At 49.4% G+C, this 53,444-nt stretch carries 45 protein-coding genes and 3 tRNA genes; 42 read left to right on the top strand and 6 right to left on the bottom strand.

Annotation, left to right across the window (positions count from 1 at the left end):
- The 4 genes from tssI to EOJ37_RS09410 form a co-directional block, all read left to right on the top strand.
- Window positions 1-1,652 (top strand): type VI secretion system tip protein TssI/VgrG (tssI, locus tag EOJ37_RS14840; protein ID WP_240651692.1); only part of this gene is annotated, 1,652 nt, incomplete at its 5' end.
- Window positions 1,652-2,134, top strand: coding sequence for a hypothetical protein (locus EOJ37_RS09400; RefSeq protein ID WP_127959667.1), 483 nt, complete (start codon window positions 1,652-1,654; stop codon window positions 2,132-2,134). The genes tssI and EOJ37_RS09400, both read left to right, overlap by 1 nt.
- 165 nt (window positions 2,135-2,299) lie before the next feature.
- Window positions 2,300-2,821 carry a hypothetical protein gene (locus EOJ37_RS14670; RefSeq protein WP_206194042.1) on the top strand — a complete coding sequence of 174 codons (522 nt, stop codon included), beginning with the start codon at window positions 2,300-2,302 and terminating at the stop codon, window positions 2,819-2,821.
- A gap of 3 nt (window positions 2,822-2,824) precedes the next feature.
- Window positions 2,825-3,085, top strand: coding sequence for a hypothetical protein (locus EOJ37_RS09410; RefSeq protein ID WP_127959668.1), 261 nt, complete (start codon window positions 2,825-2,827; stop codon window positions 3,083-3,085).
- A gap of 562 nt (window positions 3,086-3,647) precedes the next feature.
- Here EOJ37_RS09410 and rpiA read toward each other — a convergent pair.
- Window positions 3,648-4,307: a ribose-5-phosphate isomerase RpiA gene (rpiA, locus tag EOJ37_RS09415; protein ID WP_127959708.1), complete on the bottom strand. Its 660-nt coding sequence runs from the start codon at window positions 4,305-4,307 to the stop codon at window positions 3,648-3,650.
- Between the two features lie 197 nt (window positions 4,308-4,504).
- Entirely contained in the window at window positions 4,505-6,328 is a 1,824-nt protein-coding gene (gene typA, locus EOJ37_RS09420) for a ribosome-dependent GTPase TypA (protein WP_127959669.1), read from the bottom strand.
- Window positions 6,329-6,697: 369 nt separating this feature from the next.
- On the opposite strand from typA, the gene glnA reads away from it, so the two are divergent.
- From glnA to EOJ37_RS09435, 3 genes are all read left to right on the top strand, one after another.
- On the top strand, window positions 6,698-8,107 hold the full coding sequence (gene glnA, locus EOJ37_RS09425) for a glutamate--ammonia ligase (protein ID WP_127959670.1): 1,410 nt from the start codon (window positions 6,698-6,700) through the stop codon (window positions 8,105-8,107).
- A 558-nt stretch (window positions 8,108-8,665) separates the two neighbouring features.
- Window positions 8,666-9,814 (top strand): efflux RND transporter periplasmic adaptor subunit, encoded by a 1,149-nt coding sequence (locus EOJ37_RS09430; protein WP_162473681.1) that lies wholly within the window; start codon window positions 8,666-8,668, stop codon window positions 9,812-9,814.
- Entirely contained in the window at window positions 9,811-12,885 is a 3,075-nt protein-coding gene (locus EOJ37_RS09435; RefSeq protein ID WP_127959672.1) for an efflux RND transporter permease subunit, read from the top strand. Before EOJ37_RS09430 ends, EOJ37_RS09435 begins: the two co-directional genes overlap by 4 nt.
- 133 nt (window positions 12,886-13,018) lie before the next feature.
- On the opposite strand, the gene dapD is transcribed toward EOJ37_RS09435, so the two are convergent.
- The 3 genes from dapD to map form a co-directional block, all read right to left on the bottom strand.
- The gene (gene dapD, locus EOJ37_RS09440) at window positions 13,019-13,843 is read right to left on the bottom strand and encodes a 2,3,4,5-tetrahydropyridine-2,6-dicarboxylate N-succinyltransferase (protein WP_127959673.1); all 825 of its coding nucleotides are present in this window, start codon (window positions 13,841-13,843) and stop codon (window positions 13,019-13,021) included.
- Between the two features lie 158 nt (window positions 13,844-14,001).
- Complete coding sequence (glnD, locus tag EOJ37_RS09445) at window positions 14,002-16,692, bottom strand: bifunctional uridylyltransferase/uridylyl-removing protein GlnD (RefSeq protein ID WP_476707482.1); 2,691 nt, start codon at window positions 16,690-16,692, stop codon at window positions 14,002-14,004.
- 46 nt (window positions 16,693-16,738) lie between these two features.
- Window positions 16,739-17,533: a type I methionyl aminopeptidase gene (gene map, locus EOJ37_RS09450; protein ID WP_127959674.1), complete on the bottom strand. Its 795-nt coding sequence runs from the start codon at window positions 17,531-17,533 to the stop codon at window positions 16,739-16,741.
- Between the two features lie 753 nt (window positions 17,534-18,286).
- On the opposite strand from map, the gene rpsB reads away from it, so the two are divergent.
- The 28 genes from rpsB to rpoS all read left to right on the top strand — a co-directional run bounded on the left by rpsB (window position 18,287) and on the right by rpoS (window position 46,217).
- A complete protein-coding gene (rpsB, locus tag EOJ37_RS09455) occupies window positions 18,287-19,012 on the top strand; it encodes a 30S ribosomal protein S2 (protein WP_127959675.1) in 726 nt (241 codons plus the stop codon).
- A gap of 175 nt (window positions 19,013-19,187) precedes the next feature.
- On the top strand, window positions 19,188-20,039 hold the full coding sequence (gene tsf / locus EOJ37_RS09460; RefSeq protein WP_127959676.1) for a translation elongation factor Ts: 852 nt from the start codon (window positions 19,188-19,190) through the stop codon (window positions 20,037-20,039).
- A gap of 202 nt (window positions 20,040-20,241) precedes the next feature.
- Window positions 20,242-20,967, top strand: coding sequence for a UMP kinase (pyrH, locus tag EOJ37_RS09465; RefSeq protein ID WP_127959677.1), 726 nt, complete (start codon window positions 20,242-20,244; stop codon window positions 20,965-20,967).
- Between the two features lie 139 nt (window positions 20,968-21,106).
- A complete protein-coding gene (gene frr, locus EOJ37_RS09470; protein WP_127959678.1) occupies window positions 21,107-21,664 on the top strand; it encodes a ribosome recycling factor in 558 nt (185 codons plus the stop codon).
- Window positions 21,665-21,821: 157 nt separating this feature from the next.
- Window positions 21,822-23,018 (top strand): 1-deoxy-D-xylulose-5-phosphate reductoisomerase, encoded by a 1,197-nt coding sequence (gene ispC / locus EOJ37_RS09475; RefSeq protein WP_127959679.1) that lies wholly within the window; start codon window positions 21,822-21,824, stop codon window positions 23,016-23,018.
- A 325-nt stretch (window positions 23,019-23,343) separates the two neighbouring features.
- A complete protein-coding gene (ispU, locus tag EOJ37_RS09480; RefSeq protein ID WP_127959680.1) occupies window positions 23,344-24,102 on the top strand; it encodes a (2E,6E)-farnesyl-diphosphate-specific ditrans,polycis-undecaprenyl-diphosphate synthase in 759 nt (252 codons plus the stop codon).
- A 9-nt stretch (window positions 24,103-24,111) separates the two neighbouring features.
- Window positions 24,112-24,960: a phosphatidate cytidylyltransferase gene (gene cdsA / locus EOJ37_RS09485; RefSeq protein WP_127959681.1), complete on the top strand. Its 849-nt coding sequence runs from the start codon at window positions 24,112-24,114 to the stop codon at window positions 24,958-24,960.
- 34 nt (window positions 24,961-24,994) lie between these two features.
- Window positions 24,995-26,350: a sigma E protease regulator RseP gene (rseP, locus tag EOJ37_RS09490; RefSeq protein ID WP_127959682.1), complete on the top strand. Its 1,356-nt coding sequence runs from the start codon at window positions 24,995-24,997 to the stop codon at window positions 26,348-26,350.
- 35 nt (window positions 26,351-26,385) lie between these two features.
- Window positions 26,386-28,809: an outer membrane protein assembly factor BamA gene (gene bamA, locus EOJ37_RS09495; protein WP_127959683.1), complete on the top strand. Its 2,424-nt coding sequence runs from the start codon at window positions 26,386-26,388 to the stop codon at window positions 28,807-28,809.
- A 100-nt stretch (window positions 28,810-28,909) separates the two neighbouring features.
- Window positions 28,910-29,407, top strand: coding sequence for a molecular chaperone Skp (gene skp / locus EOJ37_RS09500; RefSeq protein WP_127959684.1), 498 nt, complete (start codon window positions 28,910-28,912; stop codon window positions 29,405-29,407).
- Window positions 29,408-29,411: 4 nt separating this feature from the next.
- Complete coding sequence (lpxD, locus tag EOJ37_RS09505) at window positions 29,412-30,434, top strand: UDP-3-O-(3-hydroxymyristoyl)glucosamine N-acyltransferase (protein WP_127959685.1); 1,023 nt, start codon at window positions 29,412-29,414, stop codon at window positions 30,432-30,434.
- Window positions 30,435-30,605: 171 nt separating this feature from the next.
- The gene (gene fabZ, locus EOJ37_RS09510) at window positions 30,606-31,061 is read left to right on the top strand and encodes a 3-hydroxyacyl-ACP dehydratase FabZ (RefSeq protein WP_155522490.1); all 456 of its coding nucleotides are present in this window, start codon (window positions 30,606-30,608) and stop codon (window positions 31,059-31,061) included.
- A 3-nt stretch (window positions 31,062-31,064) separates the two neighbouring features.
- Window positions 31,065-31,853, top strand: coding sequence for an acyl-ACP--UDP-N-acetylglucosamine O-acyltransferase (gene lpxA / locus EOJ37_RS09515; protein ID WP_127959687.1), 789 nt, complete (start codon window positions 31,065-31,067; stop codon window positions 31,851-31,853).
- Window positions 31,854-31,856: 3 nt separating this feature from the next.
- Window positions 31,857-33,005: a lipid-A-disaccharide synthase gene (lpxB, locus tag EOJ37_RS09520; RefSeq protein WP_127959688.1), complete on the top strand. Its 1,149-nt coding sequence runs from the start codon at window positions 31,857-31,859 to the stop codon at window positions 33,003-33,005.
- Entirely contained in the window at window positions 33,002-33,595 is a 594-nt protein-coding gene (gene rnhB / locus EOJ37_RS09525) for a ribonuclease HII (RefSeq protein WP_127959689.1), read from the top strand. The genes lpxB and rnhB overlap by 4 nt, the downstream gene beginning before the upstream one ends.
- A 28-nt stretch (window positions 33,596-33,623) precedes the next feature.
- Window positions 33,624-37,112, top strand: coding sequence for a DNA polymerase III subunit alpha (gene dnaE / locus EOJ37_RS09530; protein ID WP_127959690.1), 3,489 nt, complete (start codon window positions 33,624-33,626; stop codon window positions 37,110-37,112).
- Window positions 37,113-37,124: 12 nt separating this feature from the next.
- Window positions 37,125-38,084 carry an acetyl-CoA carboxylase carboxyl transferase subunit alpha gene (accA, locus tag EOJ37_RS09535; protein ID WP_127959691.1) on the top strand — a complete coding sequence of 320 codons (960 nt, stop codon included), beginning with the start codon at window positions 37,125-37,127 and terminating at the stop codon, window positions 38,082-38,084.
- A 402-nt stretch (window positions 38,085-38,486) separates the two neighbouring features.
- A tRNA-Ser gene (locus EOJ37_RS09540) sits at window positions 38,487-38,579 on the top strand.
- Window positions 38,580-38,582: 3 nt separating this feature from the next.
- Window positions 38,583-38,659 (top strand) — tRNA-Arg (locus EOJ37_RS09545).
- Between the two features lie 131 nt (window positions 38,660-38,790).
- Window positions 38,791-38,867 (top strand) — tRNA-Arg (locus EOJ37_RS09550).
- Between the two features lie 142 nt (window positions 38,868-39,009).
- Window positions 39,010-39,579 carry a fructose-1-phosphate/6-phosphogluconate phosphatase gene (yqaB, locus tag EOJ37_RS09555; RefSeq protein ID WP_162473682.1) on the top strand — a complete coding sequence of 190 codons (570 nt, stop codon included), beginning with the start codon at window positions 39,010-39,012 and terminating at the stop codon, window positions 39,577-39,579.
- Between the two features lie 79 nt (window positions 39,580-39,658).
- Entirely contained in the window at window positions 39,659-40,081 is a 423-nt protein-coding gene (locus EOJ37_RS09560; RefSeq protein WP_127959693.1) for a YqaA family protein, read from the top strand.
- A gap of 153 nt (window positions 40,082-40,234) precedes the next feature.
- Window positions 40,235-41,794, top strand: coding sequence for a glutamate--cysteine ligase (gene gshA / locus EOJ37_RS09565; protein WP_127959710.1), 1,560 nt, complete (start codon window positions 40,235-40,237; stop codon window positions 41,792-41,794).
- A gap of 260 nt (window positions 41,795-42,054) precedes the next feature.
- A complete protein-coding gene (luxS, locus tag EOJ37_RS09570; protein WP_127959694.1) occupies window positions 42,055-42,573 on the top strand; it encodes an S-ribosylhomocysteine lyase in 519 nt (172 codons plus the stop codon).
- A gap of 155 nt (window positions 42,574-42,728) precedes the next feature.
- The gene (surE, locus tag EOJ37_RS09575) at window positions 42,729-43,490 is read left to right on the top strand and encodes a 5'/3'-nucleotidase SurE (protein ID WP_127959695.1); all 762 of its coding nucleotides are present in this window, start codon (window positions 42,729-42,731) and stop codon (window positions 43,488-43,490) included.
- On the top strand, window positions 43,484-44,110 hold the full coding sequence (locus EOJ37_RS09580; RefSeq protein WP_127959696.1) for a protein-L-isoaspartate(D-aspartate) O-methyltransferase: 627 nt from the start codon (window positions 43,484-43,486) through the stop codon (window positions 44,108-44,110). The genes surE and EOJ37_RS09580 overlap by 7 nt, the downstream gene beginning before the upstream one ends.
- Before the next feature lie 88 nt (window positions 44,111-44,198).
- A complete protein-coding gene (gene nlpD / locus EOJ37_RS09585) occupies window positions 44,199-45,164 on the top strand; it encodes a murein hydrolase activator NlpD (protein ID WP_127959711.1) in 966 nt (321 codons plus the stop codon).
- 54 nt (window positions 45,165-45,218) lie between these two features.
- Window positions 45,219-46,217, top strand: a complete 999-nt coding sequence (rpoS, locus tag EOJ37_RS09590) for an RNA polymerase sigma factor RpoS (protein ID WP_127959697.1) — start codon at window positions 45,219-45,221, stop codon at window positions 46,215-46,217.
- 109 nt (window positions 46,218-46,326) lie between these two features.
- On the opposite strand, the gene mtr is transcribed toward rpoS, so the two are convergent.
- Window positions 46,327-47,577 (bottom strand): tryptophan permease, encoded by a 1,251-nt coding sequence (mtr, locus tag EOJ37_RS09595; RefSeq protein WP_127959698.1) that lies wholly within the window; start codon window positions 47,575-47,577, stop codon window positions 46,327-46,329.
- Between the two features lie 508 nt (window positions 47,578-48,085).
- On the opposite strand from mtr, the gene EOJ37_RS09600 reads away from it, so the two are divergent.
- Genes EOJ37_RS09600 through EOJ37_RS09630 form a run of 7 tightly spaced genes read left to right on the top strand, consistent with a single transcriptional unit; the run spans window position 48,086 to window position 53,194 of the window.
- Window positions 48,086-48,493, top strand: coding sequence for a YjfI family protein (locus EOJ37_RS09600; RefSeq protein ID WP_127959699.1), 408 nt, complete (start codon window positions 48,086-48,088; stop codon window positions 48,491-48,493).
- Between the two features lie 12 nt (window positions 48,494-48,505).
- On the top strand, window positions 48,506-49,201 hold the full coding sequence (locus EOJ37_RS09605) for a PspA/IM30 family protein (RefSeq protein ID WP_127959700.1): 696 nt from the start codon (window positions 48,506-48,508) through the stop codon (window positions 49,199-49,201).
- A 2-nt stretch (window positions 49,202-49,203) separates the two neighbouring features.
- Window positions 49,204-50,274, top strand: coding sequence for a potassium channel family protein (locus EOJ37_RS09610; RefSeq protein ID WP_127959701.1), 1,071 nt, complete (start codon window positions 49,204-49,206; stop codon window positions 50,272-50,274).
- On the top strand, window positions 50,271-50,969 hold the full coding sequence (locus EOJ37_RS09615; protein ID WP_127959702.1) for a DUF2491 family protein: 699 nt from the start codon (window positions 50,271-50,273) through the stop codon (window positions 50,967-50,969). The genes EOJ37_RS09610 and EOJ37_RS09615 overlap by 4 nt, the downstream gene beginning before the upstream one ends.
- Window positions 50,970-50,987: 18 nt before the next feature.
- On the top strand, window positions 50,988-51,386 hold the full coding sequence (locus tag EOJ37_RS09620) for a DUF350 domain-containing protein (protein WP_127959703.1): 399 nt from the start codon (window positions 50,988-50,990) through the stop codon (window positions 51,384-51,386).
- The gene (locus EOJ37_RS09625) at window positions 51,380-52,030 is read left to right on the top strand and encodes a DUF1190 domain-containing protein (protein ID WP_127959704.1); all 651 of its coding nucleotides are present in this window, start codon (window positions 51,380-51,382) and stop codon (window positions 52,028-52,030) included. The genes EOJ37_RS09620 and EOJ37_RS09625 overlap by 7 nt, the downstream gene beginning before the upstream one ends.
- A 3-nt stretch (window positions 52,031-52,033) precedes the next feature.
- Window positions 52,034-53,194, top strand: a complete 1,161-nt coding sequence (locus tag EOJ37_RS09630; protein WP_127959705.1) for a glutathionylspermidine synthase family protein — start codon at window positions 52,034-52,036, stop codon at window positions 53,192-53,194.
- Window positions 53,195-53,444 lie beyond the last annotated feature (250 nt).

The following is a 53,444-nucleotide window of genomic DNA, read 5'->3' on the forward strand; positions in this document are numbered from 1 at the left end:
GCCCCGGCAACGAAGAGATCTTCTGCGATGAACATGGCCGCATCCGCGTACAGTTCCGTTGGGATCGCTACGGCAACAGCGACGACCACAGCTCATGCTGGATCCGCGTCAGCCAGCCGTGGGCAGGGCAAGGTTGGGGCATGATCGCCATCCCGCGCGTCGGCCAGGAAGTGGTGATCCACTTCCTGCACGGCGACCCGGATCAACCGATAGTGACTGGGCGTACCTATCACGCGGTCAACCGCGCCGCGCTGAAACTGCCGATGGCGAAAACCCAGATGGTGCTGCGCAGCAAAACGCACAAAGGCGAAGGCTACAACGAACTACGTTTTGAAGATGCTAAGGGCATGGAAGGTCTATTCCTGCATGCCCAGCGCGACATGACCACCCAAGTGCGCAACAACCGGGTGACTGAAGTCGGCGCTAACCACATCGAAAAGGTGCAACAAAATCAGCAGATTGAAATTGGCCAACATTATCACTTCACCGCGCACGGCAACCACACCCTGACGGTTCAGGGCGATCAACGCACCGAGATCAACGGCCAACAGCAACGCACGGTACAACAGCTGCTGGAACTGGCCTCGGCGCGCGGTATTCGGCTGGAGAGCGGCGCATCGGCACTGGAACTGCACGCCGATGGGCGTATCAGCCTACGCGGCAAAAACTTCAACCTCTACGCCACACACAACGGCCAGATCACCGCCAGCCAAGCGCTCGATCTCAACGATGAACAGCAGCTTGCCGAAGCCAGCCAGTGGATAAAAAATGCGTTTGCTGGCAAGCCATTAACGGTCGAAACCGGCGCCAATATCACACCGGAAGCGGCCGCCACGGCAAACACCACAACGGACGGCGAGCACAACCGCACTGAACCGGCACTGAGCACACTCAACAGCGCAGCGGTGGGGCGATTACTGGCCGCCGGTGCGCTGTATCACCAAAACCCAGAGACCTTTGCCACTATCGCCGAACAGTTGGGCGGTGAAGCGCCAAAAGGGTTCAAACAAATATTGAACGAGCATACTGCCGGTAGCTTGATTGCACTTAGTGCTATGCTTGGGGTGGGCAAAGCTTCACGTGGACACTTGCAGTTCTTGGGGAAAATCAAGTCATTAACACCAGAAAAACATTCAGTAACACATAGAGAATCAACGAAAATTGGTGAATATCTTGATGACTTTAAACCATCTCCTACACCGCTAGAGTTGGTTAAATATCAGGCAGGAAAAGCCCCAGAGGTTGCATATATTAGGCTGAACCATATCCTGTATGGCGAAGTTAAAACTCTCAAGGACGGCTCAAAAATTGCGTCAGGTGGTCATTATTTACGTGATCCTAATATCAAAATAGAGAAGCTGACAGGAGCGCCTGATATTAATGGTGTTTCGACTGGATATATTTCCGTTCGGGATCCTATTACAGGACTCTGGGTTAAAAAGAAAGCTCAAACCACCTTTTTTCCTGAGCACTGGTCAAAGCGTCAAACTGCTCAAGAAATCGAAAATGCGTTTAAGAATTCTGAAAGAATCCCTAATACAGAAACCTGGAGTGGGAAATCATCTAGTGGATTAGAAATTCAAGGCTTTTATGGAAAGCCTGATGGCACTGGTGCAACAGCATGGCCTGTCTATTCTGGAAGGAAAAAATAATGTTGAGTGATAAAATTGTTTTTTGGTGGAATGAAAAAAGTAAGTCATTTGTTCCTGTTGGGGGTGATGTAGGTAGTCACCTTAATCGAAAAATACTAAGGCATGGCACCACTGAGATTGCCGGATGGCTATCGAATGATATTCAGTATAATATTCAATCAGTTGATATATGGATTGAAAATTTAACTGACTTAGCATCTGGAAAGAGCACTGATGGTAATTTTGGAATTGGCAATGCACATTGGGTGATGGTGACACAAGACAAGGTTTTTATTGGCTGTGAATATGTTGAAGAACAGCAGGTTCTTTTAACCATTGAGCAAACACTGTATGTACTAGAGCAGTATCGTTCCTTTCTGACGGGATCTCATACAAAAGATCATCAACCAGAGCCAATAGATGTAGAGTATTTAGCTGAAGGTCGTGATGCTGTTAGACAATATGAAGCTTTAGAGGGGGCATACTGTTTGCCATATGAGTAATATCGGATTTCATATGTTAAATTTGATTATTGCTACATCCTCAAATTTGTGATGAGTTTGTGTTGCATGGTGGAAAAATAAGAGTAGGGCGGCGAAGCGCTAAGCACTTATCATGCTGATTACCAAGACCCGCGCTCTCAGAAGGTCATCAGCCAGCTCTCAACCTTGGCCGATTTTGTCCTGGTGGTCGGTGATATTAAAGGCTTTGCCGAAGCGGAAGACACACTCGATTTTCTCGCCGCCGCCATCGGCGTGATCCCGGTTGTCGGCGACGTCGCTGGCAAAGCGCTGAAAGCAGCGAAACAAGCACTGAAAAAAGGTGATGTCGCCGGGGCGTCGAAGTTGGTTAATCAGGCCAGTGAGGAGGTTTCGGCTGTCAGTTCATTGCAAGGTACTAGACTTAGAGAATATTATAGACAGGCGGAAAAATATGGACAAGACAAGGTTACCGCTTTGAAGAATGGACGTTTTAGATTTTATGGCAATGTTACGCCAGCTAGAAAAGTGGGAGAAATGCTCGGTGCACGATTAGTGAGAGAATGGGATCCTAAAACTGGAAAATTTAGAACATGGTATGAAACATTGGATCATTCCGGAAATATTAGAAGTGTAGCCCCCAAGCCGGTAACGCATGACAAGAATCATCATATATTTGATATTAAGGGTAACTATCAAGGGAGAAGATAAAGTATGAATACTATTCCAAGTAGAATGCAGCTTAAGGAAGTGATTCAAAAATTAAATGTTGGTATGCTGGAACGTTCACAAGTGGCAAAATGGGCTTTTTCCATCATAGATGATGATAATATTAAGATAACAGACCAAGTTGTTTGGGATATTCTCGGATGTCTGGGCGCAGTGGATCTTCTATCAACAGATAATGAATATTTATATGGAAAAGATGATTTCATTTTTTGGATTAATAAAATAGACAACTCCCCTTCAAGTTAGGAATTAATTGTAATACTACTTTAGTTAAAGTTTTTTTCCGTGACTTGTTAGGAAACATAAATTCAATGAAATAACCCCTTTGTGACGCAGGACAAACAGACGAGTGTGCATTTTTTGGCAACTCTACAGAACCGAAGGATGGCGAAATACTCGCCACTTGTAACAACGAGCACTACGTTCTATGCGCTGAAAAAGGGATCAGCCAGCTCTCAACCTTGGCCGATTTTGTCCCAGTAGCAGGCGATATTAAGGGCTTTGCTGAAGCGGAAGACACACTCGATTTTCTCGCTGCCGCCATCGGCGTGATCCCGAACGTGTAAAAATGCACATTCGTGTATTTGTCCTGTGTCACCAGGAAAGGTGCTAGGCAATTCCCTCCCCTTATCAAGGAGAGGGTTAGGGGGTTAAAACATTTGATGACTTTGCAATAACTCCCTGCCAGCCTCCCCCTTCGCAGGGGGAGTAGCTAGACAATGCTTTTGCTGTGATGAGAGGAAGAGCATAAACACGCGAGCAGATTACATACTGTTTTTGGTTAAAAAACGTGCGTGCTCTTGCCCTGCTATTTCACCACTTTGACCACGCCGTTTGCTGTGCCGACCAAAGCAACATCTGCGGCGCGACGCGCAAACAGGCCAACAGTGACCACACCACTGATGCTGTTGATTTTATTTTCAAGATCAATCGCATCGATAATTTTTAGATTGTGTACATCCAAGATCACGTTGCCGTTATCTGTCACTACATGCTGACGATATTCTGGTAGACCACCCAATTTGACTAATTCACGCGCAACATAGGCACGTGCCATTGGGATCACTTCCACCGGCAACGGAAATTTACCTAGAATATCAACCTGTTTGCTGGCGTCGACAATACAGATAAACTGTCTGGCAATCGCTGCAATGATTTTCTCGCGTGTAAGCGCAGCCCCTCCACCTTTGATCATCTGCATCTGGCGGTTGATCTCATCAGCACCATCAACATAAATATCCAGTGAATCGACTTCATTAGGGTCAAAAACGGTGATACCGAGGCTTTGTAACTTGGCGGTCGAGGCATCAGAACTTGAAACTGCCCCTTCAATTTGATGTTTGATCGAGCCTAGGGCATCGATAAAGTGTGCAGCCGTGGAGCCAGTGCCGACACCGACAATGGTACCGGGTCTGACATACTCGAGCGCTGCCCAACCCACTGCTTTTTTCAGTTCATCCTGCGTCATCATGTCTACATTATCTGTTTAGCGAACGGAGCGGCATTATATACCAGTTCTTGAACGAAGTGGCAGCCATGAGCCTCAACGATACAGAGCAGCGCGCTGATCCGGTGGCGATGGGTTGGCGAGACGGTAAAGCGGGGTGTGCGGGAATCGGCGGCTGTTTGACAGTGAGGGGGCAATCCCCCCCACTCAGTGGCATATTACAGATCTTTGCTACCACGGCTGGCACGTTTACGATCGTTTTCCGTTAGATGACGCTTGCGGATACGGATCGATTGTGGAGTGACTTCTACCAGTTCATCATCATCAATAAACTCCAGCGCCTGCTCCAGTGACATCTTGATCGGTGGCACCAGTGTCGTCGCTTCGTCAGTACCTGAAGCACGCATGTTGGTCAGTTTTTTTCCGGTTAAACAGTTCACGGTCAAATCATTTGAGCGTGAATGCATACCGATGATCTGTCCTTCATACACTTCAACACCGTGGCCGAGGAACAGTTTACCGCGATCTTGTAACCCGAACAGTGCAAAGGCAACCGCTTTGCCTTGACCATTCGAGATCAATACACCGTTTTGGCGTTGCCCCACTTCACCCGGGCGCACGTCGTCATAGTGGCTAAAGGTGGAGTAGAGTAAACCGGTACCGGAAGTCATGGTCATGAATTCGTTACGGAAGCCAATCAGTCCACGGCTGGGCACCAGGTAGTCGAGACGCACCCGCCCTTTACCATCTGGATCCATACTCTTCAGATCAGCCTTGCGTTCACCCATCGCTTGCATCACTGCGCCTTGATGCTGATCTTCAATATCCAGCGTGACATTCTCGAATGGCTCCTGTTTGCGGCCATCGATTTCACGGAAGATCACTTTCGGGCGCGATACCGCCAGTTCAAAACCTTCACGACGCATGTTTTCGATCAATACCGAAAGATGCAGTTCACCACGCCCAGAGACCCGGAAAGCGTCGGCGTCATCAGTCTCTTCAACGCGCAGCGCTACGTTATGTACCAACTCTTTGTTCAACCGTTCCAGGATCTGGCGCGAGGTGACATATTTCCCCTCTTTACCACAGAAAGGCGACGTGTTGACATTAAAGAACATGCTGACAGTTGGCTCATCTACCGACAGCGCAGGAAGTGCTTCTACCGCATTCACATCACAGATAGTGTCAGAGATGTTCAGTTCACCCAAACCGGTAATGGCAATGATGTCGCCCGCTTCTGCAACGCCGGCATCAATACGCTCAAGTCCCATGTGAGTCAATACTTTACCGACTCGTCCGTTACGGGTTTTCCCTTCGTGATCGATGACGGTTACCGCTTGGTTAGGCTTGACTTTGCCACGCTTGATCCGACCAATACCGATCACACCAACATAGTTGTTGTAGTCTAACTGCGAGATCTGCATCTGGAATGGGGCATCCAGTTCAACCTTCGGTGCAGAGACATGATCGACGATCGCTTGGTAAAGCGGTGTCATGTCCGCTGCCATATCCTGGTGATCAGTGCCGGCAATCCCCAGTAACGCCGAGGCGTAGATAATCGGGAAATCGAGTTGTTCATCGGTAGCATCAAGGTTGACGAACAGATCAAATACTTGGTCTACCACCCAGTCAGGGCGTGCGCCAGGGCGGTCAACTTTATTGATCACCACGATGGGCTTCAATCCATTAGCAAACGCTTTTTTGGTCACAAAACGCGTTTGTGGCATTGGGCCGTCCATCGCATCGACCACCAGCAACACCGAATCGACCATCGACATCACCCGCTCAACTTCACCGCCAAAATCGGCGTGTCCCGGGGTATCAACGATGTTGATGCGGTAATCTTTCCAGCTAATTGCGGTGTTCTTGGCAAGAATGGTGATGCCACGCTCTTTTTCCAGATCGTTCGAGTCCATCACTCGTTCAGTGGTTTGCTCACGCTCCCCGAAGGTTCCAGATTGTTGTAGTAATTTGTCAACCAAGGTGGTTTTACCATGGTCAACGTGGGCAATAATGGCGATGTTACGCAAATTTTCAATCACAGCTTTGTCTCAGGCGTTAGAAATAGCGCGCCATTGTACACGCATTAGGCAAGGGACTAAACAGGATCGCACGTGTTGCTAATAATCCATGCTATTGCCTTGATAAAAGTGGAGCACCGTCAGTACAAACGGGCTGTTAATCTGGTTAACGCACCATCACGAGGCACAACAGCAGTACAAATGCACTTTGATGGTGCAACCATTTAGCTCTGGTAGCCTACGCTGTTACAGTAAGGCCGTGTCATTAGCCTGTTCTCCGCTACCAGCAGAGTTGGCACACTTTTCGCTTTACTATGCTTAACGTGCTAACCACCCAATAACACCGCGTTGTTCTGTGACAACGATAATGATAACTCGAGGAGAGTATGTATGTCCGCTGAACATATTTTGACCATGCTAAGTGAGCATGAGGTTCAATTTGTCGATCTGCGTTTTACCGATACCAAGGGCAAAGAACAACACATCACGATCCCTGCTCACCAGGTTAATGAAGATTTTTTTGAAGAAGGCAAGATGTTCGACGGTTCTTCAATCGGTGGCTGGAAAGGGATCAACGAGTCCGATATGGTGCTGATGCCTGATGCCAGCACTGCGGTGTTAGATCCGTTCTTTGAACACCCCACACTGATCATCCGCTGTGACATCCTCGAGCCTGGCACTATGCAGGGCTATGATCGTGACCCGCGTTCAATTTCAAAACGTGCTGAAGATTTTCTGCGTGCCTCCGGTATCGCTGATACCGTGCTGTTTGGCCCAGAGCCTGAATTCTTCCTGTTTGATGATATCCGTTTTGGTAGCAGCATCCGTGGTTCACACGTTGCTATCGACGATATTGAAGGTGCCTGGAATAGCAGCACGCAGTATGAGGGCGGTAACAAGGGCCACCGTCCAGCCGTGAAAGGGGGTTACTTCCCTGTGCCACCGGTTGACTCATCACAGGATATCCGTTCTGCGATGTGTTTGACGATGGAGCAGATGGGGCTGGTCGTTGAAGCACATCACCACGAAGTGGCTACCGCTGGGCAGAACGAAGTGGCAACACGCTTTAACACCATGACCAAAAAAGCGGATGAGATCCAGATCTATAAATATGTAGTACACAATGTGGCGCACGCTTTTGGTAAGACCGCAACCTTTATGCCAAAACCGATGTTTGGTGATAATGGTTCCGGTATGCACTGTCATATGTCGCTGGCAAAAAATGGCGTTAACCTGTTTGCTGGTGATAAATATGGCGGTTTGTCGGAGACTGCGCTGTTCTATATTGGCGGCATTATTAAACACGCCAAAGCAATTAATGCCCTGGCTAACCCGACGACCAATTCCTATAAGCGCTTAGTGCCCGGTTATGAAGCACCGGTGATGTTGGCGTATTCTGCGCGTAACCGCTCTGCTTCTATCCGTATTCCGGTGGTGGCTAACCCGAAAGCACGCCGTATTGAGGCTCGTTTCCCCGATCCAGCAGCCAACCCTTATCTCTGTTTTGCCGCACTGCTCATGGCGGGTCTGGATGGCATCATTAATAAGATCCACCCTGGTGATGCGATGGATAAGAATCTCTACGATCTGCCGCCAGAAGAAGAAGCGGTGATCCCGAAAGTCGCGGGTTCGCTCGATGAAGCGATGGCGGCGCTGAATGAAGATCGCGCATTCCTTACTCGTGGTGGTGTCTTCACGGATGATGCAATTGATGCTTATATCGAGTTACGTAGAGAAGAGATGGATCGGGTACGTATGACACCACACCCAGTCGAGTTCGAACTTTACTATAGCGTGTAACTGAGTATCTCCAGCACGGTGGTTGATGTTGCTAAGTTAATTGTCCAATAACAGTTACCAAGCACCGTGCCACAGTTCACACCCACCTGATATGCTGATCGATAACCTATCAGGCTACTGGGTCATCTTGCTGTTTTGCCGTGGAATCATTCCCGCCCATCTTACGATGGGCTTTTTTTGTTCTCTGTATTTTATCCCTTGCAAAATAGATCACAAAGAGGTTATAAATTAACCACTGATGTACATTTTTCCTAGCGCTCACTAAGCAGCACTTGCTCTGTAAAAATAATTCTCTATTCACTGTAAGCTTTCTTTTCTTTATCATTTCTTAATATATTCTTGATATTCTCTTGTCGGAAAAATGTTCGAATATCCATCTATTTCACACTAAAAGGTTGAAAACTGATGTCTGCAAGATCATGGATGCCCGTAGGAAAATTCGGCCGATTCCTGTTGCTAGCAATAATTGTTACTTTGACAGGCCTCTTTTTCACATACACCTCACACTCAGTAGAGGATAAGTCCACCAGCGAAAACCAGAAACAGGTTGCATTGCGGGTGAGTGTCAGTAAGCCAGAACTGCGTAAGCTGACTACCCGAGCCACACTTATGGGTGCCTGGCGGCCCCGTGAAGAGGTCTCACTCAGTTCCGTGCTGGAAGGGATTCGTGTCACTGAGATTTTAGTTGAGGAGAGTGAATCGGTAAAATCCGGTCAGGTGTTGGCTCGTTTGGAGCGAACGGTGTTGGATAGCCAGATGCGCCAAGCCGAACAGACGGTACAACGAATTAATGCCGAGCTGACACAAGTGTCGGAACAGTATGAGCGCACCAAGAAGCTGTTCGCTGCTAATGCCACCAGCCAATATGACTACGAAGCAGCGCTGACAGCACTACTGACAACTCAGGCATCACTGCGTCAGGCAGAAGCGGCTAGGGATGAGCATCAGGCGCGTTTAGCCTATACCGATATCGTGGCGCCGTTTGCCGGCATTATTACACAACGCACCATCCAGCTTGGCACCATCGTTAACACCCAAACTCCGCTATTTCGACTGGCTGACAGTCAATCACCCGATTTCGTTGCCGAAGCACCTCAACGTTTGCTCTCCAATCTACTGGTTGGCATGGCAGCAGAAATTACTACCAATAATATTGAAGGCCGTGTGACAGGCACCATTAGGCGCCTAAGCAGAGAGCTCAATCCCAATTCTGGATATGGGCAACTGCGTATTACCACGGCAACAGTGCCAGCCGCAGTGCGTTTTGGTAGCGTAGGCCGTGCGCACATTAAGTTGGCAGAACATCAAGTGATTGCAGTGGATATCCGCGCGTTGCGCTATGACAGCAAAATGTCGGGACAAAACGCTTCAGAAGCGTCGCAACTCTCTGGGCAATCTGCCAGTGCAGCCTATGTTTTTGTCGTTGATGAGCATAAGCAGGTAAGACGCACCCCAGTTAAAATCGGCATTCAGGAAAATGGTTGGGTGGAGATCATCAACGGTTTGGATACCAACAGTTTGGTTGTCGTCACTGGCTCTACGCTATTACAGGATGGCGATAAAATAGAACTGGAAGAGGCCGAAACTATAGAACCCAGTTCGGTGCTTCGCCCTGTAACCGGCCAACTGACGCCTAATTCAACTAGCCGCTCTCAATTTGAGATCTCTCAACACGCAACAGTGATCACAGCGAGCAGAAAATCATGAAGCCAGGGCTATCCGCTTGGGCGATACGACGCCCATTACCGACATTAGTGTTATTCTGCGTGCTCACGTTAGCCGGTATTTATTCCTTTTTGCGTTTACCGGTTAATGCCACCCCATCAGTAACTTTTCCACTGATCAGCGTCACGGTCGTCCAGCCCGGTGCTGCGCCCGGTGAAATCGAAACCAGCATTACCCAACGTTTGGAAGAGACTCTTTCGGTGTTGCCAGATGTGCGGCATGTAGAATCCACCGTTCGGGCCGATATTAATTATACTGTCGTTGAGTTTCGTCTGGATGTTGACTCTGAACGCGCGCTGAATGATGTGCGTGCTGCCATTGGGCAAATCCGTGATCTGCTGCCACAGACCATTTTGGAACCGGTGATCCAGCGAATCAACATTGAAGGGGGGGCAATGCTGCACTATGTCGTCACCTCCGATGCCTACACCGCGCTGGATCTCTCTTGGTTCATTGATAATACCGTCAGGCAGGAGTTGCTCTCCATGTCGGGCGTGCAGAGTGTTGAACGCTTTGGTGGTGCCGAACGTGAGATCCGTGTTGAAGTTGACCCCGCAATGCTGGCCTATCATGGTTTAAGTATTGAAGACCTGAACTATCAACTCCGTAACACCTATACAGAGTCAACCGGTGGCTATCTCAACAATAGCAGCCAACGCCTGATGATCCGTGTGCCTGGTCGTGAAACTTCACTCGCTGCGTTGCAACAGTTGCATATCGCTTTGCCCAATAACAAGTGGCTGCCACTCACTGAGTTGGCTCAAATCAGTGATGTCGCCAGTGAAGCACAAAGTTTTGCCCACTTTAACGGTAAAAGTACGGTTGGCTTCTCGGTCTGGCGCAGCAAGGGGGTCAGTGACGTACTGGTCGCCGAAAAAGTGACTCAACGTCTGGCAACACTACACGCTTCCTACCCAGACATCACGATCACCCAAGCGGCATCAACCGTTGAGCAGACCCAAGCCAGCTTCAACACGGCCATGCAGACACTGATTGAGGGCGCGTTACTGACGGTGTTAGTGGTGTTTATTTTCTTGCGTGATTGGCGCACCACCGTCATCTCCGCGTTGGCAATACCGCTGTCGATGCTACCCGTGTTTCTGTTCATGCTATGGTCTGGTTTCACGCTCAATAACGTTACCTTGCTGGCATTGATACTGGTGATCGGTATCTTGGTTGATGACGCGATTGTCGAAGTTGAAAACATCGATCGCCATGTGCATATGGGAGAGCGTCCATATCAGGCAGCACTGCATGCCGCCGATGCCATCGCTCTGGCGGTGCTGGCAACCACGCTCACCATCATCGCAGTGTTTATGCCCATCAGCTTTATTCAAGGGGTGGTTGGGCAATATTTCCGGCAATTTGGTCTTACGGCTACCGTTGCCGTATTCGGTTCTCTGATGGTGGCTCGACTGCTGACGCCATTAATGGCCGCCTACTTTTTACGACCAGCCCAAAAAAGCAGTACAGCTGACGCGCAAGTTAAACCCGAACCTTCCTGGATGATGAGAAGCTATCTCAAGCTGTTGGCTACCGCATTGCGTCATCGCGGCTGGACATTGATATTGGCTGGCTTGCTGTTTGTGTTATCGATTTTACTTGCGGGTACTCTGCCGACCGGCTTTTTGCCGGTGGGTGATGCTCGTTTGTCATTCCTGGTGGTGCAATTACCGACAGGTAACAGCCTGAGTGAATCTGAGCAGGCTGCACAGCGCATCAGTGCGACCTTATCCGATCATCCAGATGTCTCTCAAGTATTAGCGATTGCAGACAGTACCGATGAAATACGTTTCACCATTGTGCTCACCCCGCGTCAATCCAGTAAATTGACACGCAAAGAGTTTGAGCTGGATATCCAACAATCTCTGGCAAAGTTACCCGACATGCGGTTCCAGTTTCTGGTCGATGGGCTAGTGCCGGAAGTGTCTATCATGTTAGGTAGCCACTCGCCGGAAGATTTAAAACAGGCCGCTTTGCGCCTCGCTGATGAGATGCGAACTCTGCCAGAGTTAACCAATGTAAAAATCAGTTTAACGCCTCCACGTTCTGAGTTGTTCGTCCAGCCTAGAGATGGTGATGCCGCTCGATTGGGGGTAGCAACGGAAACAATAGGGAATACGCTGCGGATCGCCACCTCCGGTGAGACCGATGCGAATTCCGCGCGTTATCTGCTCGCCAATCGTCAACTGCCGGTACGGGTACGGTTAAATGATAGTGACCGCTCTAATATCGATATTCTTAACACCCTGCCATTACGCACGCTTTCCGGCCAATATACTGTGCCGCTGGCTGCGGTAGCTGATATTCAATATGGTGAAGGTGAATCACGCATTGAACGTTATGACAAGCAGCGGCGCGTCACCATAGACGCCAACCTTGCTTTTGGCTCGCTAGGTCAGGCACTGACGTCCATTCAGGCTCTACCCGCGTTCCGTAACTTGCCAGCAAGCGTAAGACACATCGAATATGGTGACGCAGAGTTCATGCAGGAGATGTTCGGCAACTTTGGTATCGCGATGGCGGCTGGCGTTCTCGCTATGTTTGCTATTCTGATCCTGCTGTTCCACGATGTTATGCAACCACTGAACATCCTGCTTACGTTACCACTCTCGCTGATTGGTGCCGTTCCGGCACTCTGGTTAGTGGGTGCCGCATTCGATATGCCGGTGATCATTGGTATGTTGATGTTGATGGGGATTGTGACTAAGAATGCCATACTGCTGGTCGATTTCATTATCGAGGCGCAACGCACCGGCGCCAGTCGCTACGATGCTATCATCAGCGCCGCAACAGTGCGTGCGCGCCCAATCATCATGACAACAGTAGCAATGGTGGCAGGTATGCTGCCAGCAGCGATAGGTTTTGGTGCCGATGCAGGATTTCGTACCCCCATGGCTGTGACTGTTATTGGGGGCCTTATCGCATCGACGCTATTAAGCCTAGTCTGTATTCCGGTTGGTTTTACTTATCTCGATGATCTGCGTCACTGGTTAGGCCGGCGCTTGGTACGTCTGACCACCGTGAGTGAGGAAGATCTGAAGCAGGCATGATCCCTGCCAGCGTGCGGGTTCTCCCCGCACGCCAGATCTATTCCACGACAACCTGAGGTTAAGATGACCGCCCCAGGTTATTGTTGTGGTCGACCACGCTGCCGATCTGCCCGTCTATCGAACCACGTTCTGCTTAATCAATCGTGCGTAGCAGTTCATTAATACCGACTTTAGCACGTGTTTTAGCATCCACTTTCTTCACGATCACTGCGCAATAAAGGCTATAGGAGCCATCTTTCGCTGGCAGGTTACCAGAAACCACTACCGAACCAGCCGGTACTCGGCCATAATGCACCTCTCCGGTTTCACGATCATAAATGCGCGTGCTCTGGCCGATATAAACGCCCATTGAGATGACTGAACCCTCTTCAACAATAACGCCTTCTACCACTTCTGAACGCGCACCAATAAAGCAGTTATCTTCAATAATGGTCGGGTTAGCCTGTAGTGGCTCCAAGACACCACCAATGCCGACACCACCCGAAAGGTGTACATTTTTACCAATTTGTGCGCAGGAGCCGACAGTCGCCCAAGTGTCGACCATGCTGCCTTCATCAACGTATGCACCAATATTGACATAAGAGGGCATTAATACCGTGTTACGGGCAATAAATGCGCCCTGGCGCACCGAGGCGGGTGGCACCACGCGGAAGCCCTCTCGCTGAAAACGTGCGGCATCATAATCAGCAAATTTCATTGGTACTTTGTCGTAATAGCGTGTCTCAGCCCCTTCGATTACCTGGTTATCGTTGATGCGAAAAGAGAGCAGTACCGCTTTTTTCAACCACTGATGGGTCACCCATGTGCCGTTGATCTTTTCTGCTACCCGCACGGCCCCGCTGTCCAGCAGTGCGAGCACCTGATTGACCGCTTCACGTGTGACGGTATCGACATTTGCCGGAGTGATCTCGGCACGACGTTCAAAAGCACTCTCAATAACGCTTTGTAATTGTTGCATTGTTCTCTCTGTCCTGAGTTAATTGGCTAAAAGAGGGTTAGATAGACAGATCTGACGGTTGTCTGTTGCTGGCGCTAATGCCGACAACAAAACGCTGTCACTTCTGCCTGAATTGGTGATCACAACTGATCGTCACGCTCATCGCCAGCGTAGTTGTATCATATTTTATCGCTCGGATTCAGTGTCTCCATCAAGCGCTGTGTCAGCCGGTTACGCATTTCCAACGATAAGGCACGACGATCACTATCCGCAAGAATAAACAGATCTTCAACTCGCTCACCGATGGTGGTGATGCGCGCACCATGTAACGATAGCCCAAGCTCGGCAAATATTTCCCCCACTCTCGCCAACAAACCTGGCTGATCCAGCGCGATTAGCTCCAGATAGCTGCGACGATGTGTATCGTGGGGCAGAAAATTAACCTCTGTTGGCACAGTGAAATGGCGCAATTTGGACGAGGGGCGACGGATACGCGGTGGCTGATACTGACGCTGGGTTAAGACCCGCTCTAACCCTTGTCGCACCACCAGATGACGATCTGCCGCTAATGGGCTGCCATCGGGTTCCAATACCACAAAAGTGTCCATCGCCATGCCATCACGGTTAGTGAAAATCTGTGCATCATGCACGCTTAAATTGCGTCGATCCAGTTCACCTGCTACCGCTGCGAACAAGTAGGGGCGATCTGGACTACAGATAAAGATCTCAGTGCCACCGCGTGTCGCTCGGCGGCTGATCAATACCAAGGGTTGTGTCAGATCATGAGTCAACAGGTGACGTGCGTGCCAAGCCAGTTGTCGCGGAGAGTGGCGCAGAAAATAGTCTGCACGACAGCGGCACCAGAGACGCTGCAACGCGTGTTCATCAACGTTGTCGATACGCAGTAATTCCAACGCCTGAGCACGATGTTCTCGTACCCGCTGGCGCAGATCCGGACCAGTTTGCATACCACGCCGCAGTTGCTTTTCGCTGGCAAAATAGAGCTCATGCAGCAGGCTCTGCTTCCAGCTATTCCATAATGTCTCGTTTGTGCCGCAAATATCAGCCACAGTCAAACAGAGCAGATAACGTAAATAACTCTCGTTTTGCACTTCGACACTAAACTGGCGGATCACCGCCGGGTCTTGAATATCGCGCCGCTGCGCCGTCACCGACATTAACAGGTGATAGCGTACCAACCAGGCAACCAGTTGCTGTTCACGGTTGCTTAAACCATGCAGTTGTGCAAATTGCTGTGCATCTTGCGCGCCCAATAGTGAGTGATCACCACCACGCCCTTTGGCAATATCGTGAAATAGCGCGGCCAATAGCAGTAACTCTGGCTGTGGTAGGCGATGATAGAGCTCAACACATAGCGGATGGTGCTGATGCGTCTGCGGATCAGTAAAATTTTCCAGATTCTGCAATACCCGGATAGTGTGCTGATCGACGGTGTAGGCATGGAATAGATCAAACTGCATCTGACCAACAATGTTGCTCCACTGTGGCATATAAGCTGATAACACACTATGGCGATGCATCGGTACTAACGCGCGTGATACCGCTCCGGGATGGCGCAAAATCGCCATAAACCAGGATCTGGCAGCAGGTAATTGGCATAACGGCTCGTTCAGTTGTCGTCGGGCGTAGCGCAGTTGGCGCACGGTAGTGGAATAGATGCCCTGGATCTCGCTGTTAGATACCATCAAGTAGAACATCCGGATCAGCGTGGCTGGATTGCTAATAAAGGCATTTTCATCACGCAGGTCAATCAGAGTTCCACGGAGCTGAAATTGCTCGTCCAATGGGCGCGGTTTTTCGCTGGTATCAAGCGCCAGTATAGCTTCATCAAACAGTTGTAATAACATCTGGTTCAATTCACTCACTCGGCGGGTGACGCGATAAAAATCTTTCATCATCCGTTCAACCGGTTGATGCCCTTCGCCATGGTAACAGAGCAGTTGTGCGACACTTAACTGGCGATCAAATAGCAACCGGTTGTCGTAGCGTGTTAATACCAGATGTAGTGCATAGCGAATGCGCCAGAGGAAAGCCTGGCACTCATTCAGTTCTTGACGTTCAAGTGGTGAAAGAAAGCCGAACTCCACCATCTCGTCCAGCGATGCCGCGCCAAAATGGCGACGCGCTACCCAAATCAGCGTTTGAATATCACGTAAGCCACCAGGACTGCTTTTGATGTCGGGTTCCAAGTTATAACTGGTACCGTGGTAGCGCTGATGGCGTTGTTGCTGTTCGCGACATTTCGCCGCAAAAAATTGTGGTGATGGCCAAAAATCATCACTGAATACCCGTTGTTGTAGCTCGCGAAACAACGTTTCATCACCGCAGATAAGACGAGATTCAATCAGGTTAGTGGCGACACTCAAATCCGCGCTGCCTTCAGCCACACATTCAGCCAGTGTGCGCACACTATGACCCACTGCCAATTTCAGATCCCACAACAAGGTGAGCAATTCACCAACGCGTGCCGCTTGCTGTTCACTGAGCGTTTCCTGGCTGACAATCAACAGATCAATGTCAGACAACGGGTGTAACTCAGCACGCCCATAACCGCCAACTGCGACCAGGGCAATAGCGTTCACTCGCTGAAAAGCGAAGAAATGCCACAAACGCTGTAGCAGTTGGTCAATAAACTGGCTGCGCGCCAGCACCAGTTGCTCAGCACTGATGCCGTTTTTGAATGCCGTCGCCAGTGTGGCCTGAACAGACTCAAGCTGCGGCTTTAAACCGGCAGCGTGGATCTCTGAATCGTCGTAATGCAGTGGAGAACCGAGCGCCGGTGACCACGCGGTGGCTGAAGTGGTATCAGAGCAAGGTCCGGGGTGAGCTGCTGGCATCTGTGCTGACATAGTTCCTGTTCACCATCGCTAATTACGGGCAACAATGCCCGTAGCTTCACTGTGGATGGGTAATTATTCTGGGGATGGTGTCATCTTTACGTAGCGTCAAGATCTCACATCCATCATCAGTCACTGCAAGGGTGTGCTCATATTGCGCTGACAGGCTGCGATCTTTGGTCTTCACTGTCCAGCCATCTTTCATGGTACGAATACGGTAATCTCCGACATTGACCATCGGTTCAATGGTAAATGTCATGCCAGGTTGTAACACTACACCACCATCATCGGCATCATAGTGCAACACTTGGGGTTCTTCATGGAACACCTGGCCAATGCCATGACCGCAGTATTCACGTACTACAGAGAAATTTTCCGCTTCAACAAATTGCTGGATCGCCTTGCCTAGAGTGCGTAAACGAATGCCTGGCTTGACCATACCCAACGCCAGGTAGAGGCTCTGTTGGGTAATGCGGCATAACCGCTCACCCAGAATGGTCGGTTTGCCGACGATAAACATTTTTGAGGTGTCGCCGTGAAAACCGTCTTTAATCACCGTGACATCAATATTAACAATATCACCATCTTTCAGGATTTTATCGTCACTAGGAATGCCATGACAAACCACTTCATTGACCGAGATACAGACTGATTTAGGGAAGCCGTGGTACCCCAGACAGGCCGATATTGCCTGCTGTGTTTCAGTGATATAAGCGTGACAAATTCTGTCCAATTCACCGGTGCTGATCCCTGGTTTGACATAAGATTCAATAATCTCCAACACCTCTGCCGCCAACCGACCGGCTACACGCATTTTTTCAATATCACTGGGGGTTTTGATTGAAATTGCCATTAAATTAATCCGCTGACGTCACATCGATTGACATGCTCTCATTACTTTAAGCTGCCGGTAGTGTTTAACTCACTACGCAACAACATCCTGTAGGTTTTAGTTCCATACCAAATCATGACAGAGAAAATCATGACCGAAAAAGGCTGATGCCTATGGTAGCAGCACAGCCAAATGCTGCCAAATCTGATTTGTTAACGGTAAGTTGCTCACGCAAAATAGTGGGGTAGCAGCCAACTCACTCAGCAGTACAAAACCACGATATCACCGCTGACTGGCGACAACAAAAGTTGGTATCAATGGTCAATTTATGATATAAAGCGCGCCGGCGCCAGCGCACTGTTTTTTGTATTCATAACCTCTCGGTTATGGTTACCGCATCCAGATGCAGCGTGGTGGCCAAAACACGTTGAATCGTACTCACTTTGTGTCTATCCCGATCGCTCTTTAGCCTGCTGACAACGCAGATGTTCTGTAAAGCGACGGGGATATGCTCTCACTGATTGACGTTGTCTATTAGCTAGCGGCGATGCCTGTATGCGGCACGTCGGTGATGCGCTGGCAATATCGCTGGCTATGTCACTGTTGCCACTGGGTAGAACTCGCAGCCAGACAACTTTGAACGGTCTTGAGTATAAATAACACACACGTATCGGCACATGCACCGGGGTGCCTTGAAATGGGAGTTATCATTTCGGGTCGGAGTTATGGGATACGTGGAGGCATAACCCCAATACATTGACTAGAGGTTTAATCATGGCAACTGTTTCCATGCGTGATATGCTCCAAGCTGGCGTCCACTTCGGCCACCAGACCCGTTACTGGAACCCGAAAATGAAGCCGTTTATTTTCGGCGCTCGTAACAAAGTTCATATCATCAATCTGGAAAAGACCGTACCAATGGCCAACGCGGCATTGGCTGAACTGAGCAAAATCGCTTCTCGTAAAGGCAAGATCCTGTTTGTTGGCACCAAGCGTGCGGCAGGTGAAGCAATCAAAGAGTATGCGGTTGGCTGTGATCAGTTCTTCGTTAACCATCGCTGGTTAGGCGGTATGCTGACCAACTGGAAGACGGTACGCCAGTCTATCAAGCGTCTGAAAGATCTGGAAATCCAATCTCAAGATGGCACCTTCGACAAGCTGACCAAGAAAGAGGCGCTGATGCGTACTCGCGAACTGGAGAAGCTGGAAAATTCACTGGGCGGTATCAAAGACATGGGCGGCCTGCCTGATGCTCTGTTTGTTATCGATGCCGATCATGAACATATCGCGATCAAAGAAGCAAACAATCTGGGTATCCCAGTTTTTGCTATCGTTGATACCAACTCTAACCCGGACGGTGTTGACTTCATCATTCCTGGTAACGATGACGCCATCCGTGCGATCAAGCTCTATCTGGATGCTGTTGCAACCGCTATCCGCGAAGGCCGTTCTCAAGATCTGGCCGTTCAGGCGGAAGAGAGCTTCATCGAAGCGGAATAATAAGATCAGGCTCATCTGAGCCCTTATTAACCAGGTATTGAATATGTTGGTTAGGGGGCCTGAAAAGGCTCCCTTTACTTATCCAAATGAGAACCCTACCCTGGCTGAGTGTTGCCATCGACAGCTTCGACGCATTCAGGGTACATCTCCACGTGAGATAACCGAGGAACAAGAAATGGCTGAAATTACCGCTGCTCTGGTAAAAGAACTACGTGAGCGCACTGGCGCAGGTATGATGGACTGCAAAAAAGCACTGACTGAAGCCAGTGGTGACATTGAGTTAGCGATCGAAAACATGCGTAAGTCTGGCGCAATCAAAGCAGCGAAAAAAGCAGGTAACGTTGCTGCAGATGGCGTGATCAAGACCAAGATCGTCGGTAACTATGCAGTGATCCTGGAAGTGAACTGCCAAACTGACTTCGTCGCAAAAGACTCTGGTTTCCAAGCGTTTGCCGAAAAAGTACTGGACGCTGCCGTCGCTGGTAAAATCACCGATGTTGAAGTATTGAAAACACAATTTGAAGAAGAGCGTGTTGCTCTGGTGGCAAAAATCGGCGAAAACATCAATATTCGCCGCGTCTCTAGCCTGGAAGGCGAAGTGCTGGGAACCTACCTGCACGGCGCGCGTATCGGCGTTCTGGTTGCTGCAACCAACGCTGATGAAGAGTTGGTGAAGCAGTTGGCAATGCACGTTGCTGCCAGCAAGCCTGAATTCGTCAAGCCTGAAGATGTCTCAGCCGAAGTGGTTGAGAAGGAGTTCCAGGTTCAGTTAGACATCGCAATGCAGTCTGGTAAGCCGAAAGAGATCGCTGAGAAAATGGTTGAAGGCCGGATGAAGAAATTCACTGGTGAAGTCTCTTTGACTGGTCAGCCATTTGTTATCGATCCCAACAAGACTGTTGGTCAGTTGCTGAAAGAACACAATGCCGATGTAGTTAACTTCATCCGCTTTGAAGTGGGCGAAGGGATCGAAAAAGTGGCTACCGACTTTGCTGCTGAAGTCGCAGCAATGAGCAAACAGTCGTAATCATTATTTACCCAGCCACCAACCGTTATAGGCGTTATTCTCTAGCGGGTTGATACAACCTGAAATTCAAGCTGGTAGATAGCGCCTTGTCTGTTTGGATGATGGGGATAGTGCGAGCTGATATCATCGATGTGGTAAACGGTTTATTCACCACCGATATAGCAGCTCCAGTTGCAATACCACTGCTGAGGACAAACACACCATGGCAACCAGTGCAAAACCGGTTTATCAGCGAATCCTGCTCAAACTGAGTGGTGAAGCCCTGCAGGGTGCAGAGGGCTTTGGTATCGATGCGAGCGTGTTGGATCGCATGGCTCAGGAAGTTAAAGAGTTAGTGGAACTGGGCATCCAGGTCGGCGTGGTTATTGGTGGTGGTAACCTTTTCCGTGGTGCCGGCCTTGCGCAAGCCGGTATGAATCGCGTTGTTGGCGATCATATGGGTATGCTCGCTACCGTTATGAACGGCTTGGCAATGCGTGACGCTCTGCATCGTGCTTATGTCAATGCTCGTCTGATGTCGGCCATTCCGTTAAACGGCGTATGTGACAATTACAACTGGGCCGAAGCGATCAGTTTACTGCGCAATAACCGTGTGGTGATCTTCTCTGCCGGTACCGGAAACCCATTCTTCACCACCGACTCTGCAGCCTGTCTGCGTGGCATCGAAATTGAAGCCGATGTGGTCTTGAAAGCCACTAAAGTCGATGGTGTATACTCCGCCGATCCGGTGAAAAATCCTGACGCCACGCTCTATCAACAGCTGACTTACCAGGATGTATTGGAACGTGAGCTAAAAGTGATGGATCTGGCTGCCTTCACCCTGGCTCGTGACCACAGCCTACCAATACGCGTGTTCAATATGAACAAACCAGGTGCGCTGCGTCGCGTAGTCATGGGCGAAAATGAAGGCACTTTGATCACAGATTAATCGCTGCAAGTAGGCGGCAATCGACTGGGCAGTACAATTTCTATCAGTTTTCACATAATCAATCACTTGGTTATCCGTTTGAAAACCGAAGGTATCTAGGTATTGCCTGCCAAGTAACCAGCTTCCAAGGATCCGCAACGTGATAAACGAAATCAAAAAAGATGCTGATACTCGTATGGAAAAGAGTGTTGAAGCATACAAAAACCAAATTAGTAAAATCCGCACTGGTCGTGCCTCACCCAGTATTCTGGACGGCATCATGGTGGAGTACTACGGCAGCGCTACCCCACTGCGCCAACTGGCTAACATTACGGTAGAGGATTCACGTACTTTGGCCATCAACCTGTTTGATCGTTCGCTCAGTGCTGCGGTAGAAAAGGCGATTATGAATTCAGATTTAGGCCTGAATCCTAATTCAGCAGGCAGCGTGATCCGTGTACCACTACCCCCGCTAACCGAGGAGCGTCGTAAAGATCTGATCAAAGTGGTGCGCGGTGAGACTGAACAGGGCCGGGTTGCAGTACGTAATGTGCGCCGTGATGCGAACGATAAACTCAAAGCGCTACTGAAAGAAAAAGAGATCAGCGAAGACGAAGAACGTCGCGCTCAGGATGAAATCCAAAAAATGACCGATGCTTACATCAAACTGATTGATGCTGCATTGAGCGATAAAGAAAAAGAGTTGATGGAGTTTTAATCCAGCACTCCCCTCTAGCGTCGCCTTGGCGGCGCTTTGTTTTTTTGTCTGCCAACCTATTCGGCTGCCATTTCCAGCACTTCACTGAGATATGCAGAGCAGCAGCAAATAGCAGACAAAAATAAGCAGATATAAAACAGCAAATTAAATCACTCTAATGAAGCAACTGACCATTCTAGGTTCCACCGGTTCTATCGGTACTAGCACGCTTGCAGTAGTACGGGAAAATCCTGAGCTTTTTAAGCTAAAAGCGCTAGTCTCTGGCGGCAATGCCCAATTGCTGGCACAACAATGCATCGAATTTCGTCCCGAATATGCAGCTATGGCCGATGAAAGCGCGGCTCATCAGCTACGTCATCTGTTGGCTGACGCTGGCGTGAAAACCGAAGTGCTTGCCGGACAAGAGGCGATCGCTCAGCTAGCCGCTTTAGAGGACGTTGATCAGGTCACCGCTGCGATTGTTGGTGCCGCAGGGTTGTTGCCGACGCTAGCAGCGATTAACGCTGGCAAACAAGTGTTATTAGCCAACAAAGAGTCGCTGGTTACCTGTGGCCGACTGTTTATGGAGGCGGTACAGCAGAGTGGAGCACAATTACTGCCGCTCGATAGCGAGCACAATGCCATCTTCCAGAGCCTGCCAGAAGCAATGCAGCACCAACTTGGCTACGGTTGCCTAGAAGCACATGGCGTTGCACAAATTCTGCTCACCGGTTCGGGCGGGCCGCTGCGTACCACGCCATTAACACAGCTAACTGATATCACACCTGATCAAGCCTGTGCGCATCCCAATTGGTCAATGGGCAGGAAAATCTCAGTAGACTCAGCCACGATGATGAACAAAGGGCTGGAATACATTGAGGCCCGTTGGTTGTTCAATGCCTCAGCTAAACAGGTAGAAGTCATTCTGCATCCACAATCAGTGATCCACTCGATGGTGCGTTATACCGACGGCAGTGTGCTGGCACAATTAGGCACCCCAGATATGCGCACTCCGATTGCACACGCGATGGCTTATCCACAACGTATCCCTTCAGGCGTCTCTGCGCTCGATTTTCGCCAACTGGGTGCACTCACCTTCGCTGAACCAGAACCTGAGCGTTACCCCTGCCTCTATCTTGCTATCGCTGCCTTCGATGCTGGACAGGCAGCCACCACTGCCCTCAACGCGGCAAATGAAGTCGCTGTTGCCGCTTTTTTGCAACAGCGTATCCGCTTCACTGACATTACCGCTATTAATCAACAGGTCGTATCAAGCGTCGCGCAACCTGAACCTGACTCAGTAGAGAGCGTGTTGGAGATCGACCGTCATGCTCGTGAAATAGCCGAGCACTGGGTGCGGCAACGCACTGTTTAGCAAGCCACTGCCGAAGCAGGTGACATATCACACAACCACTGAGTCGATTTACATCACCACGCAAGCAGCAGAGCACACGGATTTGCTGCCATTTGTTCCATCTGTCAGAAAGTGGTATAGTTTTTTATCTCAGTCACTTTTAAAGTATGCGCCTATCGTCAGTTAGGTGTAGCATATCGAACCATCAACACGATAGATGCCCCTGATAAACGTTGAGAAGCCCTATGGCTAACAGGCGCTGCCAAATAGCGCTATTCAGTACCTGCGCTCTCCGTGTTAGCAGACAGCACTGCCATCTTTCTACCAAGGAAATTAATTACAAGTTATGTCGTTCGCAGACCAACCAGCAGCAAGCCTGTCTGTTCGAAAACCACACCACGTTGCCATCATCATGGATGGCAACGGCCGTTGGGCAAAACAGCAGGGTAAACTGCGTATTTTCGGGCACAGGGCAGGGTTAAAGTCGGTACGTCGTGCAGTCCGTTTTGCCATTGATCAACAGCTGGATGCTCTGACACTGTACGCATTCAGCAGTGAAAACTGGAATCGACCACTCCAGGAAGTCTCTGCGTTGATGGAGCTATTTATACGCGCATTGGATAGCGAGGTAAAAAATCTCCATAAACACCATGTCAGGCTCAGAGTAATTGGGGATATCAGTCGTTTTAGCCTGCGATTACAAAAGCGTATCCATGCAGCGCAACAGTTGACCGAGCACAATCGTGGCCTGACGCTGAACATTGCAGCCAATTATGGCGGGCGCTGGGATATTTTACAGGCGGTACAGGCTCTGGCTGTCCAAGTGCAACAAGGTAACCTCGCTCCCGCACAGATCGACGAGCAGCACCTGGGGCAACATATCAGCATGAGTGATCTTCCTGCGGTTGACCTGGTGATCCGTACTGGGGGAGAACACCGCATAAGTAACTTTTTATTGTGGCAAATTGCCTATGCCGAGCTTTACTTTACTGAAGTACTTTGGCCTGATTTTGATGAACCGATATTTCAAGGGGCACTCAATGCATTTGCACAACGTGAACGCCGTTTCGGGGGCACCACTGCTACCGATGCCAACGCATCTTAGGGGGAAATCTTGTTAAAATCACGCATTATCACCGCGTTATTACTGATCCCTGTGGTCATTGCCGCGCTGTTCTTCCTCTCTCCGCTTGGCTTTACTCTTGTCACCCTCACCGTCTGTCTATTGGCTGCTTGGGAATGGGGGCCGTTAGCAGGTTTTACTGCACGGGCTGAACGTATCTGGGTTGCGATTATCTTTGGCGCACTGCTGGTATTAACACTGTTTGGCGTGCCACTTCATCATCCCTCCACCCACTATCTACAGATCGCTTTTTCGCTTTGGATCTCACTGTTCTGGTGGTCGGCTGCACTGGTACTGGTGCTACTTTATCCAACATCGGCCACGCTATGGCGTTACTCACATGTACTGCGCCTGATTTTTGGCCTATTGACTATCATGCCGTTCTTCTGGGGCATGTTGACGTTACGCCAGATCAATTACGATCAGAATCCCTTCACCGGTGCTTGGTGGCTGCTCTATGTGATGCTACTGGTCTGGGCTGCCGACTCGGGCGCCTACACCTTTGGTAAACTGTTCGGCAAACACAAGCTGGCTCCTAAAGTCTCACCAGCAAAAACCTGGGAAGGTCTGGTGGGTGGGATCATCACATCAGCTGCTATCTCTGCTGTTTTTGGTTATTTTGCCCCACTTCAGATCGCACCACTGACGCTGCTGATCTGTTCTGTTGTCGCCGTTCTAGCCTCCGCACTTGGCGATTTAACCGAGAGTATGTTCAAACGTGAAGCAGGGATCAAAGACAGTGGCAACCTGATCCCGGGGCACGGTGGCATCCTCGATCGAATCGATAGCTTGACTGCAGCTATCCCAGTGTTCGCCTGTTTGTTATTGTTAGTGTTTTAATCCATCAATGATGGTTAGGGAGTAAATAAATTATATGATCAACATGCTGTGGAACCTGGCTTCATTTCTTGTTGCGCTTGGAATATTAATCACTGTCCATGAGTTCGGTCACTTTTGGGTCGCCCGACGTTGTGGTGTGCATGTTGAACGTTTCTCTGTTGGTTTTGGTCGTGCATTATGGCGACGTACTGACCGCCACGGAACAGAATTTGTCATCGCCATGCTGCCTCTCGGCGGATATGTCAAAATGGTAGATGAACGCATCGATTCGGTTGCACCACATTTACGTCACCAGGCGTTCAACAATAAAGCGATCTGGCAACGTGCGGCGATTATTGCTGCTGGGCCGTTGGCTAATTTTCTGTTTGCTATTTTCGCCTACTGGATCGTATTTGTGCTTGGCGTACCGAGTTTTCGTCCGGTTATTGGTGAAATAACCCCCAACTCTATCGCGGCGCACGCAGAAATTTCTGCTGGTATGGAACTAAAATCGGTTGCCGGTATCGAAACGCCAGATTGGGAAGCTGTACGTTTGGCTCTTATTGGCAGACTGGGCGAAAAACAGACAGAAATAGAACTCACCCCGTTTGGTTCTAACGAAAAAGTGCGCAAAACGCTGGATCTACATCATTGGCATTTTGAACCAAGTAAGGAAGATCCTGTACGTGCGTTAGGCATTCAGCCACGTATACCGCAAATAGAACCTGTGCTCACACAGGTACAAGCTAACTCAGCAGCAGAAAATGCAGGTTTACAAATAGGGGATAGGATCGTTAAAGTTAATCACCAGTTGTTAGATCGCTGGGAAACTTTAGTCAAACTAATCCATAATAACCCTGGACAGCCATTAACATTAGAGATTGAAAGGAACACACGTCCCTTGTCTTTAACGTTAATACCAGATACAAAAATGGTTGGAAAAGGTCAGTCGGTAGGTTTTGCAGGTATAATGCCGAAAGTGCTGCCGCTGCCAAGTGAGTATCAAACTCTTCAGCAATATGGGCCTTTCTCTGCCCTGTATCAAGCCGGAGATAAGACTTGGCAACTGATGCACCTTACGGTGAATATGTTAGGTAAATTAATTACCGGTGATGTTACGCTCAATAACCTGAGCGGCCCGATCTCGATTGCACAAGGAGCTGGGGCATCTGCAGGTGGTGGGTTTACGTATTACTTGATGTTCCTTGCATTGATTAGCATCAATCTTGGCATCATCAACTTGTTGCCGTTGCCGGTATTAGATGGTGGGCATCTGCTCTTCTTGGCGATTGAAAAGCTAAAAGGGGGGCCAGTTTCTGAGCGTGTGCAAGAATATAGTTACCGTATCGGTTCAATATTGCTGATACTGTTGATGACACTTGCACTTTTCAATGATTTTTCTCGCTTGTAATAGCGAGGATCAGTTAGGAAGAACGCATTACAACGATGGCGATGAAAAAATTACTCATAGCGTCGCTGCTGTTCAGCAGCGCCACCGTATACGGTGCTGACGGATTCGTGGTGAAAGATATTCATTTCGAAGGTCTGCAACGCGTCGCCGTTGGTGCGGCGTTGCTCAGTATGCCAGTTCGTGTAGGCGATACTGTCTATGATGATGATATCAGTAATACCATTCGAACCCTGTTTGCTAGCGGCAACTTCGAGGATGTTCGCGTGCTGCGCGACGGCAATACACTGATTGTGCAGGTTAAAGAGCGTCCAACAATTGCCAGTATCAGTTTCTCCGGTAATAAGTCGGTAAAAGATGAGATGCTGAAACAGAACCTGGAAGCATCCGGTGTTCGTGTCGGTGAAGCACTCGATCCAACCACACTGTCAAGTATTGAACGCGGTGTTGAAGACTTCTACTACAGCGTTGGCAAATATAGCGCCTCAGTGAATGCCGTACTGACGCCACTGCCTCAAAACCGTGTTGACCTGAAACTGGTCTTCACTGAGGGGGTTTCTGCACGTATCCAACAAATTAATATTGTCGGTAATCACGCCTTCAGCAGTGATGAGTTGCTGTCACGTTTTCAGTTGCGTGACGATGCACCTTGGTGGAATGTGGCAGCCGATAATAAATACCAGAAGCAGAAGCTGGCTGGTGATCTGGAGACGTTGCGCAGTTTCTACCTGGATCGCGGTTATGCTCGCTTCACCATCGACTCAACACAGGTGAGCCTGACCCCAGACAAAAAAGGGATCTACATCACCATCAATATTACAGAAGGAGAGCAGTACACCCTCTCCGAGGTAGTGATCAATGGTAACTTGGCCGGCCACGCATCTGAAGTGGCCGAACTGACCAGGATAGAGCCTGGCCAGTTGTTCAGTGGTGCCAAAGTGACCAAGATGGAAAATGAGATCAAGAAGATGTTTGGTCGCCACGGTTACTCCTACGCGCGAGTGCAGACACAACCTGAAATCAGTAGCACCGACAATACCGTCAAGTTGCATATCAACATCGATTCTGGCAGCCGTTTTTACGTGCGTCGTATCCGCTTCGAGGGTAACACCACCACAAAAGATGCGGTGTTGCGCCGTGAAATGCGCCAAATGGAAGCCGCATGGTTGGGTAATGACCAAGTTGAGCAAGGCAAAGATCGCCTCAATCGTTTGGGCTTCTTTGAATCCGTCGAGGTAGAGACCCAACGGGTCGAAGGCAGTGCCGATCAAGTCGATATCGTCTACAAAGTGAAAGAGCGAAACACGGGAACCTTGAACTTTGGTGTCGGTTACGGTACCGAAAGTGGTGTTAGCTTCCAAGCGGGTGTGCAACAGGAAAACTGGTTAGGTACCGGTTACTCGGTGGGTATCAGTGCCAGTAAAAATGACTACCAGACTTATGCTGATCTCTCGATCACCAACCCCTATTTCACCGTTGACGGTGTCAGTCTGGGCGGTCGTCTGTTCTACAACGACTTCAATGCTAACAATGCGGATCTGTCCGATTACACCAACAGTAGCTATGGTGCAGATGCTACGCTTGGCTTCCCGATCAATGAGAATAGCTCGCTGCGTGCAGGGGTTGGCTATGTTCATAACTCACTATCCAACATGAAACCACAGCTCGCTATGTGGCGTTACTTGGAGTCAGTTGATCAGCGCCCTGGTATTCTCACCCGTGCCGATTATAAAGCCTCTGATTTCACGTTAAGTCTTGGCTGGTCGTTCAATAATTTGGATCGTGGTTTTTTCCCAACCAAAGGAAACCGCACCTCACTGAACTCAAAACTGGCACTCCCTGGCTCAGACAATTCGTACTACAAACTGACTATCGACAGCGCGCAATACGTACCGCTTAATGAAGATAAGACTTGGGTGGTACTGACTCGTACTCGTTTAGGCTATTCAGACGGTTTTGGCGGCAAAGAAGCACCATTCTATGAAAACTTCTATGCCGGTGGCCCGAGCAGTGTACGTGGCCTACAGTCGAATACTATTGGTCCGAAAGCCGTCTATTACCACTCAAATGTCTATAGTTGCCCGACAGATCCGCGTACTAATAAACCACAGACAGTATGCCGATCCAACGATGCTATCGGTGGCAACGCAATGGCAGTAGCCAGCCTAGAGCTGATCACCCCAACACCGTTCATCAACGAGAAATATGCCAGCTCAGTACGAACTTCGCTATTTGTTGATGCGGGTACGGTCTGGGATACCAATTGGCAGAACAGTGATGAGGCAAGAAAATACAATATTCCGGATTACAGTAAAATAGGTAATGTGCGTATTTCGGCGGGGATCGCGTTGCAGTGGATGTCACCTCTTGGCCCACTGGTGTTCTCCTATGCTGAACCGATCAAAACCTACAGTGGCGATAAATCTGAACAGTTCCAGTTCAACATTGGTCGAACCTGGTAACACAGTGGACTGTTTTCATTATGTCATGTAATGAGTCTGGGAAATTGTGTACTTCGTGTGTGTCAATTGACACCCTAGTTATAACTTGAGGAGTTTTACAGTGAAAAAATGGTTGTTTGCCGCAAGCGTCGGTTTAGCAATGGTTGCTTCGGTCAGTGCTCAAGCTGCCGATAAAATTGCAGTGGTTAATGTTGCTAGCATTTTCCAGCAAGTATCTACCCGTGAAGGTGTCGGCAAGCAGTTGGAAAATGAGTTCAAAAGCCGAGCTACCGAGTTGCAGAAAATGGAAAATAGCCTGCAAACCCGTATCGAAAAGCTACGGAATGAAGCGGCTAACATGAAACCGGCTGATCGCAACAAGCTGGAGAAAGATTTACTGGCAGAACGTCAACAGTTCGCACAAAAAGCTCAGGTCTTCGAACAGGATAACCGCCGTCGTCAGGCTGAAGAGCGTAACAAGATCCTTAACCGCATCAAGGATGCAACCAAAGCTGTTGCAACCAAAGGAAAATATGATGTGGTGATCGACGCCAATGCCGTCGCCTACGTAGGAACATCAAAAGATATTACGGCTGAAGTCCTGAAACAGGTTAAATAATCACATGGGCTCAATTCGACTGGCGGAGTTAGCACAACTGTTGGATGCTGAACTGCATGGCGATGGCAATGTCATTATCTGCGGTATTGCCTCTATGCACTCGGCACAAGCTGGGCAAATCACTTTTTTGTCAAATAGCAGCTATAAAGAGCAACTAGCTAACTGCCAGGCGAGTGCAGTGGTGTTAACGGCAGCAGATTTGCCATATTGTGGTGCGGCTGCTCTCGTGGTGAAAAATCCTTACCTCACCTACGCACGTATGGCACAACTGATGGATAGCACACCGATGCCCGCTCAAGGTATTGCCGCCAGTGCCGTGATCTCAGACCAGGCTACGTTAGGCAACAACGTCGCAGTCGGTGCTAATGCAGTGATTGAAGCAGGTGCAGAACTTGCTGATGGTGTCAGCATTGGAGCCGGTTGTTTTGTCGGTCAAGGTGCGCGTATTGGTGCTGGTACCCGTTTGTGGGCTAACGTCACGGTTTATCATCGGGTTCAAATTGGGCAACGCTGTCTGATCCAGTCTGGTAGCGTCATTGGTTCCGATGGCTTCGGCTATGCTAATGAAGCAGGGCGTTGGATTAAGATCCCGCAACTGGGCACAGTGATCATTGGTGATGACGTTGAGATTGGTGCCTGCACCACTATCGATCGCGGCGCGTTAGATAACACAGTTATTGGCAATGGTGTTATTATTGACAACCAGTGCCAGATTGCACACAACGTTACCATTGGCGAACACACTGCCATTGCTGGCGGCGTAGTGATGGCTGGTAGCCTAAAGCTAGGTCGACACTGCCAGATTGGCGGTGCCAGTGTCATCAATGGTCATATGGAGATCGCCGATCAAGTGGTTGTTACAGGTATGGGAATGGTTATGCGCCCAATTACCGAGCCTGGGATATACTCATCAGGTATTCCTCTACAACCCAACAAAGTTTGGCGTAAGACTGCTGCACTGGTGATGAATATTGATGAACTGAACAAACGCCTAAAAGCAGTTGAGCGAAAAATAGGCAAAGAGTGATTGTTCGATCATTGCAACTGTTTGCAATGACACTTGAGCTAACACTCGTTGTCTTGGTTGTGATGCCAAAAGCACGATTTATTATTGATTTGCGGCCTGCGGAATGATCGTTGTGATCAATGCAGGCCGCGTTGTTGATACCATCCGTTTTTCAGAGACAGGAAGAGTATTTTGACTACAGAAACTCATACTCTAGATATTGCAGAAATTTTGGAACATCTTCCTCATCGATACCCATTTTTGCTCGTTGATCGCGTACTCGATTTTGAAGAACATAAATATCTGCGTGCAGTAAAGAACGTCACGGTAAATGAACCCTTTTTCCAAGGTCATTTCCCTGGCAAACCCATCTTTCCGGGCGTATTGATCCTGGAAGCAATGGCACAGGCAACAGGTATCCTGGCATTTAAAAGTGTCGGAAAACTGCAACCTGGAGAACTATACTACTTTGCAGGCATTGACGAGGCTCGCTTTAAGCGTCCGGTAGAGCCTGGTGATCAGATGATTATGGAAGTCACTTTCGAAAAAACCCGTCGCGGCCTGACACGTTTTAAAGGCGTCGCTACCGTTGATGGCAAAATTGTCTGCGAAGCAACCATGATGTGTGCCCGCAGCCCGGAGGCATAATCTGTGATAGATAAAACCGCCTTTATCCACCCAAGTGCCATTGTGGAAGAAGGTGCTGTGATCGGTGCAGGAGCACACATTGGCCCCTTTTGTTGTGTCGGTCCACAAGTAGAAATCGGAGCAGGCACGGTGCTGAGATCACACGTTGTGGTCAATGGCATCACCAAAATCGGTGCTAACAACCAGATTTTCCAGTTTGCTTCAATTGGTGAGGTCAATCAGGATCTGAAGTATACCGGCGAGCCAACACGTGTGGTCATTGGTGATGGTAACTGCATCCGTGAAAGCGTCACCATCCACCGAGGTACTGTCCAAGGCACTGGGCTCACCCTAGTCGGCAGTGGCAACCTATTGATGGTTAATGTCCATATCGCGCACGACTGCGTAGTCGGCAATCACTGCATCTTGGCTAACAACGCGGCATTAGCAGGTCATGTTGAGGTAGACGATCATGTCATCATTGGCGGCATGACAGCAGTACATCAGTTCTGCGTCATCGGAGCACACACCATGATTGGTGGCTGTTCAGGTGTTGCACAGGATGTACCGCCGTTCATCATTGCACAAGGTAACCATGCAACGCCATTTGGCCTGAATCATGTTGGTCTAAAGCGCCGTGGCTTTGATAAAGATGATATTCAACTTATCCGCAACGCTTATAAAATCCTTTATCGCCAGGAAAACTCGCTGGAAGACGCCAGAGCAGAAATCGAACAACTCAGCCAACAGCACCCAGTGCTAAAACCGTTTATTACCTTCTTCTCACGTTCAACCCGTGGCATTATTCGCTAAGTTATGCAAGTGCGTCAGCTAACTATCGGCATCGTTGCAGGAGAGACCTCTGGAGATATTCTCGGCGCGCGCTTAATTCGCGCGCTGAAAGCGGCGCATCCGCAACTGCGCTTTGTCGGTGTTGCTGGACCATTAATGCAGGCTGAAGGTTGTGAAGCTTGGTACGAAATGGAAGAACTCGCCGTCATGGGGATAGTTGAGGTACTTGGCCGCTTGCCTCGCCTACTGAAAATCCGGCGTGATTTGACCCAACGTTTCAGTGCGCTCAAGCCGGATGTCTTTGTCGGCATTGATGCCCCAGACTTTAACCTCACCCTAGAAGGTCGACTAAAACAACGCGGTATCCCAACTATCCACTACGTCAGCCCCTCAGTTTGGGCCTGGCGACAGAGTCGCGTGCATAAAATTGCTAAAGCGACCAATTTGGTACTGGCCTTTTTGCCGTTTGAAAAAGCATTTTATGACCGCTTCAATGTGCCGTGCCGCTTTATTGGTCACACCATGGCCGACAGCATTCCATTGCAGCCAGACCAATCCTTAGCGCGCCAAGCATTAGGCATCGCGCCGAATGCGCGCTGCCTGGCTCTGTTACCTGGCAGCCGCAGTGCGGAAGTTGCAATGCTAAGCGCTGACTTTCTGGCAACCGCACAGAGACTAAAACAGTTCGATGCTGAGCTGGAAATTGTTGTGCCATTGGTTAATCGCCAACGCCGACAACAGTTTGAGCAAATCAAAGCGACCGTCGCGCCACAGCTAAAACTGCATCTGCTCGATGGGCAGGCACGAGAAGCAATGATTGCCAGCAATGCCGCACTGCTCGCCTCTGGCACCGCTGCGCTAGAGTGTATGCTGGCCAAATGCCCAATGGTGGTCGCCTACCGAATGCATCCGTTCACCTTCTTTCTTGCACAACGTCTAGTGAAAACCCGTTATGTTTCGCTGCCAAATCTACTTGCTGGACGTGAGATTGTGCCGGAATTACTGCAAGATGCTTGCCAGCCAGAGCGACTTGCCAACGCGCTACAGCCTCTGTTGCAGGACGCTGCCGCCAGCGCACAGTTGAAGCAGACTTTTCTTGAGCTGCACCACACCATTCGGCTCGGTGCCGATCAGCAAGCAGCACAAGCGGTACTGGAGTTAGCTCAATCGTGACCGAGAGCTTTAGCTACCCCAACGCAAAATGGATTGCAGGCGTCGATGAAGTTGGCCGAGGGCCACTGGTCGGCGCGGTAGTCACTGCGGCGGTGATCCTTGATCCCAAGCAGCCGATTATTGGCCTTGCTGACTCAAAAAAACTGAGTGAAAAGCGCCGCAATGCGCTCTACGATGAGATCACCGCCAAGGCGCTAGCTTGGAGTCTCGGTCGAGCAGAGGCTGCCGAGATCGACCAACTCAATATTCTGCAAGCCACGCTGCTCGCAATGCAGCGCGCAGTTGCCGCCCTATCACTACGCCCCGATTTGGTACTGATTGATGGCAACCGTTGCCCAGCATTACCGATGCCAGCGCAAGCAATTATCAAAGGCGATAGTCGAGTCGCCGAGATTAGCGCCGCCTCCATTTTGGCTAAAGTCACCCGAGATCGCGAAATGGCCGAACTGGATCGACAATTCCCTGACTACGGCTTTCGCCAGCACAAAGGCTATCCAACGGCCCTCCACCTGGAAAAATTAGCCAGTCTAGGGCCAACAGCACATCATCGACGCAGTTTTTCACCGGTCAAGCGCCTGCTTGCACAGTAGCTAACCCTCTACATGGCGGTATCTGAATATGGCTGATCCTCGTTTTATTCATCTCCATCTGCATAGTGACTACTCTATGATTGATGGCCTAGCCAAGATCGATGCCCTGGTAAAACATGCTGCTGCGCACGCGATGCCGGCCTTAGCAGTCACTGATTTCACCAACCTGTGTGGGCTGGTTAAATTTTACTCTGCCGCACACAATGCAGGGATCAAACCGATTGTCGGTGCAGACCTGCACGTCAGAACTGAACAACTGGGGGAAGAACTGGCACTATTGACCGTACTCGCGGCCAACAATCAAGGTTACCAAAACCTCACCCTGCTGATTTCAAAAGCCTATCAGCGTGGTTATGGTGCAAATGGCCCAATGATTGATCGGGAGTGGTTAATTGAGCACAAAGCAGGCCTGATCCTACTCTCTGGTGGGCGTTTGGGTGATGTCGGTAAATTTTTACTGCGTGGCAACCAGGCCATGGTTAATGAATGTCTCGATTTTTATCAACAGCACTTTCCAGACAACTACTACCTTGAACTCACACGCACAGGTCGTGCCGATGAAGAAAACTACCTACATGCTGCAGTAACACTTGCAAGCGAGTGCGGGCTACCGGTCGTCGCCAGCAACGATGTCCGTTTTCTCAGTAGCGACGATTTTGAAGCACATGAAATCCGTGTCGCAATCCATGACGGTTTTACCCTTGACGACCCGAAGCGCCCGCGCCACTACAGCGCACAGCAGTATCTGCGTAGTGAACAGGAGATGTGCCAGCTATTTGCAGATATACCGGAAGCACTACTCAACAGTGTAGAAATTGCCAAACGCTGCAATGTCACACTGCGGCTTGGCGAATATTTCCTGCCCAAGTTTCCAACCGGGGAGATGAGCACGGAAGATTTCCTGATCGCCAAGTCGAAACAGGGTTTAGAACAGCGGCTGGAATTTCTGTTTCCTGATCCCGAACAACGCCGTCAGCGCCGCCCTGAGTACGATCAACGGCTGGATATTGAACTACAAGTCATCAACCAAATGGGCTTTCCGGGCTACTTTCTGATCGTGATGGAGTTTATCCAGTGGTCAAAAGATAACAACATTCCGGTAGGGCCTGGGCGTGGTTCTGGTGCCGGCTCTCTGGTGGCTTATGCGCTTAAAATTACCGATCTCGATCCACTGGAGTTTGATCTGCTGTTTGAGCGTTTTCTCAATCCAGAACGTATCTCAATGCCGGATTTTGACATTGACTTCTGCATGGAGAAACGTGATTTGGTGATTGAACACGTCGCTCAAATGTATGGTCGTGAAGCGGTATCACAGATCATCACCTTTGGTACTATGGCTGCCAAAGCGGTGATCCGTGACGTCGGTCGGGTACTCGGTCACCCTTACGGTTTTGTGGATCGCATCTCAAAACTGGTGCCACCTGATCCTGGCATGACACTGGAAAAAGCGTTCGCTGCTGAACCACAACTCCCCGAAATCTATCAAGCGGATGAAGAAGTCAAAGCGCTGATCGACATGGCGCGCAAACTGGAAGGTGTTACCCGCAATGCCGGTAAACATGCTGGTGGTGTGGTGATTGCACCCACCAAAATTACTGACTTCGCACCACTTTACTGCGATGCAGAAGGCCTGCATCCAGTGACTCAGTTTGATAAAAACGATGTTGAATATGCTGGGCTGGTAAAATTCGACTTCCTGGGTCTGCGCACACTCACTATCATCGATTGGGCACTGGCAATGATCAACGCCAGGCGGGCCAAAAGTAACCTGCCACCGATAGATATCGCCACCATTCCGCTCAATGATAAAAAAAGTTTCGCTATGCTGCAAAAAGCGGAAACCACCGCCGTGTTTCAGCTTGAATCGCGCGGCATGAAAGATCTGATCAAACGCCTACAGCCAGACTGCTTCGAAGACATGATCGCACTGGTTGCGCTGTTTCGTCCTGGGCCGCTGCAATCGGGTATGGTGGACAACTTTATTGACCGCAAACACGGGCGGGAAGAGCTCTCCTATCCAGATATCCAGTGGCAGCACGAGTCACTAAAACCGGTCTTAGAACCTACTTACGGTATCATCCTCTACCAAGAACAGGTCATGCAGATCGCCCAAGTACTGGCCGGCTACACACTGGGTGGTGCTGACATGCTACGCCGGGCGATGGGGAAAAAAAATCCGGTAGAAATGGCGAAACAACGTGGAGGTTTTGAAGAGGGAGCCAAGTCGCGCGGTATTGATGGTGAACTGGCGGTCAAAATTTTCGATCTGGTGGAAAAATTTGCCGGTTATGGCTTTAACAAATCGCACTCTGCTGCCTATGCCCTGGTCTCATACCAAACACTGTGGCTAAAAGCACACTACCCAGCCGAATTTATGGCCGCCGTGATGACCGCCGATATGGATAACACCGATAAAGTGGTAGGGCTGGTTGACGAATGCTGGCGCATGGGGCTGAAAATTCTGCCGCCCGATATTAACAGTGGGCTCTACCATTTTCATGTTAATGACGACGGCGAAATCGTTTATGGTATTGGTGCCATCAAAGGTGTCGGTGAAGGGCCAATTGAAGCGATCATCGAAGCGCGCAACAGCGCCGAGCAGCGCTACTTTAAAGATCTGTTTGATCTCTGTGCCCGTTCTGATGTCAAAAAACTCAATCGTCGTGTCTTGGAAAAACTGATCATGTCGGGTGCTTTTGATCGGTTGGGGCCACATCGTGCTGCGCTGATGAGTGCGCTGAACGATGCGTTAAAAGCGGCGGATCAACATGCCAAAGCAGAAGCGATCGGCCAGGCTGATATGTTTGGCGTACTGGCTGAAGCACCGGAGCAGGTAGAACAATCTTATGCCAATGTACTCCCCTGGCCCGAACAAGTGGTGCTGGATGGCGAACGTGAAACACTCGGCCTCTACCTCACTGGGCACCCAATCACTCAATATCTGAAAGAAGTGGAACGCTACACTGGTGGTCTACGCTTAAAGGATATGCAGCCGACAGATCGCGGCAAAGTCACTACCGCAGTTGGCTTGGTGATCTCATCCAAAGTGATGGTCACCAAACGTGGTAACCGGATTGGTATCTGCAGCCTGGATGACCGTTCTGGACGGCTGGATATCATGCTTTTTACTGATGCACTGGAAAAATATCAGCACTTGCTGGAAAAAGACCGTATTCTTATCGCCACTGGACAAGTCAGCTTTGACGATTTCAATGGCGGGCTTAAAATGAACGTCCGTGAGCTGATGGATATCAGCGAGGCACGGGAAAAATATGCCCGTGGGCTTGCTATCTCGCTAACGGACAGGCAAATTGATGAACAGCTTTTAAACCGTCTGCGCCAGTGCCTAGAACCGCATCGCGCGGGGACAATTCCAGTGCATCTTTACTATCAGCGCGAAGATGCACAGGCCAAATTGCGTTTTGGTGCAAGTTGGCGTGTCACGCCAACCGACCGCTTACTGATCGACTTGCGCACCTTAATCGGTAATGAGCAGGTAGAACTAGAATTTGACTAAAACAGGAATCCTATGAGCCTGAATTTTCTTGACTTTGAACAGCCGATTGCGGAACTGGAAGCGAAAATTGACTCGCTGACTGCCGTCAGTCGTCAAGACGAAAAACTGGATATTAATCTTGATGAGGAAGTACAGCGCCTGCGTCAAAAGAGCGTTGAACTGACTAAGAAGATTTTTTCTGATCTCGGAGCCTGGCAAATTGCCCAACTAGCACGCCATCCTCGCCGCCCCTACACCCTTGATTATATTGAGCATGTCTTCACCGACTTTGAAGAGTTGGCGGGTGATCGCGCCTACGCCGACGACAAAGCGATCGTTGGCGGTATTGCACGCCTCGATGGTCGGCCGGTGATGATCATTGGTCACCAGAAAGGACGTGAAACTAAAGAGAAAATCCGTCGTAACTTCGGTATGCCGGCGCCAGAAGGTTACCGCAAGGCGCTACGCTTAATGGAAATGGCCGCTCGCTTCAATATGCCACTGATCACCTTCATCGATACCCCTGGCGCCTATCCGGGTGTCGGCGCAGAAGAGCGCGGGCAATCAGAAGCAATCGCGCGCAATCTACGTGAAATGTCACGTCTCAATATCCCAGTGATCTGTACTGTAATTGGTGAAGGTGGCTCAGGTGGTGCGTTAGCAATTGGCGTTGGTGACAAAGTTAACATGCTGCAATACAGCACCTACTCAGTGATCTCACCGGAAGGTTGTGCCTCGATCCTATGGAAAAGTGCCGACAAAGCCCCGATCGCGGCTGAGGCAATGGGCATTACGGCGGCACGGCTGAAAGAGTTGCAACTGATCGACTCGGTGATCCCCGAACCACTCGGCTCAGCTCACCGCGATGTAATCACGATGGCGGCCTCACTGAAAGCGCAACTGCTCGCCGACTTGGCTGAACTGGATACCCTGAGCCGCGAAGAGCTACTGGCACGTCGTTACCAGCGCTTGATGAGCTATGGTTATTGCTAAGCTATCGGCGAATTTTTGATTTAACCCTATGCTGACTGTTCGGCGATTGCTGCATGGGTAAACAGTGACAGTCACAGCGCAGGGGGGATTGTCCCCCTGTGCTGTTTAGAGTAGTCATCCCTGCTGGCGTGATTGTCACAGTTCGGTTGATCTCAATAAGCGCACGGAAACCGCAGCAGACAATACGCAGCAGCACACAATACGCAATGGCGCGGCGTAACTCCACCTGCTGCTTGTGATTTGTGCAAATGCACATTAGGCGAGAAAAATTGTTTGACTTATAGGTCGAGCAAAGTATTATGTGCGCCACGCAGTGCTGATGAGCTTACAGTCACTCAGTCAACTCAAGCTTAGTTAGAGTTGGTTGCAGCCACTAAAAGCTACGCAGTAACAGCGTAATTAGGTGAGGTGGCCGAGAGGCTGAAGGCGCTCCCCTGCTAAGGGAGTATGCGGTCAAAAGCTGCATCCGGGGTTCGAATCCCCGCCTCACCGCCATTTGCATCCATAGCTCAGCTGGATAGAGTACTCGGCTACGAACCGAGCGGTCGGAGGTTCGAATCCTTCTGGATGCGCCATATTACAATTCGTTGTCTGTTAGTTTGATTGCTGATGACGGATTAATAGCAGTACATCGTTAGCTGTAAATGTTGCATTAGGCCTGTCACAGTGCCTAACACAGTCAGATGTCAGTAAGTAGAAAAAACATGCATCCATAGCTCAGCTGGATAGAGTACTCGGCTACGAACCGAGCGGTCGGAGGTTCGAATCCTTCTGGATGCGCCAATACAGAAAAGCTCGCCTAGGCGAGCTTTTCTCTTTCTTGCCTGCCGTAACATCATCACACAGCACTTTCTGTCACGCAGCGTCAGCGACAACCTGGCTAGTTTGCGTTAGAGTGGCTGTTTTATTTACGAGTTATACAAAGATGAAATACGATAGCTATCAAGGTTTGATTTTCGACATGGACGGCACGCTACTGGAGACAGAAGCAACACATCGCGATGCGTGGTGTGAAATACTGACCTCTTACGGAATGACTTTTGACGCCCAACTAATGACGCGCTTAAATGGCGCACCTACCTGGCGTATCGCGCAAGAAATCATCAATGCCCATCAAGCCGATCTCGATCCCCATCGCCTAGCAGCAGAAAAAAAACGTCTAGTGGAAGGAATGCTACTGGATCGTGTGCGCCCATTGCCATTGGTTGATGTCGTGAAATCTTATTATCAGCGTCGTCCAATGGCAGTAGGTACCGGCAGTGAGCGAAGCATCGCGCATATGCTGCTCAGCCATTTAGGCTTACTGCACTATTTTGATGCTATTGTTGCTGCTGACGATGTACAACAACACAAACCAGCACCGGAAACCTTCCTGCGCTGCGCACAACTGATTGCTGTTGCTCCCGAACATTGTGTGGTGTTTGAAGATGCCGATTTTGGTATTCAAGCAGCTCTGCAAGCCAATATGGCCGTCGTCGATGTACGCACACTGTGAATAGCGGCTAAAAATAGCTACTATCTGAAACTATGTGCTGTTAAAAAGAGTCGTCATTAAAAGTGCATGACAGTCAAAAGTGAATAGCATTCAAGCTATCGCTGCGCTATTTAGCAGCAGCTTTCTTAGCGCAACACTGTTGCCGGGAAGTTCAGAAATTCTGTTAGCGATACTGTTGATCAACGGTAGTGCGACACCGGCCACGCTGGTATTGACGGCAACACTGGGCAATACACTGGGTGGCTTGACCAATGTGGTTATTGGACGCCTACTACCCACGTTAAAACCACAACCTGGGTTAACTACCGCCTTAAACTGGTCAAAGCGTTTTGGTCCACTGGTATTACTGCTTAGTTGGTTACCCGTAGTGGGCGATTTATTATGTGTGCTGGCAGGCTGGCTACGTATGCCGCTGGCGCTGGTAGGGCTTTTCCTGTTGGTTGGAAAAGCATTACGTTACATCGTACTAACACTGATCACCTTGCAAGGCATCAGTAGTTAGCGCTAACCAAAAAGTACAAGAGACAACCTGTCACACTCAGCCTTTGAGTGGTGATCTGCCCTGCTCTCTTTGATTACTGGCAACACGGCGGCTATCCTGTTGGACTCAGCGCTGGTTTGTTAATTCATGATGTTTTTTCCTGCGGAGGTCAATTTGATCCCGAATGTCTCACAAGCACTCGCTTGGTTGGAAGCCAATCCCGATGTAGTAAAAGGGATTAGGCGTGGTATTGAACGTGAAACGCTACGTGTGACCCCAGAAGGTAAGCTGGCTACTACCGGACACCCTAAGATTCTGGGTTCTGCACTCACACACCCGTGGATCACCACCGACTTTGCCGAGGCACTGCTTGAATTTATTACACCAGTGGATGATGACGTAGATCATCTGCTGACATTTTTACTTGATATCCATCGCCATGTATCACGCAATATTGGTGAGGAACGCATGTGGCCACTCAGTATGCCCTGCTTCATCCAGGCAGAACAGCAGATTGAACTGGCGCAGTTTGGCAACTCAAACATTGGTCGCATGAAAACACTGTATCGTGAAGGGCTAAAAAACCGCTATGGCGCCCTGATGCAAACCATTTCAGGTGTCCACTACAATTTCTCATTGCCGCTGGCCTTCTGGCAGGCAAGAGAAGGGATCACTGATGCTGACAGTGGCAAAGAAAAAATTTCGGCGGGTTATTTCCGCCTGATCCGTAATTACTACCGTTTCGGCTGGGTGATCCCTTACCTGTTTGGCGCTTCGCCATCGGTCTGTTCTTCATTCCTCAAGGGGCGTGAAACCGTACTGCCATTTGAACAGACTGCACAGGGTATGTACTATTTACCCTACGCCACCTCACTGCGGTTAAGTGATCTCGGTTATACCAACAAGTCACAGAGCAACCTCGGCATCACCTTTAATGATCTGCATGGTTACGTGCAAGGGTTAAAACGTGCAATAGCCACGCCGTCAGAAGAGTATGCCAACATCGGTGTAAAACAGGGTGATCACTACCTGCAACTCAACACCAATGTGTTGCAGATCGAGAATGAATTCTATGCCCCAATCCGCCCGAAACGCGTGACAGAGCAAGGTGAAAGCCCCTCCGACGCGCTACTGCGGGGTGGTGTTGAATACATTGAAGTGCGCTCGTTAGATATCAACCCATTCTCACCGGTTGGCGTTGATGCGACACAGGTACGCTTCCTCGATCTGTTTTTAATCTGGTGTACTCTGGCGGATGCGCCAGAGATGAGCAGTGCCGAATTGCTTTGTGCACGCAAAAACTGGAACCGTGTCATTCTAGAGGGACGTAAACCGGGGCAGACAATCGGTCTAGGTTGCGATGATCTGCGTGAACCGTTAGATAAAGTTGGTCACGCGCTGTTTGACGATCTAAAACGGGTAGCAGAAGTACTCGACAGCAGTGCCGGCAATACCCAATATCAGCAGGTATGCCAACAACTGGTGGCTGCATTTGACGATCCTGAACTGACATTCTCAGCCCGTTTGCTTAACGCCATGAAGAACGATGGATTGGGCTGCGTAGGGCTAGCACTGGCTGAGCAGTATCGGGCGATGTTGATTAACCACCCGCTGGAAATCCTGTCAACTGCGCAGTTTGAACAACAGCAGCAAGCCTCTTGGCAACGCCAACGCGATATTGAGGCCAATGATACCTTAAGTTTTGAGCAGTTTTTAGCACAACGTCGCCAGTAGCAAACTACGGCATTGCCGAAAAATCTCAACCGAGAACGGCACTGCCGAACTGCGCGATCGTTAGCAGCGACGGTGATTGAAGATTGGCAATTAAAGCAGAGTGCCGCCACTCGTCAAGTCGTCAACACGCTGCATTCCATGCAATAATAGAATCGACTGTCGATTAAAAAACAGTCTCCCCTTACCCTTAATGGTCAAACAGGCTAGCGATAAAATGGGGTAAGCATAATTTGGATATTAGCCATCAAAGAGGAAATGGTATGCCACTGTTGGATAGTTTTACCGTAGACCATACCCGTATGGCAGCCCCTGCTGTCCGTGTAGCCAAAACCATGCACACCCCTAAGGGTGACACCATCACGGTATTCGACCTACGTTTTTGTCGCCCTAATCTTGAACTATTGTCTGAACGCGGCATTCACACATTAGAGCACCTGTTTGCTGGCTTTATGCGTGATCATCTAAATGGCAATGGTGTTGAAATAATAGATATTTCCCCTATGGGATGCCGTACCGGTTTTTACATGAGCCTGATTGGTGCGCCGGCAGAGCAACGCGTCGCTGATGCTTGGCTAGCAGCCATGCAGGATGTATTAACGGTAAAAGATCAGCGTCAAATTCCAGAACTGAACCAATTCCAGTGTGGCACTTACCACATGCACTCACTGGAAGAAGCGCAGGAAATTGCCAACACGGTTTTGGCGCGTGGTGTGGTAATAAACCAGAATCAAGCGCTGGCACTCTCTGCCGAGCAACTACAAGCAGCAGAGCAGCAATAAGCACGATAGAATTAATCAGCAAAGGCTCCTTGGGGAGCCATGTTTCATCACCCAGTGCGTAATAGAGCATCTGGGTTTTCGCGCTCAGTATTTAACGGCAGCAGTAGCAGTTAAAGCGCCTGCTGACTGCCAACAGCAATGTTGTTAAATTTAACATGAAGATACTATTAAGCAATGATGATGGTGTCAGTGCCCCAGGCATTCAGGTATTGGCACAGGCACTACGCCAATTTGCCTCCGTACAGGTAGTGGCACCTGATCGTGACCGTAGCGGATCGTCAAATGCAATGACGCTCGAATCACCACTGCGTGCGCAAACACTCCCTAATGGCGACATCGTTGTGCCACGCGGAACACCGACTGATTGTGTCTACCTTGGCGTCAATATGCTGATGCAGCCCGGCCCCGATATCGTGGTATCAGGCATCAATGCAGGGGCAAATCTGGGCGATGATGTGATCTATTCGGGTACTGTTGCCGCAGCAATGGAAGGGCGTCACCTCGGCCTACCGGCGCTTGCCGTATCACTACATGGCACTGAGCATTATCAGACCGCCGCCACCATCACCAGCCACCTACTGCGCACACTGCTGGTTGAACCGTTACGTATCGATAAAATTCTCAATATCAACGTGCCGGATCTACCACTGAACCAGATTAAAGGGATACGTGTAACACGCTGTGGTAGCCGTCATCCTGCTGATCAAGTGATCCGCCAACAAGATCCTCGCGGTCGCACGCTATACTGGATCGGACCGCTGGGAGAAAAGTCGGATGCAGGCCCTGACACCGACTTCGCCGCTATTGAGCAAGGTTACGTCTCGATCACGCCGCTACAGGTAGACATGACAGCCTATCGCGCACGTGATGAACTTAATGCATGGCTAACCCGCACCGAGGTTAGCAGCAGATGGTAAACAAACGGGTACAAACCTTACTGGCTCAACTACGCCAGCAGGGGATTAAGGATCAACGGCTGTTAAAAGCGATTGCAAGCGTACCGCGTGAACGCTTCGTCGATGAGGCATTAGCACACAAAGCCTATGAAAATACTGCCCTACCGATTGGTTTAGGGCAGACCATCTCACAGCCTTATGTTGTGGCAAAAATGACCGAACTATTGCAGTTACAACCCGACTCACGTGTGTTAGAGATTGGTACTGGCTCAGGCTACCAGACAGCGATCTTGGCTCATCTGGTACACCATGTTTGCTCAGTCGAGAGAATCAAGGCGTTACAGTGGCAAGCCAAGCGTCGACTTAAGCTGCTTGATCTACATAACATTTCAACCCGTCATGGCGATGGCTGGCTCGGTTGGCCGTCACGAGGGCCGTTTGATGCCATCATCGTTACTGCGGCACCACCATCCATTCCACCGGCGCTACTACAGCAATTAGATGACAACGGCATTCTAGTCGCGCCCGTGGGCGAAGAAGCACAACAACTACAGCGTATTCAGCGCCGAGACAACGATTTTATCGTTGATACCATTGAAGCGGTCAGATTTGTACCGTTAGTAAAAGGCGATTTAGCCTAAAACCAGTGAGAACAAGAGGCACAACGATGCCAAGAACATTATTTATACCAATAACTGTCATGGGGGAAATATGCGCACGGTAAGCCCAATGATTATTTTACGCCGAGCTACACTATATACGGTGTTGATCCTCTCTCTGGTTGGCTGTTCACAACCGGAGCCCACTCCAGCACCGATCAGCAGCGTTGGTCAGCATTTGACAAAGGAACAGCAGGATCGCATCGTCTATAATCGTAGTTATGATGCCATTCCGAAGGGAAGCTACAACGGCGAAAGCTATCGGGTGCAACATGGTGACACACTGTTTTATATCGCCTGGATCAGCGGTAACGACTTCCGCGAACTGGCGCAGCGCAATAATATCTCGCCACCCTATCAGCTACAGGTAGGACAAACAATTAAGTTGTCTAATGATTACACTGCAGGCAGCCAGGCGAAACAGGGCAGTGTAATCACCGCTAGCGACGGCCTACCTCGGCCACCATCCGCTAGCCAGATGCAAGGTTCAACGGTTGATAATCGATCAGCTAACACGTATCATGATGGCGCTCGAGGCAAGCCACTCCAAGCTTCAACTCCTGTTGTAGCAGGTTCAGCTGCGGCCCCCATTACCGCGCCGAAGGCGGTGCCATCAGTCAGTAAAACTGCCAATAGTCAACCAGCGGCAAGCAACAATGCGCCGGTAAAAGGCTGGAAATGGCCAACTAATGGCAAAGTAATCGATAATTTTTCCTTATCTGAAGGAGGGAATAAGGGTATCGATATTGCAGGTTCCCGTGGACAGGCTATTTTTGCGACCGCTGATGGTCGGGTCGTCTACGCCGGCAATGCTTTACGGGGTTACGGTAACTTAATAATTATCAAACACAATGATGATTACCTAAGCGCCTACGCCCACAATGAGACCATGCTGGTTCGGGAACAACAGGATGTGAAAGCAGGACAGAAAATAGCAACAATGGGAAACACCGGAACCAGTTCAACACGCTTGCACTTTGAAATTCGTTACAAGGGAAAATCCGTAAATCCGCTGCGTTACCTTCCGCAGCGATAGATTGGGTGGAATGCGTTGTATTCTGCTCGCGATATCACGGGTAGGAGCCGTTTTATGAGCCAAAATGCGCTGAGAGTTAACGAGTTACATGATGATGCAGATTTCGCTGAAAACGTTACGGAGGCCGAGTCATTCGACGAGCATGTGCTGATCACAGAAGAGGATAGTGAGAATGATTTGGCAGAAGAAGATCTCTTGCCTCAAGGTGTTAGTCAACGCGTATTGGATGCAACACAACTCTATCTAGGCGAAATCGGTTACTCCCCTCTGCTCACCGCAGAGGAAGAGGTCTATTTTGCCCGGCGAGCACTGCGTGGCGATTTGCCATCTCGCCGCCGAATGATAGAGAGTAACCTGAGGTTAGTGGTAAAAATTGCCCGACGTTATGGTAACAGAGGTCTGGCGCTATTGGATCTTATTGAGGAGGGTAATCTTGGCTTAATTCGCGCCGTGGAAAAGTTTGATCCCGAGCGCGGTTTCCGTTTTTCCACTTATGCAACTTGGTGGATACGTCAAACGATTGAACGGGCGATCATGAATCAAACCCGCACAATCCGCTTACCAATTCATATTGTTAAAGAACTGAATGTGTATTTACGCACAGCACGCGAACTCTCTCATAAGCTGGATCATGAACCCAGTGCAGAAGAGATTGCGGAACAACTGGACAAACCGGTTGATGACGTAAGTCGTATGCTACGCCTGAATGAACGTATCTCTTCGGTCGATACTCCATTAAGCGGTGACTCCGAGAAAGCGCTGTTGGATATTTTGGCTGACGAGAAAGACAATGGTCCCGAAGACACTACGCAACACGATGATATGAAACATAGCATCGTCAAATGGTTGTTCGAATTAAATGTCAAACAGCGCGAAGTGTTAGCTCGTCGTTTTGGTCTATTGGGTTACGAAGCAGCAACATTGGAGGATGTCGGCCGTGAAATCGGTCTGACGCGTGAACGCGTGCGTCAGATCCAGGTTGAAGGGTTACGCCGCCTGCGTGAAATTATGCAGATGCAAGGGCTAAATCTCGAAGCTCTATTCCGCCAATAGTGTACTTTGCAACACAAAACCGGTGAGTAACCTGCTCACCGGTTTTTTTCATCCGCGCCTGCTGAACAACCTAATACCGCTCAACACACGGCATAACAGCACAAAAAACTCATTGATATACCGGTAATACATTTAGCTTAGCCAAAATATGTGCTGCCGCATTAACCAAGCCAAATAACACCACCACCACAATCAGTGGCGTTCCACCCCAAACCCGATAGTGTGGGCTACCAAAACGCTTACGTGAAGCATGAGCCAGCAATGCCGGAACAATCACCGCCCAAACGGTAGCGGCCAAACCCGCAAAACCGATAGCATGAATAAAACCATTCGGGTAGAGCAGACCGCCAATCATCGGTGGCAGGAAGGTGATCAACGCTGTTTTGAAACGACCAACAGGGCTATCATCGATGTTCAAGAGATCCGCAAGATAATCGAACAACCCCAGTGTGACACCCAAAAATGAACTGGCAACTGCAAAATTGGAGAAAATGGTCAACATCAAGTCAAGTGATGCACTGTTCAGAACCGAGCCTAATGCTGCAACCAGCACATCAATATTACCGCCCTGTTCTGCGATAGGGATAAAATCTGGACGTGCAATATTGCCCATTGTGCTCACTAACCAGATGATATAAAGCACCAATGCCATCAAGGTACCCAACAGCAAACAGCTACGGATCCGCTTAGGATCTTTACCATAGTACTTCATCAAACTAGGCACATTGCCGTGATAACCAAACGACGTTAGACAAAACGGCAATGCCATCAGTAAGTAGGGCAGATAGCTCGGATTGCTCTCATTAAGATTGAAGAGTTTTACCGGCTCCACATGACCCAACAAACCACCAAACGTCATAAAAAAAGTGAGAACCTTAGCACCGAGCACAATGGTGGTCATCCGGCTGACAGCTTTGGTGCTCAACCAGACAATAAACGCCACCATCAAGGCAAACAGCGTACCACCAAGACCTGGCGAGAAATCGACGCCCATTTTGCCCAAAGTGTGGTGGATCACCGCTCCGCTACCAGAAATATAGGCGTAAGTTAGGATATAAAGCACAAAGGCAACCGTAATACCGTTCAGTATATTCCAACCGTTACCGAGCAAATCTTTGGTAATCGTGGAAAAACTGGCACCAATACGGTAATTGAGATTAGCCTCCAGCAACATCAGGCCAGAATGCAGCATACAGAACCAGGTGAAAATCAGTGCTGCAAGTGCCCAGTAAAACCAGACACCCGCCATCACCACGGGCAGGGAAAACATACCAGCACCAAAAATAGTGCCACCAATAATCATCGCACCACCGAGCAGAGAGGGGTTTTTTGCCGGGTGTTGAGAATGTGGATCAGCCATCAGTGAAATCTCCTCGCTTAGCTGGCCTTCAGAATAGTGAATTTTTTACTTACTGTGCAGAGAGTACGCTTGCATCAAGGTACTGGCAGCCATCAATTCACTGCAATTAACCGCCATTGTCTCTCCATGACTACACAGATTGTTCTGTCATCGTCCGCAGAGTCACTGAGCAAACCGTTCTCATCTGAGGTTGATTGCTCCACCGTCAACATCGGCGGACAGTGAGCGAGAATATCACCAAACTAGTACATTACCAGCATTATTTATCCGCGCCTTGATCTGCTTGATGGCATAGCTCAACCGATGTCGATAAAATCACCAATCACCACTCAAGCTGGGTAAAAAACGCCACGCCACCGGTGCGTCAAATTGGCGGAATAGCGTCTGCTATCCCAAGAAAAAAATTGATATTACAGCTGTATATTGAATCCTATAGCTTAAGTTGATAACATCCGGAAACAACTTAACGTGTGTTATATTTTTTCAATAATGAACAAGGAAAGCATGTATGCAGTGGACTCCATCAGCACTCGCCAGCGCACTACGCAACAGTGCCGATTTAAACATCAGTATTGAGAATAACGAATCATCATTTGTCATTACCATGCACGATCATGGTGACCTAAAAATTAATGTACTACTCACCTCGCGCCAAATTATCCTCGAAACATTTATTTGCCCACTGGACAGCATTCAGGATCAGGCAACATTTAACCTGTTTCTACTGCGCAACCAAAAACTACTACCACTCTCCTCTGTCGGGATCTGTCGCCTACAACAGCAAGAGTATTACATCGCGTTTGGTGCGCTGTCTCTCGGCTCCAGCTTGGAAGATATCGTGCTGGAACTGACAACCCTGGTAGAGAACGCGTTGGATATTGCCGAAATCACGCAAGAATATATGCAAGCACAATAAGGAGCGATTCTGATGGGAATTTTAAAAAATCTATTTACGCTGAGCAAATCATGGGTCGCCCAGATCGATGAAACAATCGAAGAAACACGCGGGGTACAATTGCTAGAGCAACACATTCGCGACGCCAAAAACGAACTCAACAATGCGGCAAAATCACGCGTTGATCTGTTAGCCCGAGTGCAACTGAGCCGTAATAAATTGAAAGATCTTAATGAACGCAAATCCAGCCTTGAAGCACGCGCACTGGAAGCAATCAGTAAAAATGTTGATGCGGCCTTGCTCAATGAAGTCGCAGAAGGCATTGCCCGGCTGGAAAATAATATTGCTGCCGAAGAAGCAGTGCTTGCCAACCTAGAAACATCACGCGATGCCATTGAAAAAGCAGTGACCTCAACCACGCAACGTATTGAGCAGTTTGAACAACAACTTGAAGTAGTAAAAGCCACCGAAGCAATGCAGCGCGCACAACAAGCCGTCACCGTTTCAACCGTAGGCGCAGCGTCTAATGTGTCAACTGCTGCAGAATCGCTCAAACGTATTCAGCAACGCCAGGTCGAGCGTCAGGCAAGGTTGAATGCCGCGATTGAACTGGAAAAAACAGAAGTCTCTGGATTGGATGACAAACTGGCACAAGCGGGTATTGGTGGACCGAACAAAAGCTCAGCACAAGACGTGTTAGCCAGGTTACAGCGTCAACAAAGTAAATAGCGATGTTATTTATCTGGGTAGTCAAAGCCTGTCAGCGTCACCTGACACGGCTAACTTGGCCTGCTTTAGCCAGCCTGTTTGTTGGGCAATATCTGTTCTGCTACCTCGTGCTCAGTGCAGCAGGTGAAAGCCAGTTAGTCGGTCGCATCAGCGACTTTGTTTACTACTGTTCGGTGATTGGCTCGACGGTCGGATTTGGTGATCTCAGCCCACAAACTGCCATAGGGCGGTTATTTACCGCCTTTTGGCAAATCCCAGTCAGTGTTGGCCTATTTGGTGCCCTGATGGGAAAAGTGATTGCCCTAGTACAGGGAATGTTAGCTAAAGGTATGACAGGTATGGGAAATTATAGCCATTTACACAACCACATGCTGGTGTTCGGTTGGCGTGGACTACAAACAGAAAAAATGATCTCACTGCTACTGTACGACACTCAGCGCGCATTTGAACGGGTGTTATTGTGTGAATGGCAGGAGATGCAACACCCGCTACCCGGCAACAACTGGGTTGATTTTCTACGCATCAGTAATGTTAACGATCCGGCTGAACATCGCCGTATGGCATTATCCAGTTGCCAGAGCATCATTATTTTCGCCCGTACTGACGAGCAAACATTTACTGCCGCACTTTCGTTAGCCAAACACACTCCGGCCAACTGCCATATTGTCGCCTATCTGGAAGATGAGCGTTATGCCAGCCTACTGGAAGTACACTGCCCACATATCGAAGTTGTGCGCAACCTCTCGGCAGAGCAATTATCACGCTCAATTCAAGATCCTGGTTCTTCGCAATCCGTCGCCTCAATCATCAACCCAACGCTGGGTGATACCGGTTATGCCTTACAACTGCCGCAGAATATCAGCAGTTTGCAGTATGGCGCGCTGATGCGCTACATGAAGCTATACCACGACGCTACGGTGGTAGGCATTAGTCACCATAAAAATGGTCGAGGTATGGAATTGAACCCAGTGATCAACACCGAAGTGCATGGTGGCATGTGGCTGCATCTGATCGGCAATAGCCGCATTCTGCCTGAAGAAATCGCTTGGCATGAAATAAAGGTAGCGCTATGAAACAGATTTTCGGATTTTTGCGCCAGATAGTTGGTGAAATTTCTGACCGCTCGAAAACATCCTCCAGCGCGATAAACTCAACCAACCCACGTGGACCACTAGGCCTACATTTGAGTGCAGGATTCACACTGGATACGTTGGAGTTTCGTCTACTCAACGAACAGTTATTACTGAAGTTACCAGGTGAACAATTCATTATTGCCGCAGTTGGTGAAATCGATCTTGGCAACGGTAGCCGCATTTTTCGTTATTACACTACTGGCGATGAATTCCTGCAGATTAATACCACCGGTGGCTCAGAGATCAATGATATTGAAGATATCAAACTGTTCATCTATCAAGATAGCTCAGCGATTAGCCAGGAAAAAAACTGGCTTGCCACCATCGCCCCATCATCGATCGGCACAGAGACACTCCGCTGGCAACAACAGCGTTGGCAACGCATGTTTAATCGTGACGAAGCAGGTTCGATTGAACCGATCTACATGCTAGAAACAGTGATCAATCAGGATAATGAACAATGGGAAGTTCACAATTTCACCATGGGTTATCAACGTCGGATTGTTGATGAAACCTACGAATATCTTTTATTAAATGGAGAAGAGACATTCAATCAACGCGACGAACCGGAATGGCTCTTTTCACGCGCACTGGGGGTTGATATCCCATTAGGTTCAATCAACGTCATCGCTTAACCTTAGAGAAAAAAGACAATGCATATCTTTAATTCATTACTTGCTTTTGGCGCCTATTTCTTTATCGGTGTGACAATGGTCGTGCTATTTCTGATCATTTACTCCAAAGTCACCCCGCATAATGAGTGGCGATTAATCCAGGATAACAATGTTGCAGCGGCACTGGCATTTAGTGGCACCCTACTCGGCTACGTGATCCCGTTATCCAGTGCGGCAATTAACTCGGTCAGCATTCCTGACTATTTTGCTTGGGGTGGTATTGCACTGGTAGTACAACTGTTAATTTACGGCTGTGTACGCCTCTACATGCCCTCACTGAGTGAAAAAATCGTTAACCGTAATATTGCTGCAGGTCTGTTTATGGGAGCAGCCGCATTGGGTGGGGGCATTTTCAACGCAGGCTGCATGACATGGTAAAACAGCACAACAAAGCCCGACCACGCAATCGCGCCAAGCGCTTTACCACATCCCCGCAAAGCATGAACAACACCCCGGAGCCGACGCAACGACGCTATGCGGGGAAATACCTGACCCTAGCGCTGATGGGTGGAGCACTGTTTCTGGCCCTAAAAGGTTGCAATAACAACAAAAGTGGAGAAGTCTTCTATCAATCACTAGAAGATTGCGTTAACGACAACAATAGCTTCGATGTCTGCAACACGGCTAAAACCGAAGCAATGAAAAACTTTCAGCAGCAACTGCCCCAGTCAATGAACTGGGAACAGTGCTACAAACAGTTCGCTAACTGCCAATTCAACAGTACATCGCAGAGCTGGATGCCGGTCATGGCAGGTTTCCTACTTGCCAAAGCCACCAGTAGAGACCGGGATAGCCATTACACCTACAGCAGCGGTGTTACAACCTACTCACGTCCAGTATGGCAAACTCCGCACGGCGACTATGAAACCACGAGAGCTTCACGTACTGAAAGAACCGCCAGCCGAGTAGAGAGTGTTACCGGCCGTTCTCAGCAAGCCAGTGCACGTACTGAAAAAGCACCTACAGTTGCCCGTGGTGGCTATGGTCGCTCATCGAGTGTACGCGGATCGTGGGGAGGCTGAACCATGTTGCGACATGCTGTGCCAGTACGCCCCAATCTTGAACGTGTCGCCCAAGAGCACGGCTTTAACTTTCATATTATCGACAACGAGATCTACTGGGATGAGAGCCGAGCTTATCGCTTTAGCCTACGTCAGATCGAGGAACTGATTGAAAAACCGACTGCAGAACTGCACCAAATGTGCCTAGAGGTGGTTGACCGTGCTGTTCGAGATCAACAAATTATGGAGCAACTCGCCATTCCCGAACTCTATTGGCAAGCGATTGCTGATAGTTGGCAGCAAGGTGACCCCTCACTGTATGGCCGAATGGATTTCGTCTGGTGTGGTGATGCACCAGTTAAACTACTGGAATATAACGCTGACACACCAACCTCACTGTATGAATCAGCCTACTTTCAATGGCTATGGCTGGAAGATGCACGCAACAGCGGCATTATTCCGCGCAATGCCGACCAATATAATGCTATCCAAGAGTGCCTAATAACGCGCTTTGCTGAACTATACAGCCGTGATCCGCTCTACTTCTGCTGTTGCCAGGGCAGTGATGAAGATCGTGGCACCGTACTCTACCTAGAAGACTGCGCCCAACAAGCGGGACTGGAAACACGCTTTATCCATATTGAACAACTGGGACTAGGCGTAGGTGGCGTCCTCACTGACCTCGCAGACAACGTGATCCATCGTGCGTTTAAACTCTACCCGTTAGAGTGGATGATGCGTGATGATAACGGCCCGCTACTGCGCAAACGGCGTGAGCAGTGGATTGAACCGTTGTGGAAAAGCGTACTGAGCAACAAAGGGCTGCTACCTCTGCTGTGGCGTTTCTTTCCGGGGCATCCCAATTTATTACCGGCTTGGTTTGATGGTGAACCGCCACTGATAGCCAGCAACGAACAAGTCGTTCGTAAACCGCTCTTTTCAAGAGAGGGCTGTAACGTGAGCATCCTTGATGGCCAACAGAATGTTCTCGAACAGGTACCAGGAGCCTATGGCGATGAACCGGTCATCTATCAAGCCTTTAAGCCACTGCCACGCTTTGGTGACAGCTACACCCTAATTGGTAGCTGGGTGGTAGATGATGAGGCGTGTGGCATGGGGATCCGTGAAGATAGTACATTGATCACTAAAGATACCTCGCGTTTTATTCCGCACTATATTGGTTGAAGCAACCCTACCCCCACAGAGCAAATTATAAAGGGGAGAACAGTGCCAAGGGGTGAACCACCTGCAACATTCACAGCCACGGAACAGTAACCACAGGAGACGACAACGATGTCGACAACACCAAACGGAGAGCCGCTGGGGGCGCGGCTCGGCGCCTCAATAGTGGGCCGGATGCAAGGGTTGCAACGGCTACAGGGCGAACAACAGCAGCGTGAACAGCAATTTGCTGCGCTAAGCGCACAGCGTGCCG

The sequence above is a fragment of the Serratia microhaemolytica genome (genome assembly GCF_004011885.1).
GTDB classification, from domain to species: Bacteria; Pseudomonadota; Gammaproteobacteria; order Enterobacterales; family Enterobacteriaceae; genus Serratia_G; species Serratia_G microhaemolytica.

Coding starts and splice junctions, on each gene's coding strand:
- EOJ37_RS09400 (WP_127959667.1), top strand. CDS start 1,652: ATGTTGAGTGATAAAATTGTTTTTTGGTGGAATGAAAAAAGTAAGTCA.
- EOJ37_RS09410 (WP_127959668.1), top strand. CDS start 2,825: ATGAATACTATTCCAAGTAGAATGCAGCTTAAGGAAGTGATTCAAAAA.
- rpiA (WP_127959708.1), bottom strand. CDS start 4,307: ATGACGCAGGATGAACTGAAAAAAGCAGTGGGTTGGGCAGCGCTCGAG.
- glnA (WP_127959670.1), top strand. CDS start 6,698: ATGTCCGCTGAACATATTTTGACCATGCTAAGTGAGCATGAGGTTCAA.
- EOJ37_RS09435 (WP_127959672.1), top strand. CDS start 9,811: ATGAAGCCAGGGCTATCCGCTTGGGCGATACGACGCCCATTACCGACA.
- dapD (WP_127959673.1), bottom strand. CDS start 13,843: ATGCAACAATTACAAAGCGTTATTGAGAGTGCTTTTGAACGTCGTGCC.
- glnD (WP_476707482.1), bottom strand. CDS start 16,692: ATGTCAGCACAGATGCCAGCAGCTCACCCCGGACCTTGCTCTGATACC.
- map (WP_127959674.1), bottom strand. CDS start 17,533: ATGGCAATTTCAATCAAAACCCCCAGTGATATTGAAAAAATGCGTGTA.
- rpsB (WP_127959675.1), top strand. CDS start 18,287: ATGGCAACTGTTTCCATGCGTGATATGCTCCAAGCTGGCGTCCACTTC.
- tsf (WP_127959676.1), top strand. CDS start 19,188: ATGGCTGAAATTACCGCTGCTCTGGTAAAAGAACTACGTGAGCGCACT.
- pyrH (WP_127959677.1), top strand. CDS start 20,242: ATGGCAACCAGTGCAAAACCGGTTTATCAGCGAATCCTGCTCAAACTG.
- ispC (WP_127959679.1), top strand. CDS start 21,822: ATGAAGCAACTGACCATTCTAGGTTCCACCGGTTCTATCGGTACTAGC.
- ispU (WP_127959680.1), top strand. CDS start 23,344: ATGTCGTTCGCAGACCAACCAGCAGCAAGCCTGTCTGTTCGAAAACCA.
- rseP (WP_127959682.1), top strand. CDS start 24,995: ATGATCAACATGCTGTGGAACCTGGCTTCATTTCTTGTTGCGCTTGGA.
- bamA (WP_127959683.1), top strand. CDS start 26,386: ATGGCGATGAAAAAATTACTCATAGCGTCGCTGCTGTTCAGCAGCGCC.
- lpxD (WP_127959685.1), top strand. CDS start 29,412: ATGGGCTCAATTCGACTGGCGGAGTTAGCACAACTGTTGGATGCTGAA.
- lpxB (WP_127959688.1), top strand. CDS start 31,857: ATGCAAGTGCGTCAGCTAACTATCGGCATCGTTGCAGGAGAGACCTCT.
- dnaE (WP_127959690.1), top strand. CDS start 33,624: ATGGCTGATCCTCGTTTTATTCATCTCCATCTGCATAGTGACTACTCT.
- accA (WP_127959691.1), top strand. CDS start 37,125: ATGAGCCTGAATTTTCTTGACTTTGAACAGCCGATTGCGGAACTGGAA.
- yqaB (WP_162473682.1), top strand. CDS start 39,010: ATGAAATACGATAGCTATCAAGGTTTGATTTTCGACATGGACGGCACG.
- luxS (WP_127959694.1), top strand. CDS start 42,055: ATGCCACTGTTGGATAGTTTTACCGTAGACCATACCCGTATGGCAGCC.
- surE (WP_127959695.1), top strand. CDS start 42,729: ATGAAGATACTATTAAGCAATGATGATGGTGTCAGTGCCCCAGGCATT.
- EOJ37_RS09580 (WP_127959696.1), top strand. CDS start 43,484: ATGGTAAACAAACGGGTACAAACCTTACTGGCTCAACTACGCCAGCAG.
- nlpD (WP_127959711.1), top strand. CDS start 44,199: ATGATTATTTTACGCCGAGCTACACTATATACGGTGTTGATCCTCTCT.
- rpoS (WP_127959697.1), top strand. CDS start 45,219: ATGAGCCAAAATGCGCTGAGAGTTAACGAGTTACATGATGATGCAGAT.
- mtr (WP_127959698.1), bottom strand. CDS start 47,577: ATGGCTGATCCACATTCTCAACACCCGGCAAAAAACCCCTCTCTGCTC.
- EOJ37_RS09600 (WP_127959699.1), top strand. CDS start 48,086: ATGCAGTGGACTCCATCAGCACTCGCCAGCGCACTACGCAACAGTGCC.
- EOJ37_RS09605 (WP_127959700.1), top strand. CDS start 48,506: ATGGGAATTTTAAAAAATCTATTTACGCTGAGCAAATCATGGGTCGCC.
- EOJ37_RS09610 (WP_127959701.1), top strand. CDS start 49,204: ATGTTATTTATCTGGGTAGTCAAAGCCTGTCAGCGTCACCTGACACGG.
- EOJ37_RS09615 (WP_127959702.1), top strand. CDS start 50,271: ATGAAACAGATTTTCGGATTTTTGCGCCAGATAGTTGGTGAAATTTCT.
- EOJ37_RS09620 (WP_127959703.1), top strand. CDS start 50,988: ATGCATATCTTTAATTCATTACTTGCTTTTGGCGCCTATTTCTTTATC.
- EOJ37_RS09625 (WP_127959704.1), top strand. CDS start 51,380: ATGGTAAAACAGCACAACAAAGCCCGACCACGCAATCGCGCCAAGCGC.
- EOJ37_RS09630 (WP_127959705.1), top strand. CDS start 52,034: ATGTTGCGACATGCTGTGCCAGTACGCCCCAATCTTGAACGTGTCGCC.